This window comes from Bradyrhizobium sp. 87 (assembly GCF_023073015.1).
Lineage (GTDB): Bacteria > Pseudomonadota > Alphaproteobacteria > Rhizobiales > Xanthobacteraceae > Bradyrhizobium > Bradyrhizobium canariense_D.
In genome coordinates this window covers 165962-223632 of sequence record NZ_JADPIQ010000128.1, presented here as the reverse complement: position 1 = coordinate 223632, position 57671 = coordinate 165962, and the positions used below count along the sequence as shown (strand labels likewise).

General features: G+C 64.5%; 52 protein-coding genes, 1 tRNA gene, 1 other RNA gene and 2 pseudogenes (2 of these 56 running past the window's edge). 28 read left to right on the top strand and 28 right to left on the bottom strand.

Going from position 1 to position 57671, the window contains the following annotated elements; translation table 11 throughout:
• Window positions 1-41: the end of an ATP-dependent Clp protease adaptor ClpS gene (locus IVB50_RS32415; RefSeq protein WP_247299353.1), read on the top strand. The gene continues 415 nt to the left of window position 1, outside the view; 41 of the gene's 456 nt are visible here — the last part of the coding sequence; its start codon lies off the left edge, out of view; the stop codon is at window positions 39-41.
• Window positions 38-1300, top strand: coding sequence for an ATP-binding protein (locus IVB50_RS32410; protein WP_247299229.1), 1263 nt, complete (start codon window positions 38-40; stop codon window positions 1298-1300). Before IVB50_RS32415 ends, IVB50_RS32410 begins: the two co-directional genes overlap by 4 nt.
• A 21-nt stretch (window positions 1301-1321) precedes the next feature.
• Here IVB50_RS32410 and IVB50_RS32405 read toward each other — a convergent pair whose 3' ends face one another.
• The 6 genes from IVB50_RS32405 to IVB50_RS32380 form a co-directional block, all read right to left on the bottom strand.
• Window positions 1322-2983 (bottom strand): tannase/feruloyl esterase family alpha/beta hydrolase, encoded by a 1662-nt coding sequence (locus IVB50_RS32405; protein WP_247299227.1) that lies wholly within the window; start codon window positions 2981-2983, stop codon window positions 1322-1324.
• A gap of 77 nt (window positions 2984-3060) precedes the next feature.
• Window positions 3061-4305 carry a phosphoglycerate dehydrogenase gene (gene serA / locus IVB50_RS32400; RefSeq protein WP_018453061.1) on the bottom strand — a complete coding sequence of 415 codons (1245 nt, stop codon included), beginning with the start codon at window positions 4303-4305 and terminating at the stop codon, window positions 3061-3063.
• A 99-nt stretch (window positions 4306-4404) separates the two neighbouring features.
• A complete protein-coding gene (locus IVB50_RS32395) occupies window positions 4405-5637 on the bottom strand; it encodes a rhodanese-like domain-containing protein (RefSeq protein ID WP_018453060.1) in 1233 nt (410 codons plus the stop codon).
• A gap of 78 nt (window positions 5638-5715) precedes the next feature.
• Window positions 5716-6909, bottom strand: coding sequence for a PepSY-associated TM helix domain-containing protein (locus IVB50_RS32390; protein ID WP_018453059.1), 1194 nt, complete (start codon window positions 6907-6909; stop codon window positions 5716-5718).
• 63 nt (window positions 6910-6972) lie between these two features.
• The gene (locus IVB50_RS32385) at window positions 6973-9297 is read right to left on the bottom strand and encodes a TonB-dependent siderophore receptor (RefSeq protein ID WP_247299225.1); all 2325 of its coding nucleotides are present in this window, start codon (window positions 9295-9297) and stop codon (window positions 6973-6975) included.
• Window positions 9298-9501: 204 nt separating this feature from the next.
• Entirely contained in the window at window positions 9502-10386 is an 885-nt protein-coding gene (locus IVB50_RS32380; RefSeq protein ID WP_018453057.1) for a dihydrodipicolinate synthase family protein, read from the bottom strand.
• A 181-nt stretch (window positions 10387-10567) separates the two neighbouring features.
• Here IVB50_RS32380 and IVB50_RS32375 point away from each other — a divergent pair, with 181 nt between their 5' ends.
• Entirely contained in the window at window positions 10568-11980 is a 1413-nt protein-coding gene (locus IVB50_RS32375) for an FAD-binding oxidoreductase (RefSeq protein ID WP_018453056.1), read from the top strand.
• Window positions 11981-11988: 8 nt separating this feature from the next.
• Window positions 11989-12654 (top strand): GntR family transcriptional regulator, encoded by a 666-nt coding sequence (locus IVB50_RS32370; protein ID WP_018453055.1) that lies wholly within the window; start codon window positions 11989-11991, stop codon window positions 12652-12654.
• 6 nt (window positions 12655-12660) lie between these two features.
• Here the strand turns inward: IVB50_RS32370 and IVB50_RS32365 are convergent, their stop codons facing one another.
• Complete coding sequence (locus tag IVB50_RS32365) at window positions 12661-12825, bottom strand: hypothetical protein (protein WP_162847272.1); 165 nt, start codon at window positions 12823-12825, stop codon at window positions 12661-12663.
• A 266-nt stretch (window positions 12826-13091) separates the two neighbouring features.
• Between IVB50_RS32365 and IVB50_RS32360 the strand changes: the two are divergent.
• Window positions 13092-15112: pseudogene (locus IVB50_RS32360) on the top strand (YgiQ family radical SAM protein).
• 660 nt (window positions 15113-15772) lie between these two features.
• On the opposite strand, the gene IVB50_RS32355 reads toward IVB50_RS32360, so the two are convergent.
• The 6 genes from IVB50_RS32355 to IVB50_RS32330 all read right to left on the bottom strand — a co-directional run bounded on the left by IVB50_RS32355 (window position 15773) and on the right by IVB50_RS32330 (window position 23596).
• Window positions 15773-16318 carry a hypothetical protein gene (locus IVB50_RS32355; RefSeq protein ID WP_018453052.1) on the bottom strand — a complete coding sequence of 182 codons (546 nt, stop codon included), beginning with the start codon at window positions 16316-16318 and terminating at the stop codon, window positions 15773-15775.
• 76 nt (window positions 16319-16394) lie between these two features.
• Window positions 16395-17303, bottom strand: a complete 909-nt coding sequence (locus IVB50_RS32350; protein WP_157642887.1) for an alpha/beta fold hydrolase — start codon at window positions 17301-17303, stop codon at window positions 16395-16397.
• Between the two features lie 215 nt (window positions 17304-17518).
• Window positions 17519-20557 (bottom strand): efflux RND transporter permease subunit, encoded by a 3039-nt coding sequence (locus IVB50_RS32345; protein ID WP_346283333.1) that lies wholly within the window; start codon window positions 20555-20557, stop codon window positions 17519-17521.
• Window positions 20554-21669: an efflux RND transporter periplasmic adaptor subunit gene (locus IVB50_RS32340; protein ID WP_247376290.1), complete on the bottom strand. Its 1116-nt coding sequence runs from the start codon at window positions 21667-21669 to the stop codon at window positions 20554-20556. Before IVB50_RS32340 ends, IVB50_RS32345 begins: the two co-directional genes overlap by 4 nt.
• Window positions 21670-21730: 61 nt before the next feature.
• Complete coding sequence (locus tag IVB50_RS32335; RefSeq protein WP_018453047.1) at window positions 21731-22813, bottom strand: hypothetical protein; 1083 nt, start codon at window positions 22811-22813, stop codon at window positions 21731-21733.
• Window positions 22814-23086: 273 nt separating this feature from the next.
• On the bottom strand, window positions 23087-23596 hold the full coding sequence (locus IVB50_RS32330; protein WP_018453046.1) for a DUF2867 domain-containing protein: 510 nt from the start codon (window positions 23594-23596) through the stop codon (window positions 23087-23089).
• 273 nt (window positions 23597-23869) lie between these two features.
• Here IVB50_RS32330 and IVB50_RS32325 point away from each other — a divergent pair, with 273 nt between their 5' ends.
• Entirely contained in the window at window positions 23870-24892 is a 1023-nt protein-coding gene (locus IVB50_RS32325) for an LLM class flavin-dependent oxidoreductase (protein ID WP_018453045.1), read from the top strand.
• Window positions 24893-24937: 45 nt separating this feature from the next.
• Here IVB50_RS32325 and IVB50_RS32320 read toward each other — a convergent pair whose 3' ends face one another.
• From IVB50_RS32320 to IVB50_RS32300, 5 genes are all read right to left on the bottom strand, one after another.
• A complete protein-coding gene (locus IVB50_RS32320) occupies window positions 24938-26518 on the bottom strand; it encodes a hypothetical protein (protein WP_018453044.1) in 1581 nt (526 codons plus the stop codon).
• Window positions 26519-26596: 78 nt separating this feature from the next.
• The gene (locus IVB50_RS32315) at window positions 26597-27703 is read right to left on the bottom strand and encodes a cellulase family glycosylhydrolase (protein WP_245288363.1); all 1107 of its coding nucleotides are present in this window, start codon (window positions 27701-27703) and stop codon (window positions 26597-26599) included.
• Window positions 27704-27762: 59 nt separating this feature from the next.
• On the bottom strand, window positions 27763-29916 hold the full coding sequence (locus tag IVB50_RS32310; RefSeq protein ID WP_247299219.1) for a GumC family protein: 2154 nt from the start codon (window positions 29914-29916) through the stop codon (window positions 27763-27765).
• Between the two features lie 256 nt (window positions 29917-30172).
• A complete protein-coding gene (locus IVB50_RS32305; protein ID WP_018453041.1) occupies window positions 30173-30331 on the bottom strand; it encodes a hypothetical protein in 159 nt (52 codons plus the stop codon).
• A 698-nt stretch (window positions 30332-31029) separates the two neighbouring features.
• The gene (locus tag IVB50_RS32300) at window positions 31030-31476 is read right to left on the bottom strand and encodes a hypothetical protein (RefSeq protein ID WP_247299217.1); all 447 of its coding nucleotides are present in this window, start codon (window positions 31474-31476) and stop codon (window positions 31030-31032) included.
• Window positions 31477-31742: 266 nt separating this feature from the next.
• Here IVB50_RS32300 and IVB50_RS32295 point away from each other — a divergent pair, with 266 nt between their 5' ends.
• Window positions 31743-31967: a hypothetical protein gene (locus IVB50_RS32295; RefSeq protein ID WP_018453038.1), complete on the top strand. Its 225-nt coding sequence runs from the start codon at window positions 31743-31745 to the stop codon at window positions 31965-31967.
• Between the two features lie 129 nt (window positions 31968-32096).
• Here IVB50_RS32295 and IVB50_RS32290 read toward each other — a convergent pair.
• Window positions 32097-32173 (bottom strand) — tRNA-Arg (locus IVB50_RS32290).
• A gap of 163 nt (window positions 32174-32336) precedes the next feature.
• Entirely contained in the window at window positions 32337-33836 is a 1500-nt protein-coding gene (locus IVB50_RS32285) for a HAMP domain-containing sensor histidine kinase (RefSeq protein ID WP_026232446.1), read from the bottom strand.
• Between the two features lie 382 nt (window positions 33837-34218).
• Here IVB50_RS32285 and rpmH point away from each other — a divergent pair, with 382 nt between their 5' ends.
• The 14 genes from rpmH to dapE all read left to right on the top strand — a co-directional run bounded on the left by rpmH (window position 34219) and on the right by dapE (window position 45601).
• Window positions 34219-34353 carry a 50S ribosomal protein L34 gene (gene rpmH / locus IVB50_RS32280; protein WP_008542748.1) on the top strand — a complete coding sequence of 45 codons (135 nt, stop codon included), beginning with the start codon at window positions 34219-34221 and terminating at the stop codon, window positions 34351-34353.
• A 27-nt stretch (window positions 34354-34380) separates the two neighbouring features.
• A complete protein-coding gene (gene rnpA / locus IVB50_RS32275) occupies window positions 34381-34794 on the top strand; it encodes a ribonuclease P protein component (protein ID WP_018453036.1) in 414 nt (137 codons plus the stop codon).
• Window positions 34795-34807: 13 nt separating this feature from the next.
• Window positions 34808-36655, top strand: a complete 1848-nt coding sequence (gene yidC, locus IVB50_RS32270; RefSeq protein WP_026232445.1) for a membrane protein insertase YidC — start codon at window positions 34808-34810, stop codon at window positions 36653-36655.
• A gap of 111 nt (window positions 36656-36766) precedes the next feature.
• On the top strand, window positions 36767-37420 hold the full coding sequence (gene yihA, locus IVB50_RS32265; RefSeq protein ID WP_018453034.1) for a ribosome biogenesis GTP-binding protein YihA/YsxC: 654 nt from the start codon (window positions 36767-36769) through the stop codon (window positions 37418-37420).
• Window positions 37420-37785, top strand: a complete 366-nt coding sequence (locus IVB50_RS32260; RefSeq protein ID WP_018453033.1) for a DUF423 domain-containing protein — start codon at window positions 37420-37422, stop codon at window positions 37783-37785. The genes yihA and IVB50_RS32260 overlap by 1 nt, the downstream gene beginning before the upstream one ends.
• A gap of 231 nt (window positions 37786-38016) precedes the next feature.
• Window positions 38017-38904 (top strand): acetylglutamate kinase, encoded by an 888-nt coding sequence (gene argB, locus IVB50_RS32255; protein WP_007597683.1) that lies wholly within the window; start codon window positions 38017-38019, stop codon window positions 38902-38904.
• Between the two features lie 68 nt (window positions 38905-38972).
• Window positions 38973-39959, top strand: coding sequence for a DUF1036 domain-containing protein (locus IVB50_RS32250; protein ID WP_018453032.1), 987 nt, complete (start codon window positions 38973-38975; stop codon window positions 39957-39959).
• 202 nt (window positions 39960-40161) lie between these two features.
• Complete coding sequence (locus tag IVB50_RS32245) at window positions 40162-40854, top strand: pyrimidine 5'-nucleotidase (RefSeq protein WP_018453031.1); 693 nt, start codon at window positions 40162-40164, stop codon at window positions 40852-40854.
• 25 nt (window positions 40855-40879) lie between these two features.
• On the top strand, window positions 40880-41821 hold the full coding sequence (locus IVB50_RS32240; protein WP_247299215.1) for a LysR family transcriptional regulator: 942 nt from the start codon (window positions 40880-40882) through the stop codon (window positions 41819-41821).
• 72 nt (window positions 41822-41893) lie between these two features.
• Window positions 41894-42253, top strand: a complete 360-nt coding sequence (locus IVB50_RS32235) for a carboxymuconolactone decarboxylase family protein (RefSeq protein ID WP_018453029.1) — start codon at window positions 41894-41896, stop codon at window positions 42251-42253.
• A 4-nt stretch (window positions 42254-42257) separates the two neighbouring features.
• Window positions 42258-42713, top strand: a complete 456-nt coding sequence (locus IVB50_RS32230; protein WP_231189775.1) for a DUF302 domain-containing protein — start codon at window positions 42258-42260, stop codon at window positions 42711-42713.
• A 126-nt stretch (window positions 42714-42839) separates the two neighbouring features.
• Window positions 42840-43685, top strand: a complete 846-nt coding sequence (dapD, locus tag IVB50_RS32225) for a 2,3,4,5-tetrahydropyridine-2,6-dicarboxylate N-succinyltransferase (protein ID WP_026232441.1) — start codon at window positions 42840-42842, stop codon at window positions 43683-43685.
• A gap of 102 nt (window positions 43686-43787) precedes the next feature.
• Complete coding sequence (locus tag IVB50_RS32220) at window positions 43788-44438, top strand: DUF805 domain-containing protein (protein ID WP_018453026.1); 651 nt, start codon at window positions 43788-43790, stop codon at window positions 44436-44438.
• The gene (gene dapE, locus IVB50_RS32215; protein WP_247299214.1) at window positions 44435-45601 is read left to right on the top strand and encodes a succinyl-diaminopimelate desuccinylase; all 1167 of its coding nucleotides are present in this window, start codon (window positions 44435-44437) and stop codon (window positions 45599-45601) included. Before IVB50_RS32220 ends, dapE begins: the two co-directional genes overlap by 4 nt.
• A gap of 164 nt (window positions 45602-45765) precedes the next feature.
• On the opposite strand, the gene truA is transcribed toward dapE, so the two are convergent.
• From truA to def, 3 genes are all read right to left on the bottom strand, one after another.
• Window positions 45766-46503, bottom strand: coding sequence for a tRNA pseudouridine(38-40) synthase TruA (gene truA, locus IVB50_RS32210; RefSeq protein WP_026232440.1), 738 nt, complete (start codon window positions 46501-46503; stop codon window positions 45766-45768).
• A 120-nt stretch (window positions 46504-46623) separates the two neighbouring features.
• On the bottom strand, window positions 46624-47547 hold the full coding sequence (fmt, locus tag IVB50_RS32205; protein WP_018453023.1) for a methionyl-tRNA formyltransferase: 924 nt from the start codon (window positions 47545-47547) through the stop codon (window positions 46624-46626).
• A gap of 12 nt (window positions 47548-47559) precedes the next feature.
• Entirely contained in the window at window positions 47560-48084 is a 525-nt protein-coding gene (def, locus tag IVB50_RS32200) for a peptide deformylase (protein WP_007597693.1), read from the bottom strand.
• A 171-nt stretch (window positions 48085-48255) separates the two neighbouring features.
• Between def and rmuC the strand changes: the two genes are divergently transcribed.
• From rmuC to IVB50_RS32185, 3 genes and pseudogenes are all read left to right on the top strand, one after another.
• Window positions 48256-49455, top strand: coding sequence for a DNA recombination protein RmuC (rmuC, locus tag IVB50_RS32195; protein WP_018453022.1), 1200 nt, complete (start codon window positions 48256-48258; stop codon window positions 49453-49455).
• A 62-nt stretch (window positions 49456-49517) separates the two neighbouring features.
• A pseudogene (locus IVB50_RS32190) lies at window positions 49518-49820 on the top strand (GIY-YIG nuclease family protein).
• A gap of 86 nt (window positions 49821-49906) precedes the next feature.
• Window positions 49907-51271 (top strand): MFS transporter, encoded by a 1365-nt coding sequence (locus IVB50_RS32185; RefSeq protein ID WP_018453019.1) that lies wholly within the window; start codon window positions 49907-49909, stop codon window positions 51269-51271.
• Between the two features lie 139 nt (window positions 51272-51410).
• Here the strand turns inward: IVB50_RS32185 and IVB50_RS32180 are convergent, their stop codons facing one another.
• From IVB50_RS32180 to ffs, 5 genes are all read right to left on the bottom strand, one after another.
• Complete coding sequence (locus IVB50_RS32180) at window positions 51411-51848, bottom strand: hypothetical protein (RefSeq protein ID WP_026232439.1); 438 nt, start codon at window positions 51846-51848, stop codon at window positions 51411-51413.
• Window positions 51849-51874: 26 nt separating this feature from the next.
• Window positions 51875-52477, bottom strand: a complete 603-nt coding sequence (recR, locus tag IVB50_RS32175; RefSeq protein WP_018453017.1) for a recombination mediator RecR — start codon at window positions 52475-52477, stop codon at window positions 51875-51877.
• A gap of 1 nt (window position 52478) precedes the next feature.
• Window positions 52479-52808, bottom strand: a complete 330-nt coding sequence (locus IVB50_RS32170; RefSeq protein ID WP_007597704.1) for a YbaB/EbfC family nucleoid-associated protein — start codon at window positions 52806-52808, stop codon at window positions 52479-52481.
• Window positions 52809-52913: 105 nt separating this feature from the next.
• Complete coding sequence (locus tag IVB50_RS32165) at window positions 52914-54731, bottom strand: DNA polymerase III subunit gamma/tau (RefSeq protein WP_018453016.1); 1818 nt, start codon at window positions 54729-54731, stop codon at window positions 52914-52916.
• A 94-nt stretch (window positions 54732-54825) separates the two neighbouring features.
• An RNA gene (gene ffs / locus IVB50_RS32160) (signal recognition particle sRNA small type) lies at window positions 54826-54922 on the bottom strand.
• Between the two features lie 193 nt (window positions 54923-55115).
• On the opposite strand from ffs, the gene IVB50_RS32155 reads away from it, so the two are divergent.
• From IVB50_RS32155 to IVB50_RS32140, 4 genes are all read left to right on the top strand, one after another.
• A complete protein-coding gene (locus tag IVB50_RS32155) occupies window positions 55116-55961 on the top strand; it encodes a transporter substrate-binding domain-containing protein (RefSeq protein ID WP_018453015.1) in 846 nt (281 codons plus the stop codon).
• A 124-nt stretch (window positions 55962-56085) separates the two neighbouring features.
• Window positions 56086-56748, top strand: a complete 663-nt coding sequence (locus tag IVB50_RS32150; RefSeq protein ID WP_018453014.1) for an amino acid ABC transporter permease — start codon at window positions 56086-56088, stop codon at window positions 56746-56748.
• Window positions 56745-57542: an amino acid ABC transporter ATP-binding protein gene (locus IVB50_RS32145; RefSeq protein ID WP_018453013.1), complete on the top strand. Its 798-nt coding sequence runs from the start codon at window positions 56745-56747 to the stop codon at window positions 57540-57542. Before IVB50_RS32150 ends, IVB50_RS32145 begins: the two co-directional genes overlap by 4 nt.
• Window positions 57542-57671, top strand: the beginning of a protein-coding gene (locus tag IVB50_RS32140) for an SDR family oxidoreductase (RefSeq protein ID WP_018453012.1). It continues 626 nt past the right edge of the window; the window shows 130 of its 756 coding nt (coding positions 1-130); the start codon lies at window positions 57542-57544; the stop codon falls past the right edge of the window. Before IVB50_RS32145 ends, IVB50_RS32140 begins: the two co-directional genes overlap by 1 nt.

Below are 57671 nucleotides of genomic sequence, written 5' to 3'. Positions count from 1 at the left end.
CGATTGGCACCTTGCCAGCACTGCGCGCAGCAAACTCGTGACCACGATCCGCCAATTTCCCGGCCACATGCGGGTCGATCTCCAGGCCGCCGTCGACCGGCTCTTCGGCAAGGCCATCCGGCTGGTGGGACTGAACGAGGAGCAGCGCTACGAAACGCTGTCGATTCCACGACTGCTCAAGGAGGGCCGCTATGCGATCGCGATTGCCCCGCTGCAATATTCCGACGTCGACGTAGGCGAGAAGAGCCCGGTCAAGTGTCTGGATAACGGGCTGTGGCTGTGTGAGCAGGATCATCTCCGCTATGCGGTTTTGCTCTGCGCACACCGCGAATACAGTCGCGAGCCCGGAATTCGGATCGAAGTCCTGGTACCCTCAGGTTCCGCAGGCGCGGCTCTCGTCCAGCAATGCTTCAGTGAATTGGAAGAAGCCGTACAGGCTGCGCGGACCTATCGCGGCAAGATCCTGTCGCTCGATGCCGATTCCGACTATCGCGGTCGCTCGCGCGGCATCACGGTGCATCGCTTGCCGCAGGTCGCGCGCGACGAGGTGATCCTGCCGGAGCAGACCCTGCGGCTGCTCGATCGCAACGTTCTGACCTTCGTCAACACCCGAGACCAATTGCGCCGGCTGGGTCAATCGACACGCAAAGGCATCTTGCTGTACGGGCCGCCGGGCACTGGCAAGACCCACACGATCCGTTATCTCGCAACGCATTTGCCCGGGCATACGACGCTGATCATCACGGCCGAGCAGATCGGTCTGCTCGGCGCCTATATGAGCCTGGCACGGTTGCTCCAGCCGTCGATGGTGGTGATCGAGGATGTCGATCTCATCGCCCGCGACCGCGATGACATGGGGCCGTGTGAGGAATCCATGCTGAACAAGCTGCTCAACGAGATGGACGGGCTGAAGGAAGACGCCGACATCCTGTTCGTCCTGACCACCAACCGGCCGGAGGACCTCGAGGGAGCTCTCGCGGGTCGCCCCGGCCGCATCGATCAAGCCATCGAAGTGCCGCTGCCAGACGAGACCGGCCGCGGCAAGCTGGTCCGGCTCTACGGCAGGGGATTGCCGCTCGAGGGGGCCGTGATCGCGGAGGCTGCCCGACGCAGCGAGGGCACGAGTTGCGCCTTCATCAAGGAGCTGATGCGGCGGCTGGCGCAAGGAAGCATCGCGCGGGACGGCGGCAACACCGTGATCTCGGCCGATATCGACGAGGCGCTTGACGACATGCTGTTCTCCGGCGGCCGGCTTAACGCGCAGCTGCTCGGCGGCGCGCAGGCAATGGCCACCGGGTGACGCTCCGAAGTGGCGCGCCTGCTACGGCGCGCACATGAAGCTCGACGCCTCCGTCACTGGGCCGCTCTTGTAGTGCGGCCAGGCCGGCCAGCGGCACAGCGGCAGCGCGCGAAGCGTCGCAAACGACGGCGCCTCGACCTTCTGCTCGGTAACTTCCAGATCGCCGGGCGCCCTGCCCTTTTCGACCCAGTCGACCAGCACGCTCAGCATGTCGACATTGGCCGGCGCGCCGGAGCCGACATGGTCGACCCCTGGCGCGGTGTAGAGCCGCGCGAACTCGGCCGTCTCGGCTTTGCCGACCTTGCGTTCGACGTTCTCGAAATAGCGGATGCCGGCATAGGGGCTTTGCGCGTAGTCCGCCATATGTTCGAGCATGATCAGCCGGCCGCCGCGAGCGCGGAAGCGGCTGAGGTCGGGGTCGGTGGAATCCATCAGGCTGGAGACCTCGAGCAGCCGCGCCTTGTGCGCTTCGGGCTTATACGTCGTCACGTCGAGCTTGGGATCGCGCGCGAACACGTATTGGATGCCGCCGGCGCCGTAGATCCAGGCGATGCCATTATTGGGCGCGGGCGGCTGCGCGGGAGGCGCCGTGCCAAGCCACCACGCGACCCAGCCGCCGGTCGGGCCGACCGCCGGCGTGTCCTCGCCCGACACGCCCCAGCCCGGATAATCGTCGAGGCCATTGGCGAGCGCGAACGGGAATTTGTAGGTCGCATGCAAGGTCTCGATCGCCTTGATCTGTGCGTCGGTGAGGCACTGATCGCCCGTCTTGCCGCTCGCGCAACGCAGCGTCTCCACCTTGAAGGCCGCCTTGCAGGAAACGGGATCTTGCACCAGCGCGTCATCGGAGCCGTCGGCCTTGTCGCAAGCGGCCCGCACGGCATCGCCGACTAGCTTCACCTGCGCCGGATTGACCCAGCCATCACCCATGGTCACGAGCCCCGAACGCGTGCCGGCATGCTGCAGGCCGACCCAGTTGATGACGGGCACGCGAGCAAAGATGCCGTCGAAATCATCAGGGTAGCGCTGCGCCATGGTGAGGCCTTCGCGGCCGCCTTCGGACGACCCCATGAAGTACATTTTCTCCGGCGCCTTGCCGTAAGCGCGCTGCATCAGCGCGACGGCGGCATCGCGCACCTTCTTGTAGGCGCGATGGGCGAAATTCTCGAAGGCTTCGTCGTTGAGCGCGAACAGCTGCGGCGGCTCGCCCGGCTTGGACTCGTGACCGGAATCGGTGCCGTAGGTGACGAAGCCGCGCGCGAGCGGCGACGGCTTGTCGAAGGGATAGGCCGGCGGCAGCGCCAGGCCCGTGATCAGCACGCCATTGAATCCGCCGCCGCCATATTGCAGCGAACGGCCGTTCCATTCGACGGGCAAATTGACCTGAAACTTGATCGGCGGCGCCTTGGGATCGGTGGGATCGATGTGGCCGAGCACCTTGCAGAAGCCGGGATTGGCGGGCGTGACGCGCCCCGACGGCGTCGGGCCGCGTTCGGCGACGGCCAGTTGCGACGGCGCCAGCAACGTCGCCGAATCCACCTTCACGGCGTCAGCGCCGCCGACGAGGCCCTTGCAGACAGTGTCCGCATCCTCAGTCAGCGTCACCGCTGAAGCGGAATTCGCGCCCAGCGCGCCCGCTGCGCCCACCAGCAATGCGCACAGCTTCACATGGATTTGCGCCATCGTTTCCCCCTGAGTTTCTGTTCGTTATGTCAGCAGGCCGCATTCAAGGCGCCCTGCGGCCGCTCGTCAATGCAGTGCTAGTGCTCAAACACCAGCCGCGCGCCGACGGTGCCGTCGAGGGCGCGGATCTGCTGGAGCAGCGCGCCTGAATCCTGGCCGCCGAGGTCGGCATCGAGCACGACGTAACCGAGGTCGCCGGAGGTCTCCAGATACTGCGCAGCGATGTTGATGTCGCGCTGGAGGAAGACCTCGTTGAGCCGGCGCAGCATGCCGGGCACGTTGCGATGGACGTGGCTGAAGCGCGCGCCGGAGGGACGCAGATGCAGCTGCACTTCCGGAAAATTCACCGCGCCCGTGGTCGATCCGGTGATGAAAAAGTCGACCAGCTTGCGCGCCACCTCGCCGCCGATGCGCTCCTGCGCCTCCTCGGTCGAGCCGCCGATATGCGGCGTGAGGATGACATTGCCGAGGCCCTGCACCGGGCTGTTGAAGCGGTCCGAATTCGAGGACGGCTCGACCGGAAACACGTCGATGGCGGCACCCGCGAGATGGCCGTCGCGCAGAGCCCCCGCCAGTGCATCGAGATCGACGACGGTGCCGCGGCTGTTGTTGATCAGAAGGGAGCCGGGCTTCATCGCCCGCAGCTCCTTCTCGCCGATCATCCCTGATGTCTCCGGCGTCTCCGGCACGTGCAGGCTGACGACATCGCTCTGCGCGAGCAGCTCCTCCAGCTTCTCGACTGGCTCGGTGTTGCCGTGGCGGAGCTTGTCGGTGCGGTCGAAATAGATCACGCGCATGCCGATCGCCTCGGCCAGGGTCGAGAGCTGCGAGCCGATATTGCCGTAGCCGATGATGCCGAGGGTGCGGCCGCGCACCTCGCGGCTGCCGGTCGCCGACTTGTCCCAGCCGCCCTCATGGGCCGACACCGAGCGCGGGAAAATGCGCCGCAGCAGCATCACGATCTCGCCGATCACGAGCTCGGCGACGCTGCGCGTGTTGGAGAACGGCGCGTTGAACACCGGAATGCCGCGCTTGCGCGCCGCCAGCAGATCGACCTGGTTGGTGCCGACGCTGAAGCAGCCGACGGCGAGAAGCTGGTCGGCCGCTTCCAGGACCTGATCGGTGATCTGGGTGCGCGAGCGGATGCCGAGCAGCGACACGCCCTTGAGCGCCCGCCGCAAATCCTCGCCGTCCAGCGCCTTGGTCAGGCGCTCGACATTGGTGAAACCCGCCGTTCTGAACAGGTCCACGGCGCTGTCATTGACGCCTTCGAGCAGCAGCGCCTTCGCGCTCCGCTCAGGGCTTCGGCCTGGGACTGACATGAAATCTCCGTGGGTCACAGCTTCGCCGCAGCTCATAGACCGCGGGGGATGCGCAGCACAATAGGGTTCGGATACGGGGAGAAGATGGCGGAGCGGTCGTCAGATCACGTAAAACCCGTGCGTCCCGTCCAGACGCAATTGTTCGACCAGGCCATATTCCCAGTCGAGATAGGCCTGCATCGCGCGTTCGTCGACGCCGGTGCCTTCATAGGGGCGGCGGTAGCGGTGGGCGGGGTCGGGCTTGGGCAGGACGTGCGGCGGACCGATTTCGAGCGCGCCGTCATAGCCGCCCTCCCACACATAGACCTCCCAGCCCATCTGCGCGAGCCAGGACGCCGTCATGTCGGCGCGGACGCCCTTATCGTCGGTCAACACGATACGCGCGCCGCGCACCGGTGCGGCCATGTCGGTTTCCTGGACGAGCTGTCCGCCGGGATAGTGGCGAAAGCCCGGGAGATGGCCTGCGGCATATCCCTCGGCGTCACGCACGTCGAAGCGATAGAGCGTGCGATCGGTCTGCGCGACAAGCGCAGCCATCTCGCTCGCGCCGATATGGCGGACACCGGCGCGATAGGCGACGTCGCGCGCATTGGCCGGGCCGCCCTCGAACGACCCGATCGCGCCACGCCTGTTAGCACCATGGTCGAGCGTGTGCCGCGCCAACGTCCAGCCGATGGTGCCGTTGCGCAGCGCCCGGACCTTGTTCGGCACGCCGGCATTGATCAGCGATTGGGTGCCGATGATCGAGCGGGTGCGGCCGGCGCAATTGACGATGATGGTGGTGTCGGCATCGGGTGCCGCCTGTCCTGCCCGCAGCACCAGCTCCGCGCCGGGCACGCTGACCGAGCCCGGAATGTTCATGGTAGCATATTCGTCGAAGCGGCGGACGTCGAGGATGGCAATGTTGGCCTTGTCCGCGATGAGTTTTGCCACCTCGTCGGCACTGAACGAGGGCGTGTGCCTACGCGACTCGACCAGCTCGCCAAAGGCTTTGGAGTAGGAGTTGACGTCCTCGAACATTTGATAGCCCGCGTCGCGCCAGGCCTTCAGTCCGCCATCGAGCGCGCGGACGTTGGTATAGCCGAGCGCGGCCAGCCGCTCGGCACCCGCGGTGACGAGCCCTTCGCCGTCATCATAGAGCACGATCGGCACATTCTTGCGCGGCAGCCTGACGTCCGCTTCGATCGCAATCCGATCGGCAGCCATGTTGGCGGCGAACAGCGGATGTCCCGTCGCGAAACCAGCCTCGTGCCTGAGATCAAGCAACGCGATCTCCTCGCGGAGCAGCAGTGCACGGCGGATGTCGGCGGGAGTGACGGTGGTGATCTTCATGGCGTAAACCCTGACGAGGATTGGCCATGGGCTTTTGAACGATTGCAGAAGTGTTGGCTAGCCTTTGCGGCAGCCCGTTCATTCGCCGGGAACGAGCCGCCCGAGCCGTGGCTGCGCCAGCCGCCTCAGCTTTCGACGCGACAAATAAAGCAAAACGCCGGTGACCGCGAACAGCGGCATCAGCACAGCCGCGAGCATGAACGCGAGCTTGCCGGGCCAGCCCAGAAATGCGCCGCGGTGGATATCGAGCACGTTCGCGATGGTCTTCTCGCCGAGGGTCTTATCGGAATAACGCTCCGCAGACACGAATTGGCCTGTGATGGCATCGACGCGGAATTCGTCACGGGTGGTGTCGAGGGTCGAGTCTTTCCCCCAGGAGCGGATCCGTATCACCGTGCCCGGACCGGCGGGCAGCGTCAGCAACGCCTTGGAGAAACGGCCGCCCTCTTCGTGCAGGAAGGCGGCCCACGCGCGATCAAAGCCGATCGGCTGTGCCGTCTCGCTGACACCGGCAGCACGCGACGCCTTTGTGGGCATCTTGGGCTGCATCTTCGCCGCGGCGATCTGCGGGCGCGACAGCAACCAGACGACGCCATCCTTGTACCAGTCGAACGAGTACCAGAGCCCGGTGAACGTCATCACCAGATAGACCGGCAGGACCCAGGTGCCGATCACCGCATGCAGCGACCGATGCAGACCGCGGCCACTGAGCCCGAGATTCGGCTTCAGCCACATCTTCACGCTGCCTGCACGACGCGGCCAGCGCAGCACGAGGCCCGAGATCAGCATCACGATCAGGCCGAGCGCGGCCACGCCCGTGATCTGGCGCCCCCAGCCCTTGGCATCGCCGGGAATCAACAGCCAGCGATGAAGCTTGCGCACGGTCGCGAAAAACTCTTCGCCGTCCGGTGTGCCCAACACGCGCGCGTCATAGGGATCGACATAGAGCGAGGACGGCCGCGCGCCTCGTTCGTCGCGGGCGAAGCGCACATGCACCGCGGCGGACGGATCACTCGCCAGCGTCACGGCGGAGATTTTGCCGACGTCCTGCGCCGCAGTCAGGCGCGCAACCAGTTCGTCCGGCATCAGCGCCGGTGCCTGGCGCGGCGCGACCTGCATGATGCCGGCGTTGAGATGATCGACGATCTCGTCCTCAAAACTCATGATCGCACCGGTCAGTGCGATCACGGCGAGCAGCAGCGCCAGCACGAGGCCCGCGATGGAATGGACATGAAGCAGAGCGGCCTTGATCGCGCGCCAGGACTCACGCATCGGCGCGAGCCCTCCTGCTCGGCGCGATCATCCGAAGGGCGTCCCTGCGCGACATGCCCATCGCTAAAACTTCACCGTCGCCGACAGCGAGACCCGCCGCGCGTCGCCGAGGGCGACGTTCAGATTATTGACGGCGGAGGGATAGTAGACAGTGTCGAACAGGTTCTTGACGTTGAGCTGGTAGATCACCGGCGTGTTCTGGTATTTCATCTCATAGGTCGCGAAAATATCGGCGACCACATAAGAGGGCAGGAAGAAGGAGTTGATCGAATCGCCGGGACGATCACCGACATAACGCGCGCCGCCGCCGAGGCGGAGCTGACCCGGCAGGGCTGTGCCGAAGTCATAGACCAGATAGAGCGAGGCCGTGTTCAGCGCGACGTTCTGCAACTTCCTGCCGAGCAGCGTGATGTCCTCGGATGCCGTCACGCGGGCGTCGGTGTAGCCATAACTGCCGATCAAGGCCCAGCTATCGGTGATCCTGCCGGTGACGTCCAACTCGACACCGCGCGAATGGGCACGGCCCACGGTGTGGAGTTCTACCACGCCTGCGCTGTTCGTCTTCGTCGTCTGCACGTTCTTCTTGTCGAGATCGTAGAGCGCCAGCGTGCCGGAGATGCGCTTGTTCAAATCGAACTTGACGCCGGTCTCGTATGACACGCCTTCTTCCGGCGCGACGTTGGAGCCGATCGTGACGCCGATCGGCGCAATGGTCGAATTCGGCTTCAACGATTCAGTATAGCTCGCATAGAGCGATATCTGGTCGGTGAGCTTGAAAATGGCGCCGCCGAGCGGAAGCACCTTGTCCTGGGACACATTGGTGTTGGTGACAAACGGCTTCCCGCGCCCGGCGATCTGGTCGTAGTCCATGTAGCGCACGCCGCCGACCAAGGCGAACCGCTCTGTCAGATGCAACGTGTCCTGGACGAACATCGACCACTGGCCGAGCTTGTCGGTCTGCGCACTGTCTGGATTGGACACCGTCGTTCCCGGCCCGATCAGGCCGTAAACGGGATTGTAGACATTGAAGGCGGGCGTTATCTGCCGGATCAGATTGTCCCGGTAGATGGTGCGATACTGGCCGTCGCCACCGAACACCACATCATTGCGCATGTCGCCGAGCCAGAAGCCGCCTGAAATATAGGACGTTCCATAGCTGGCGTTGCTGAGCGAACCCTGCGTGCCGTCGTTGCTGCGGGTCTCGGCGCCTGTCGTGAAGTTGATGCCGGTGATACGAAGCTGGTTGGCGCTGAAGGTCTCGGTGTTGTAGCTGTAGCCGGCGTAGAGCTTCCAATCATGATTGAAACGGTGCTCGACCGACGCCTGGATCAGGTCCGACGTGCCCCACGTGTTATTGAAGGGCTCGTCGAGCCGGCGCGTCGTGGGAACTGCCAGCGGCGCCTGCGTCACCGGATTGAACGCCGTGCCGCGATCGAACGGATAGATGAACTCGCGATGCTCGTAGTTGAGCTGCACCGTGGTGTCCTGGCCATACCAGGCCAGTGACGGCGCAACCAGCATCTCGCGGTGGCGGCCGAAATTCCGCCAGTAATCCTCGCTGACGCTGTAGCCGATGAAGCGATAGGCGAGGCCTTGATCACCGATCGGACCGGTGATGTCGAGCAAGCCGTCGGCGCCGGTCTTGGAAGCACTGAAGGCCGAACCAAGCAGCGTAACCGAGCCGTGCTGGTACAGCTCCGGCCGCTTGCTGATCGTGTTGACGATGCCGCCGGGATCCATGATGCCGTAGAGCAGCGAGGCCGGCCCCTTCAGCACCTCGACGCTTTCGACTGCGGGATTGAAGCTGCGCCCCTGCACCAGCGGCATGCCGTTGCGCATGATCGAGCCGTCGCGGTTGTCGCCGAAGCCGCGGCGGATGACCGCGTCCTGGCTGCCGGCGAGCGTGTTGGTCTGGGTGATGCCGCTGACGTTGATCAGCGCGTCGTCGATGTTTCGCGGGAGCTGGTCCTTCAGCACCTGCTCGGGCACCACGTTGACGGCCTGCGACGTATCGAGCGGCGAAGCGCCGCTGCGCAGCGTGGTCGCGCTCGGCATCGCGCGGTAGCCGAGCTTGGCGGCCTGTTGCGCGGCGGCTTCCGCGGCCGCGCGCTCCGAGAGCGTCGGCGCTGCGGGTGCGGGATTGCGATTGCGCTGGCGCGCGGCGGTCTGAGCGCGGCGTGGGGACTGGTCCGATGCACGCGCCGCTTTCGGCCGCGGTGCCGGCGCCTCGACCGTCACCGGCGGCAGAGCCGATTGCGCTTGGGCGGCCGTCGCGCTGAAGGAAGGTGCGCCGAGCAGAACGGCTGCTCCAATGAGGAGGACTGCGCAGCTCGTGCCGGCAGGAGTTCGACGGCCGCTGACGCGCTGGCCATCCAGATGAGCACGCACTTTCGATTCACTTCCAAGTCAGACGCAGAAGCTGGCGCGTCTAACAGCCGTTGTTCGTGAAGAGAACCGCAAGCGGCCTTGAATCGCTCTAGTGTTGAATGGTTCTAGGCTTTGATCGCTATTCGACAATCCTCGATGGATTGCGCAGCGACCGCGACACGCAGCGCGCGAATTCGCGGCAACGTGTCGCGGCTTCCCGCGATCTCACGCGATCGCGGGAGCCATCAGCTCGTCGAGCTTGCGCTTGAGCGCGGTGCCGTCGGACAAGGCCCGGAGCGGCGGCCGCACGCGTAGCCAGCTCGCGTCGCCCGTCTGTGCCGCGAGGATGGCTTTCAGCGTCGTGAGGAAGGATGGTGATTTCACCACGATGTCCACGGCAGCCTGCATGCGTGCTTCGACATCCTTGCCGTCGATCATTGCCTTGACCAGCTCCGGCGCGATGTTGGCCATGCCGCAGATGGTGCCGGCACCGCCGGCGGCGATCGCGCGGGTGATGTCAACCTCGTTGCCGACGGTGATGGCGAGCTCGGGAGCGGCGGCACGGAACGCCTGGAACTGCTTGAAGTCGCCGCTAGAGTCTTTCAGGCCCGCAACGACCTTGCCGTAGCGCTTGCGCAAATTCGCGGCGACGCCGGTCGGGATCGCGACACCCGAGATCTGCGGGATATGATAGAGGTAGGCACGCAGGCGATCGTCGGCGACGCCGTCGAGGATCGCCGCAAAGGCATCCTCGATGCCTTCAGGGCTGACGCTTCGGTCGAAGTAAGGCGGCAGATACAGCACGTGACGCAGGCCGAGACCGAGCACGGCACGCGTCAATGCGATGCTGTCGCCGATCGCGGGGAAGCCGCCGCCGATTCCAATTCGGTCCGGCGCAACGCCGGCCTTGAGCACGGCTTCGATGGTCGCGACGCGTTCGGCGACATTGAACGAGGTGCCCTCGCCGGTGGTGCCGAACAGCACGACACCGTCGATGCCCTTACCGAAGAGTTGCTTGCCGTGGGCGGCGAGCTTGGCGGAGTCCACGCTGCCGTCCGTCGCCAGCGGCGTCGCCGAAGCCACCCAGAACCCGCGAATTGCCTCCGTCATCACACACCATCCGTTGCTGTGGCTTCGGACCAGGCGTCTGGTCTCGGACGATCAAACCAGAGCTTGGCAAGCCTTGTTTTTGCTTTACTTTCGGGCTTGTACCTTACATACAACAAAGGCGCAAATCCTTTCCGCCGTCATGGCGCGCATAACACGCAGCCAGATTCCGAGGAGGTCTCGCATGGACATGGTGACCCCGGTCGAGCGGCCCACCCAGTTGCTCGGCGCCTTGCGCGACAGCCTCGGCGCGGCCGCCGTGCTCGTTGGCCCGGACGTGCCCGCGCGCAATTGCAACGACTGGAGCGCGAGCCTGCCGCAAACGCCGCTCGCGGTGATCCGCCCGGTCGATGCGCAAGGCGTGGCCGACGCGATTCTGACCTGCCGGCAGGCGCATCTGCCGTTCGTGCCGCAGGGCGGATTGACTGGGCTGTGCCGCGGCGCATCGCCTGAAGCAGGCTGGGTCGCGATCTCGCTCGAGCGCATGAGCGGGATCGAGGAGATCGATCACGCCTCGATGACGATGACGGTGAAAGCAGGCACGCCGCTTCAGACGATCCAGATGGCAGCCGACGAAGCCGGCTTCTTCTTTCCGCTCGATCTCGGCTCGCGCGGCTCCTGCGCCATCGGCGGCAACCTCTCGACCAATGCCGGCGGCAATCGCGTGATCCGCTATGGCATGACGCGCGAACTGGTGCTCGGGCTCGAAGTCGTGCTGCCCGACGGCACCATCATCACTAGCCTCAACAAGCTGATGAAGAACAATGCCGGCTACGATCTGAAGCATCTGTTCATCGGCTCGGAAGGCACGCTCGGCATCATCACCCGCGTGGTGCTGCGGCTGTTTCCAAAACCGCGTTCGACCATGGCCGCGCTCTGCGCGCTCGAGGACTATGCCGCGGTGATCGCGCTGCTCGGCGCCGCGCGAAGCGGGCTCGGCCCGCTGCTGTCGGCGTTCGAGGTGATGTGGCCGGATTACTGGGACGTGATCACGTCGCGCGCAGGCGTCAAGCCGCCGGTCGCCGCAGGCCATGGCCTCTACGTGCTGGTGGAAGCGCAGGGCACCGACGAGAGCCTCGACGCACCGCGCTTCCAAAGCTGGCTCGAAGAGCTGATGGAGCGCGGGCTGCTCGCCGACGCCGCCGTGGCGCAATCGCTGGCGCAGACGCGAAGCTTCTGGCGCGTGCGCGACATCTGCGCCGAGTTCGGCCAGGTGTTGGGTCCGCACATCTCCTACGACATCGGCCTCGCCGTGGCGCGGATGGACGAGTTCGTCACGCGCTGCAAGGCGGCGCTGGCTGATGGCGTCGAGGGATGCGAAAGCGTCTATTACGGCCATATCGGCGACGGCAATCTGCATCTCGTCTCCTGGGTCACCGGCCTTGCCGTCGAGCAGCAGCCGAAGGAAGAGATGGACGCGATCATTTACGGTCTCGTGCGCGAGATGGGCGGCAGCGTCTCGGCCGAGCACGGCATCGGCACGTTGAAGAAGAAGTGGCTGGGTCATGCCCGCAGCGAGGCCGAGATCGCGCTGATGCGAACGCTGAAGGCCGCGCTCGATCCCGATCATCTGCTCAACCCCGGCAAGGTGATCTGAGAGAGCCAATGCGATCGCTGAAGCTCGATGCGCCGAAATCGCTGTCGCAGCGGGTGATGCAGCGGCTGCGCCAGGCCATCATCGACGGCGAGTTCGCGCTCGGCGCCGCCATCTCCGAGGAGATGGTGGCAAACTCCTTCGGCGTCAGCCGCACCCCGGTGCGCGAGGCGATGGGTCAGCTGCAGGCGCAGGGCCTCGTCGTGATCCGGCCGCAGGTCGGCAGTTTTGTCTTTACGCCAAGCGCGGAAGACATCACCGCGCTCTGCACGTTCAGGATCGCGCTGGAGCCCAAGGCCGCTGAGCTCGCCTTCCGCCATGATCGCGCCGGTGCGATCGCGACGATGAGCGAGGCGATCGCGGCGATGGAGCCGGCGATTGCAGCCAGGGACAACATCGCCTATGGCCGCGCCGATGCCGCTTTCCATGAGGCGCTGTTCGCCCATTGCGGCAACCGCTATCTCGCCGAATCCTATCAGCTCGCATCTAGCCGCGTCGCGGCACTCCGCACCAATTTGACTTCGCCGATCGACGTGCGCACGCGCACGTCTTTCGACGAGCATCGCAAGCTGCTCGATCTGTTCGCCCGCGGCGAGTTTGCCGCCTTCGCGACGCTGATGACCACGCACGTCACCAATTCTGGCGTGGTCTACGCCAAAGCGCTGCAGGTCGATTGAGCGCTGCTACCGCGCATTTTTCGTGCCGGGCCTGTCCAGAAAATCCAGCGCGGTGTTGATCTGTTCGAGCTGGTGTTCGATTTTGTCGCGGTCCTCGGCCGTGGGCGCCTTCTCGAGCTGCTCAACCAGCTTCTGCTTTCGGAGCAGCAAGTTCTCTATGACTGTACTCACGGCTCCCCCATCCGCCAGGGGCGAACATCGAGGCAATATTACACCCCGGAGGCGAGCGCGCGCCAGCCGGGCCCAGCGCAACCCTGCATCAGAATGTTCGCGAGGGCAGTTGGTTCCTGCGCGTGACCCGAGAAGGTGCAGACAGCTGATGGCGGCGCTCGCGAACGGTTAACGCGGTCGCACGCCCGGGCTGCCGGTCGCGGAACCGGATCTTTCACCTGCCCGTCGGTTGTATTCGGAGGCCCGGAGTCCTATGCGTATGCGCCATGGACATCCAGATCATCGCCGCCGAAAAACCCCTGATGGCGCAGGCACGCCCGCACAAGCCGGCGCCGTTCCTGCCGATGAGTCGCGCCGAGATGGATGCGCTCGGCTGGGACGCTTGCGACATCGTGCTGGTGACGGGCGATGCCTATGTCGACCATCCCAGCTTCGGCATGGCCATCATCGGCCGGCTGCTGGAGGCGCAGGGCTTTCGGGTCGGCATCATCTCGCAGCCGGACTGGCATTCGGCCGAGCCGTTCAAGGCATTGGGCAAGCCAAAAGTCTTCTTCGGCGTCACCGGCGGCAACATGGATTCGATGGTGAACCGCTACACCGCGGATCGTCGCCTGCGCCATGACGATGCCTATACCGCGGGCGGCGAAGGTGGCAAGCGGCCGGACCGCTGCACCGTCGTCTACGCGCAGCGTTGCCGCAGGCGTTCAAGGGCGTCCCGGTCGTACTCGGCGGCATCGAGGCCTCGCTGCGCCGGATCGCGCATTACGATTACTGGTCCGACAAGGTGCGCCGCTCGGTGCTGGCCGACGCCAAGGCGGACCTGCTGCTCTACGGCAATGCCGAGCGCGCCGTCGTCGAAGTGGCCAATCGTCTCGCCGCCGGCGAGGCGCCGCGCGAGCTCGACGACATCAGGGGCGTCGCGCTGTTCCGCCGCGTGCCCGACGATTACACCGAGCTGCACGCCGACGATATCGACTCCGCCGATGAGGGCGCTTCGCGCACGAAAGGCTTGACCGTGATCCGGCTGCCCGCTTTGGAGCAGGTCGAGCAGGACAAGGAAGCCTATGCGCGCGCGTCACGCGTGCTGCACCGGGAGAGCAATCCCGGCAATGCGCGGCCGCTGGTGCAGCGCCACGGCGATCGCGATCTCTGGCTCAACCCGCCGCCGATTCCGCTGACCAGCGAGGAGATGGACGCCGTCTACGATCTTCCTTACGCGCGCGCCCCGCATCCGTCCTACGTTGACGCGAAGATCCCGGCGTGGGACATGATCAAGTTCTCGGTGACGATCATGCGCGGCTGTTTTGGCGGCTGCACCTTCTGCTCGATCACCGAGCACGAGGGCCGCATCATCCAGAACCGGTCCGAGGGCTCGATCCTGCGCGAGATCGAGAAGATCCGCGACAAGACGCCGGGCTTCACCGGCGTGATCTCGGACATCGGCGGTCCCACCGCCAACATGTACCGGATGGCGTGCAAGGACCCGAAGGTCGAGGCCGCGTGCCGGCGGCCGTCCTGCGTCTTCCCCGAGATCTGCCCGAATCTCAACACCTCGCATGACGATCTGATCCGGCTCTATCGCAAGGTGCGCGAGACCAAGGGCATCAAGAAGGTGATGGTCGCCTCCGGCGTGCGCTACGACCTCGCGGTCGAGAGCCCCGAATACATCAAGGAGCTCGTCACCCATCACGTCGGCGGTTATCTCAAGATCGCGCCCGAACATACCGAGCGCGGGCCGCTCGACAAGATGATGAAGCCCGGCATCGGCGCCTACAACCAGTTCAAGCGGATGTTCGATGCCGCGGCCGAACAGGCCGGCAAGAAATACTATTTGATCCCGTATTTCATCGCGGCACATCCGGGCACGACCGACGAGGACATGATGAACCTGGCGCTATGGCTGAAGAAGAACCGCTACCGCGCGGATCAGGTGCAGACCTTCCTGCCCTCGCCGATGGCGACCGCGACGGCGATGTACCACACCGGCGTCAACCCACTGCGCGGCGTGCGGCGCGGTGGCAGCGACAAGGTCGAGGCGATCAAGGGCCTGCGCCAGCGTCGCTTGCACAAGGCGTTCCTGCGCTACCATGACCCCGACAATTGGCCGGTGCTGCGTGAAGCCCTGAAAGAGATGGGCCGCGCCGATCTGATCGGTTCGCGCCCCGACCAGCTGGTCCCCGCGCACCAGCCGCCCGGCACCGGCAAGGCCGCCGGCACGCGGCGGCCGGTTCGTCCAGACGGCAAGACGCAGCGGTTCACGACCAAGAATTTGCGGGTGATGAAGTAGCGGGCGAGCCGGATCAGGTCCGGTTCAGCTTCGCATTGTCGCCCTCAAAACAAAAACCTCGAAAACAACCCCATGCACAGTAGCCGGCATGAGCGGGATCAATGACTTAGGCGATTGCCGAATCCGTTGAATCCGCGGGGTGAGATAACGGAAAAACCGAAATTATGTTTTGACGAAATATTGACTCGTCGGGCAAAACAGGCGCAAGATGCCATTGTCGCGGCACGCGTGGCAGGGCGAGCCCCAACCGCTACTCCGTATCGATATCCTCGAGCTTCACACCGCGTCCCGCGCGGAGGCTCGAAGCAACCGTCCTCCGACTTGAATCCATTCAACACAGCAGGCGTCGATGCGCGCCCGGATGCGCTGGGGAGCGTAGTCGTAAACCCGATAGCTCGCGGGGTAGCCGGTGTCCGCTCTGTCCGCGAAACCGGACATAGCCAGTCCCGCCTTGTGAGTCAGCTAGGGGCCAACAGCGGTCATGACAGTGCTCTCTTAAAGGGGGGCGATCGCAGAGTACGGTGACTTCGCGTCGCTCCGCTCGGGATCCCTGGTCCCTCCGAAGCACAGGAGGAAATTGGACAGTAATCGCGGCGGCCTGGTAGTAGCGGTGATAGTCTCCGGCAGACCTCGGTGGAGAGCGCGGTCGAGCCGCATGCGCTACTCTCGTTTGTTCTCGCCAAGTGCATCCCCCAGACGCTCGAGTTCTAACGTGAAGCAGAACAGCGCGAACAGCGTAATCACCATCAACACCCCACGTCGGGCCATCAAGACCACGTCGGTATCGGGGCCGAGTTCGGGAAGGTGGCGAAACAGCACGATCGAGAACACAGCGCTGCCGAAGATGAAGTTCAGCCGGCCTAGGAACAGGAAGAGGTGGCTCAGGGACAGCCGTCCGCCTTTGAACGGGATCGCCACCTTCAAGAGGCGGTACCAGTAAGCCGCCTGCATAAGCATGAGAACAGCAAGGGTCAGATTGTCGTCATAGGGCGTATTGGCCGGCTGCTGACCAGGCGCGAGCACTAGCTCCCGGAAGGCCGGCAGGCCCTTCCATACGATGAAATCCGATCCGAACAATTGGACCGCCATCAAGAGCAGGTAGGTGAGCACACCGCGCCCCGCGGAAGAATGGGAAATCGGCTCTGCCAGGGGCTCAGGGATTTCCTCAGCTATGGAATCGGATGGTGTTTCTCCGCGCTTGATCAAGGGCGCCTTCCAACTGATTGGGTTTCGATTTCGGCCGATGCCTTCCGAATGAGCAATGCGAGTCCACTCCACCGTATCATCGCAGCGCGGCTCCCTGGCGCCTCGAGACGCCGCCCGTACCCTGCTGCTCGCCGACAAGGCGTGCCTGGATCATACTCATGACGGTCGTCACGTCGTCGAACGCTCGCGAATGAGCGCGTCCATGCAAGCGGGTCAAATCGAATAGCTCGACGCCTTCCCGCCGAAATTCAGCGGCATACGGCTCTTGGTCCGGATCGATGCCGCCGAGGCGGATTGCGCCTCCATGGAGAGACTTCGATAGCTTCAATGGGGCATCGTCCCGCGACACGAACAATGCGAAGCGTGGCCGTACCGCTCCCATGTCGTGCAATTGCGTACGGAAACTGTCGGCGTCTACGTCGGGCGCAACGAACAGCACGTTCTTGATCTTGGCCCCAATGCGGCCAGCTATCGCTCGCGCGCGCAAGGTTTCGAACGTGAGATAGCACCCCATCGAGTGACACAGGACGGTCACTTCCTTGACGTTCGGAGTAGCGGCGATCGCATCGAGCACTTGCGAAAATGCATCTCGAGACTGCGCCGCGCTCTCCGCATCCTCCTTGTAGGCTTCCAGGCTGACGGACCCCCGCGACGGCCAGGAGAACAGGACGGGAGCCCCCGGCGCTCCGGAATCATGAACGATCTGGGCGAACCGGTACACGGCTTCATCGAACCTGTTGTTGAAGCCATGGACGAATACAAGGACTCTTCCACGTGCTCGCGGCTTCTTTGCGGCCGCCGCCAGCGCAGCGCCAAATGCCGGTTTTTCGGCCGCTTCGGCCGAGACCGTCACGAAGTTTAGTCGTGGATCCCCGGGCGAGGAAGTCGGCCACTGAACCTGACCGACAGTGCGCGATGCGTCCGGCGGGATGGAAACGGCGATGGAGGCGTAGTTCACCTGGTCCGCCCGTTCGCTGTCGAACATCGCTGCATTTCCGGCAGCCGTTCGGTTGCGCGTCGTTGCCACCAGCAGCGGGACGACCGACACGCCTTCCGCTTCGACCTGTCCGACGGGTAGCAGCGTGTCCAGAGGCACGCGGCTGCAGGCGCAGCAGCACAGCGCCAAGACGATGAGGCCGAGGGTTGACCGGCAGATCTTCCCGGTTTCGCCATGGCTGAGGGGCGCGCGCCACAAGGGAGTCAGGCTCCTTTAGCCGAGCGGAACAGCAGAAAGTATCCTGCCGGCACGAAGAAGAGTGTCAGGACGGATGCGACGGCTAGTCCCGACATCATGAGCACCGCCATGGGCTGCCACAACGCGCCGCCGGCCAGTGCCATCGGTGCGAGCCCGAGCACCGTGGTGGCGGACGTCAGGAGGATCGGACGAAGCCGTTTTTCCGACGCAGCGACGAGGGCTTTCCGCAGCGGGAGCGTCTCGCGCTCGATGTCGATCTGATCGATCAGCACGATGGCGTTGTTGATGATGATCCCCGACAGGCTGATGATGCCCAGCGTGCCGAAGAACGAGAGCGGTTGTCCCGTCGCCAACAGCCCGAACGGAATGCCAATCAGGATCAGCGGTATGCTGACGAAGGTCAGGAGCGTACGACGGAAGGAGTTGAATTGCAGGATGATCGCCAGCACCATCACGGCGAGCGCGACGGGAAAGCCGGCGGCCAGCTTCTGGTTCGTCTCGGCGCTTTTCTGGATCTCGCCCCCCACGGTCACGTGATAGCCGCCGGTCATGTCCATCTCGTCGAGCCGGGGCTGGATCGATTCCAGTAGCTGCCCGGCCGTCAGGGAGGTGCTGCGGGCCGTGACCGTGATCGTCCGTTCCTGGTTCTTGCGGCGGATCCGCGCGAAGTCGAACCCGGGCTTCAGCCTGGCGACCTGCGCCAGCGAGATAAGCCCGCCGTTCTTCGCGAAGGTGGCGCTGGTGAGGCCTTCCAGGCTCTGCGAGGTGTAGGCGCCGGCGCGCAGTACGATGGGGATGGCGTTGTCGCCTTCGCGGTATATCGAGACCGCGGTGCCGCTGAAGTAGGTGTTCAGCAGTCGGGTCACTTCCTCCGAGGTCACCCCGAGCTGGCGGGCACGGTCCTGGTCGATCTCGACGACCACCTTGACGATCTTGTTGCCCCAATCGTCGTCGTTCTCGCGCACGTCCGGAGCCGCCTGCAGCAGGGATCGGACCCGTTCGCTGAAGCCAAGCAGCCGGTCCCCATCGGACCCCGAGATCTCGAGCTCCACGACGCCGGATTCCACCGCGCCCATGGCCAGCCGCTTGATTTTGAAGCTTGCCTCCGGATGGTTGGCGTAGAGATACTTCCAGGCGCGATCGGCCGCACGCACCGCGCCTTGATAGTCCGTGGCATTGACCAGGAAGAAAGCGGACGCCGGGTCCGGAGGGACGGGGGTCAAGGTGAGGTAGAACCTCGGGCCGCCATCTCCGACGTACAGGATCTGGCTGGAGATTTCAGGGTTGGCCGTTTTGTCGCCCAGCCATCGCTCGATCTCGCGCGCGCGAGCTTCGGTCTGCGAGATGTCGGTCCCGTCAGGCATGTTCATGTAGACCAGAAACTGGCTCCGTTCGCTGAGCGGAAACATCTCCTTTGGAATGCGTGGGAATTGTGTAAGCGCGATCACGACCAGCGCGACGCAACCGGCGAGGACGATGGGCGAGAAGCGCAAGGCCCGGCCGAGCGCGGTGGCATAGAGCCGCTGCAGCCGTGAGGGCGCGGCATCCTCCGTTCCGGAGCCGGCTCGCCGGCCGATGAGCCACACGGTCAAAGCGGGAAGGATGTACAGCGCCGTGATCCAGGATCCCCCAAGCGTGAGCGCCACCACGGCCGCGAGCGAGAACGCATACTCGCCGGACGCTCCGGACAGCAGCATGAGCGGCAAGAACGCCGCTATCGTAGTGATCGAAAAGATCAGGAGCGGCAGCGCATACTGTGCTCCGGACGCCAATCCGGCCTCCTCGGGAGGCACTCCGCGGCCGATCCGGCTCACGATGTCCTCGACGATCACGACGCCATTGTCGACCAGCAGACCGAGCGCGATGATGATCGCCGCGATCGAGACCTGCTCAAGCGCGATCCCAAGAGCCCGCATCCCGATCAACGAGAACATCACGGCGAACGGCACGATCATCGCGGCGATGGTGCCCGCCCGCAGGCCCAAGAAGACCACCACCAGCACGGCCACCACGACGAAGGTCTGGGCCACGCTGGAGAGGGCCGAATTGACGGAGGCGCTGACCTGATCGGCCTGGTAGGTGGGGAAGGAGAGGGCGAAGCCGATCGGGAGCCGCTGCTCAAATTCGCGTGCCGCCGTACGGAGCTTGACACCGATCTGGGTGACATCCTGGTCCGGCTGCATGATCACGCTGAGGACTACAGCAGGACGGCCGTTGAAATAGATCGGCTTAACCTTTGGAGAGACGTAATCCCGGCGGACAGTGACGATGTCAGCGAGCCGGACCAGGCTGTCGGTGCTGCCCACACGGGTCAGCATGGTCTCGATCGCCCGCACGTTCGGGAAATCTCCGGAGGTCTCCAGCAGGAGGCGCGTGCCGTCCGCGTTGATGTTGCCGGACGGCAGCACCACGTTCTGCCCCTGTAGGTCCTTGATCAAAGCGTTCACCTGAACGCCGATCGCGGCCAACTTCCGGGTATCGAGTTCGAGCCAGACCCGTTCGTCCTGTACGCCGTGAAGCTCGACCTTGGAGATGCCGGCGATCTGGTACAGCTTCTTCCGGAAATCCTCGGCCGCATCCTTCAGCTCGCGCGGCGAAAAGCCTTCGCCCGTGATGGCGATGGTGGCGATCGCAACGTCGCCGAAGTCGCTGTTGACAAAGGGTCCAACGACGCCGTCGGGCAGTTCGACCTTAGCATCGGCCATCTTGTCGCGAAGCCGCTGCCAGGTGGCAGTGACGTTCGCGACCTCGTCCTTCAAGTCGACATAGATCGTCAGGGATCCTTCGCCCGCAAGCGTCCTGATGTCCTTGACCTCGGCGAGCTCGCGTACTTTTCGTTCGATGGGAATCGCGACTAGATTTTCCATCCGCTCGGGGGCCATGCCCGGGAAGAGGGCCGACACGACCGCAGTCCGGATGACGATCACGGGGTCTTCGCGCTTCGGGAAGTTCGGATAGAGCCCGATCCCGGCGATCAGAAGCCCGATCATGGCCATGATCGTGAATCGAGACCGTGCAAGTCCGAATCGGGTGAGGAGATTCACGGCGCGGCGTCCTCCAAGGGAAGCAGCTTCACCTTCTGTCCGTCGGCGAGGTACGACACCCCGGCCGAGGCCAGGATATCGCCTGGCTTGACGCCCTCCACGACGACCAGGCGATTGTCCCGGATCCCGCCGACGGTGATGGTGCGTTTCTTCACAGTCGAACTTGCCTCGTCGTAACCAAACACGGTCCCGGTATTCTGCAGCACCCTTCCGCCGTCGGGCACAAGCACGCTGAGCGGGACGAGGAAGCCGCTGCGACCCACGACCAAGGGCTCTTCGATCGTGACCTCGACCGACATGCCGGCGTTCAGACCCGGGGCGGTGTTCTCGAGCCGGACGACAACCGGGAAGGCCGACACTTGCTCCGCCTTCGACCCGAGCTCCTTGATCTCGCCCTTGAGCGGCAGGTCAGGCTTGTCGGCGACCTTGACCGCAATCTTGGCTCCAACCTTTAGATTCTGGAAAGTCGCGGCCGGGACCAGAAAGGACATCTCGAAGCTGTCGTCGCTGTAGAGCGTGGCCACCGGCTGCCCCGCAGCGACTTGCGCAAACGATTTGACTTCGACCCGGGAGATGGTCCCGGCGAAGGGGGCCAGCAGCTTGCTCCGGTCCAGGTTTTGGTTGGCCAATTCGAGTTGGCGCCGTGCCTGGTCAACTTGGGCCCTGGAGCTGAGCAGGGTGGCGTTCGACTGTTCGAAAGCCGCTTGGGTGGAGACGCCCCGCTTCAGGAGCTCTTCCTTGCGCTGGAAGTCCGACTGAGCGTTGTCGAGCTGCGCCTGCGCCTGCTGCACACCGGCGCTGGCCTGGTCCACCTGGCTCTGCAGCGATCTCGGGTCGATTTCGGCGAGGACGTCCCCGAGTTGCACCTTCTGGCCGACGGTGAGGCCAACGGTCTTCAACTGCCCGCCGATCTCGAACGAGAGGCTGCTGACGTCGGCCGGCTGCAGCACGCTCGGAAAGCGCCGAACACGGCTTTCGGCTGTCGCAGCGACCTTGTAGGCGCGCAGACCGCGGACAGGCTGTTCGTTCGCTTCCTTCTTCTTCTCTCCACAGCCCTGCAGGCCGACGACAAGGAGGCCCAAAGCGGTGAATCGCGCGAGATGTCGGATCATCGGGCATTCCTCGAGTCCTGCCGAATTCGACCGTTCGGAGCGGCCGCGTAGTTCCGGCAAATCACGGCACCACCGCGAAAAACAGAAACGCGGCGAAGATGACCAGGTGGACGACGCCCTGCAGCACCGTGGTGCGCCCGGTCCCGAGCGTGATTACGCTCAACAGCAGCGTGAGCATCAGCAGGCCCAAATCCTTTATGTCCAACCCGAGTTCGAGCCGATAACCCATCGCGATCGAGACCGCGGCGACCGCGGGGATCGTCAGCCCGATGGTCGCAAGCGCCGAGCCCAGGGCCAGGTTGAGACTGGTCTGCAGCCGGTCGCTTTGGGCCGCCTTCACGGCCGCCACCGCCTCGGGAAGAAGAACGAGCGCGGCGATGATCGTGCCGACGACTGCCTTGGGCACCTGAAGATAATCGATGGCGCTCTCCACGCTGGGGGTCAGGACCTTTGCAAGGCCCACGACGGCCACAAGGGAGACGACGAGGAGAGCGGCACTCAGACCGGTCGTTCTGTTGTCCGGAGGAGGCGAATGCTCGTCCGCCGTGGCACCCTTCGCGGCCAGGAAATAGTCACGGTGCCTGATCGTCTGAACGAAAACGAACGCCAGGTACAGAACCAAGGACGCAAGCGCGGCGAACACCAGCTGCGAGGTGTTGTACAGCGGGCCGAGTTCTTGCGCCGCAAGGTTCGGAAGCACCATCGTGAGGCTGGTGAGAGCGACGAGCACGGCGAGAGCGGCGCCGGCGCCTTGCGCCTGGAAACCCTGTTCACGGTGCCGGACGCCGCCCCACAGCAGGCAGGCCCCCACGATGCCGTTGCAGACGATCATGACCGCCGCGAAGACCGTGTCCCGGGCCAGTCCGGCTTTCTCGGCAGGCGCTGCGATCATCACCGAGACGATGAGCGCCGTCTCGATCACGGTCACCGCTAACGCGAGGATCAGGGTGCCGAACGGCTCGCCGACGCGGTGAGCGACCACCTCGGCGTGGTATACGGCGGCGAAGACCGTGCCGAACAGGGCCGCGCCGGCGGCTGCGTATACAATTCCGCCGCCGCCGAGAACCAGGCTGAGCAACAAGATGGCCCAGGCGAGAGCCGGCCAAATCCACGTCCAGCGCGCTGTCGTACCCACCACACCCATGTCGATCCCCCGGTTCTTGATCGCGTCTCAGGCGCGATTCTCATCCCGACGGCCGGCGCCAAGTACTGTGATGGGCCGGCCTCTTGTGACCTCCCATCATACGCGGGAACCTCCAATGATTGAAAGACATCCGGAAACAGCCAGGGGTTTTCCTCGCGGCTTAGGTCCGCTTCGGGTCACAAGCGGTCCTCGACAGATTGCGCGGCAAGTCAGCTGAGGGGCCAGAAGCCGACTCGTTGGTCGACCGCAGCCGGTCACGACCACCAAGCCTGCTCAATTCTTCATTGCTCTTGCCGCCTGTTCCAAACTGGCCGGAACGATCACGCGATGAAACGGTGCTATCGTAGCAAGATAGATGCGCCCCAGTCGGTTATGGCAATGCACCACGGTACCCGCGACCAGCTCGCGCCCATTTGCTGCATCGGCGCGAAGTTGAATGGTGACGCGGAAGTCGAGATGCCGGTCATCCGCACCCACGACCAACTCCGTCGCACTCTTTGACAGCACCGGGAAGAAGCCGATAACCGGCCCACGCGCCGCCGCGGCAAGACCGACGGCGCGCGACGATTTGACCGCGACTGCCGCCATCACCACATCGCGGACACGCGTGAGCGCACGAATCCACCACGCCTGTCGCTCGAGCGCGGCGCGTGCCAGCACCTCTACATCATCGCTGGCGCCCGCCGGCAGTTGAATTGCAAAGGCGTCCAAAAGGTCCGCGCCCGCGTAAAGCGGCGCAAGCACGCTGTTGCTGGGCATCGGCACGGCGCGCGCTTTTGTCATGGGATCAGGTACCGCATGCCGGGGAGGGGCGTAGCGCAGCCGGCGTTGCAGAGGATCTTGCCGCCGCCGTCCTTTTATATCCACGCGCTCTGCAACGCAACAATCCTGCGGCGCACATGTCTCAGTTAGGCCAAAAGGCCAGCTGGCAGCGATGTCTGCTTCGGTCCGCTTCCCCCTCGAGGAGCGGCACTTACCCATACGCGCTTCCCAGGTCGTCATCTTTCCTCCGGCCGAAGTGTCGCAAACTCCTCCCGTCCTCCATATGTTGCCTCCATGAAAAAGATCGGATTCCTCTCCTTCGGGCACTGGACGCCCTCGCCGCAATCGCAGACCCGCTCGGCTGCGGACACGCTGCTGCAATCCATCGAGCTTGCGGTTGCGGCGGAAGAGCTCGGCGCCGATGGCGCCTATTTCCGCGTGCACCATTTCGCGCGCCAGCTCGCCTCGCCCTTTCCGCTGCTGGCCGCGGTCGGCGCCAGGACCAGCAAGGTCGAGATCGGCACGGCCGTGATCGACATGCGCTACGAGAACCCGCTGTATATGGCGGAGGACGCAGGCTCTGCCGATCTCATCGCCGGCGGGCGCCTCCAGCTCGGCATCAGCCGCGGCTCGCCCGAGCAGGTGATCGATGGCTGGCGCTATTTCGGCTACGGGCCGGCCGACGGCGAGAGCGACGCCGACATGGGCCGGCGTCATGCCGAGGTCTTTCTCGACATCTTGCGCGGCGAAGGTTTTGCAAAACCCAACCCGCAGCCGATGTTCCCAAATCCACCGGGGCTGTTGCGGCTCGAACCGCATGCGGAAGGTCTGCGCGAGAGGATCTGGTGGGGTGCCGGCTCGAACGCCACGGCGGTCTGGGCCGCCAGGCACGGCATGAATCTGCAGAGCTCGACGCTCAAGAACGACGAGACCGGCGAAGCCTTCCACGTGCAGCAGGCCGCGCAAATCCGTACCTATCGCGCAGCCTGGAAAGAGGCCGGCCACCCCCGCGAGCCGCGCGTCTCCGTCAGCCGCAGCATCTTCGCGCTGATCGACGATCGCGACCGCGCCTATTTCGGCGGCGAGCGCGGCAGCGAGGACCAGGTCGGCTTCATCGACCCGCGCACCCGCGCGATCTTCGGCCGCTCCTATGCGGCGGAGCCTGATGTGCTGATCGAGCAGCTCCGAACGGACGAGGCGATCGCCGAGGCGGACACGTTGCTGTTGACGATTCCGAACCAGCTCGGCGTCGACTATTGCGCGCACGCCATCGAGGCGATCCTCACGCATGTGGCGCCTGCGCTGGGGTGGCGGTGACGCCTGGACTGCCGCACAATTTTTAAAGGTTACGGCTTTTAAAGGCTACGTCGCGGGCTGGTAGTGTGCCAGCCGCTCCGGATCGGCATCCGGAACGGAGACCGTCTGCGCCCTGATCTGGCTGCCGATGACCAGTCCGGTGAGCGAGAGCATGAGCCCCAGCGCCAGCGGCGCGAACAAGGCCTCTTCCTGAAACAATCCATTCAGCAGCACGACCATGACGCCGAAGCCCGCGAGCCCCTGCGTCAGATATCCGGAGAACGCATAAAGACGCCAGGCCTTCAGCGCCACCGCGAAATGAAACGCCAGCGGAACGAGGGCGGCGATGCCCATCTGGTACAGCAGGACCCCGATCGCACTCTCGACGGCGCCGTTGGTCGTTCCGGCGGCCTGCGCGGCGCTCCAGTCGATCGAGAAATAATCGTCCGACAGATTTCCGCCGACGCCCAGGCCGCGGCCAAACGGCTTTTCGAGAAATCCGTTCAAGCCGCCCATGAGGCCGAGGACGTGATAGTCGCCGATCTGCAAGCCGACGCGGATCGCGACAATTGCAAACACGATCAAGGCCACGAAGCCGAGCCATAGCGTCACCACGGCGCCGAGCAGACGGGTCGATATCCAGGCCGTGGCGACGAACACCACCACGATGAGCGCTCCCTTCACGCTGCAAACGATCAGCAGCGGCAACGCCACGAGGGCCAGAACCGGACGCCCTACCGAAAACAGGAAAAGCCCGAAAAACGCGATCCCGTACGCGAAGCTGATCGGGTGCATATTCGGCCCGTGGATGCGGAGGATCTTCGACACGCCGAACCCTTCGAGCAGGGGCGTATTGAGAAAGTCGAAGCTGAAGCGATCCTTCAGATCGACCGGCACGTTGCCGGTGGCGCGCATCTCGGCTTCCCAAGCGCCGGAGCGGGCCGCCTTGAGCTCGTCGAAACCCCAGAACGTGTAGCCGTTGGTGACGGCCAGCCAGAAATCCCGAAACGCAAACTCGACGTATCCGCACAGGATCAGAATGACTCCAAGCGTCACCAGGAACGGCGTGGCGCGAACCTCATAGGTCGCGGCCGTCAGCAGCGAGAGCTGAAACAGGAACAGCGGCAGCACGATGTTGCGCAGATAGACCGTTGCCGCCTGGCCGTCCTGGACGAAGCCGATCGCGAAATACAACGACACCACGGCGAGGGTCACGACGCCCCAGCGCATGATCTGATTGACCTCAGTCGACCGGTTCCTTTGGCCGGCGACGTAGAGCCCAAATGTCGTCAGCCACATCACGGAGCAGACGAGAAAATTATAGCCTTTGATGAAGTCCAGGTCGGACGGCGCCGAAATCAGCGGCGACAGGATCGAGACGAACAGGTTCTGGAAGAACAGGACGAAGATCGCGATCGCCGGCGCGTAGGTTGGAGCCGCAACCACGATGGCGATGGCGACGAGAACTTCGACGGTCAGGGACAGGACCGGGCTCGCCCCGTGCAGGACCGGCACAAAGCCGATGGTTGCGATGGCGATGCAGAGCGTCGGGATCAGCTCGCGCCAAGGCGAACGTGAAGGCGAACGCGAAGGCTCGGGACAGCCCGCCTGCACGGCTTGAAGATGCGGTGAGGTCCCGCCACTCATGACTCGTCCTTTGGCGCAGCGCGGCGGCCACGATAGCGGCAGGATGCGTAAGGATTCGTTAACGATGACGGACCGGCTTCAGCGGCGGCCCGGCTTCGCGGCGCCGAACAGCGCGCGCATGACGTCGGGATCGGGCTTGCCGGTCCCGTTTTCGAGCAGGCCGAATCCCTGCGCCAGCTCCCAATGCGCCCAGCCCCAGCAATGCGCCCGCGCATATGCGGTCACGGCCGCGAGCCAGCGTACGCGGCTGTCCCGGGGCGCCGCGGCTTTCAACACGCCAAATTCGTTGATGATGATCGGCCGCGAAAATTGCTGCTGCCACGCGACCGCGGGCGCGAGCCAGCGGCTGACATCCGGCTTGTCCCTGGCGGCGGCAATCGCCGTGTCGAGCATGAGGAGCGCCTTCGTCGCGCCTCTGTCCTGCAAATCCCGGCGGAGCGCCTGAACCCCGGGATCGCCGGCGCTGATCGGATAACGCAGATCCGTGATGTCGTGCAGCGGATCCTGCACGTCCCAGTGGCCCTGGTGTGTGAACACCATGGGATCGTAGAAATGGATGGCGTAGACGACGTTTGGATCCGGCAACGGGCGAAACCGCGGCAGCGAGTCCGCGCGTTGCCAGTCGACCGGGCCGACGATCAGCGTGGTCGCGGGAAGCAATTGGCGAACGAAGGCGGCGAGCGTTTCGACCTGCTTTTGCCATCTGCCGGCTTCGATGTCGGGCTCATTGAGCAGCTCGGCGAACACGCGGTCGGCCGGGAACGATTGAATGACCCGGGCGAGCGTGCCCCACGCATCCTCCAGCTCGCGCAGCGAGGCGTCGGCGTCGTCCTTGTGCAGGCGATTGAAACGATCGCCGGGATGAAGATCGACGGAGATTGAATAGCCGAGCGAGATGAGCTGCTTCAATGCCTTGTCGAGCGCACGCAGCGTCTCATCGCGTTCCGCTTTCGAAGCGAAGCGCAGCATCACGCGCTCGGCCGGCACCGGCAAGCGGACATGACTCATCCCCGCCTTGCGAAGCTGCTGCAGCAATTCGCGAGTTGGAGGCGCGGATTTTTCGCCATTGATCCAGCCGTCGGCATTGAACCCGCGCGACAGTGCGGCGAGCCTGTGCGGCGCGACGGTCTGCGAGGCAGGTACGCAAGTTTCGGCCGATGTCGCGGAGGCGAGCGACGTTGGCATCAAGATCGTGGATAGCAAGATCGTGGCAAGGAGCAGACGACGGCACGGCGTCGCCATCGTCAAACCGCCCTGCTAAGCGCACCGCCGTCAGGGTGAGGCGCGGCAGGGCCGGCGGGCGCATGATTGACGACGAGACCGGTCGGCACGGTGTCGTACTTCGACAGCGCGGCGGTCACCCGTCGCATCGCCGCCGAACCGAGCTCGCCGGCGCGCACCACCGGGATGATCAGGTCCGCGTGCGCGGCGAGCGCGATCGCATCTGGCTGCAAGGCAAGATTGTTCGCATGGACGATGATCAGGTCGAACTCCGAGCGAATGTCGTCCTCCGGCCGCGCATCGGCCTTCCTGCCGGCGCTCAGCAGCTCGTCGATCGACTGGAGTCCTGCCGTGGTCGAGCCGTCCTGCCATTCGGTCACCGGCGGCTGGGCGCCCGCGAATTCCGGCTGCAGCCGGATCAGCACGCTCATCATGCCGCGATTGACGGCCGCGCGGTTGAGCGAGCGCGCAACGGTATTGCCGCCGGCGCTCTTGCCGACCGACAGCACGAGGGCGACCTTGCAGCCACGCACCGGGGCACGATCGATACGCTCGAGCAGCGGACGCAAGTAAGCGCCGAGATCGAGCTCGGCTGGGGCGGCAATCGGTCGTTGCCAGACAGTGTTGGGCGCAGCTCCCGACATCAGTTCGGGAATGCGGGACCAGACCGGAAGGTTCGGCATCGCCTCGGGTTGCTGCACGGCCGGAGCCGGACGCTTGGCTTGCCGCTTCGGCGTCTCCCTCGCCTCCGCACGCGTGGGCGTTCGAGCCGGAGCCTCGGCAGGATCGGACTTGTCGGACATGCTCGTCATCGCCGCAACCGTAGCGGTTGACGTCAGCAGCGAGCCGATCGCGAGCGCGGCGAGCAGCAGGGCGAGCGGCGGACGCGTCGAGCGCAGCGGCGGGATCGCGGGCGAAGCGATCTTGGTCTGCGAGCTCTGAAGCTGACGCTGCTCGTTGGTCGTCTTGAACCGCGACAAAAACTGCTCGTAGATGTTCTTGTTGGCATCGGCATCGCGCTGCAGCTCCTGCAGCTTCACGAGCGCCTGGCCGTCCACCAGCATCTGCGTCTCGACCGCCTTGAGCTGCTTTTCCAGCGCGGCCTGCTGCTCGAGCTGGGCCTCGTATTCGGACTTCGCGGTGTCGATGTTCTTCTTCCGCTCGACCTCGATCTGCCTGTTGATGTCAGCCAACTGGCTGTAGGAGATCGCAAGATCAGGATGGCGGTCGCCGTAGACCGCCTTCTTCTGTGCGATCTGGTCGTTCAGGGTCGAGCGCTGCGCGCGCAGCATGCTCAGGAGATCCTGCTTCACCGGACCTTCGACATTGGCCTTGAGATCGCGCTGCACCTGCTCGTAACGCGCCTTGGCTTCCTCGGTGCGCGCACGAGCCGCGGAGACCTGCTGGTTCAGGTCGGTCACCCGCAATTGCTGGGTGGTGGAATCCTTGCCGGCATTGAGGATCTTGTGCTCGAGCCGGAAGGCTGCGACGGCGTCTTCCGAGACGCGCAGGCGCTCGCTGAGCGTCTTCAGCCGGTCCTTGAGCCAGTCGGCCGCCTCGTCCGTCGCATCGCTGCGCACGCGGCTCTGGGTCGCGACGAACGCCTCTGCGATGGCATTGGCATAATACGCTGCCCGCTCCGCACTGTTCGAGGTGAACGAGATGGCGATGACGTAAGTCAGGCCGCGACGCGAGATATCGAGGCGGCTGCGGAGTTTTTCGAGCAGGCGCGTCATGTCGGTATGACCGCCTGCGATATCCTCGTCGTCGGCGATCTTGAGCTTCTCGATCAGGGGCCGGAGAAAGCCGTCCGATTTGGCGATCTCGATCTGGCTCTGAAGCGCAGCGGCGTCCTGGCCGATGCCAGGCAGCACGTCCTGGTCCGTGGTCACGCGCAGCTCGCGGGGATCGACCACGACGAGCGCCGTCGCGGCATAGCGGACCGGCAGCACCATCAGCACGGCGACGCCGAGCGCGAAGAGTGCCAGCGCCAGCATCAGGATGCGCCGGCCGTTCTCACGCAGAAAAGAGAACGCGCCGGTGAGGGTCAGCGATCCCTTGATCAGCGCGGGGGCGGTGTTGTCGGGGGTCGCCGCCGCAGCCCGCGGCGCTTCCCACGAAGCCGCGGGCTCCGTCGGGGCGATGCTTCGCGGAGATGCGCTTCTACCGAACGCCATGGGGTTGGACTCGAAATCAACTAACAGGCACAGCCTAGAGACTTGCTGCACCGTAAATATCCATGGTTAACCCGCGGTTACGGCTGCCGCGAAGCTCGGTAAACGATTCGTTAAGGAGACGACGCACGGCCCTGCGCGGAGAGGGGTTCCGTGCGTCCGGATACCGGGCGACACCGAATGCATAAAGTCCGCTATTGGTTGGCGCGGACGCTTGCGGAAGACTTTCTTGCGCTTCGACGACCCGGCGCGCCGGATCTCAAAACAAAGCGGCGTTGCCAGCCTGCCCGTAGATCATTGCGGCCACGAGAGAGAGCAGCAAGCCCGCGCCCGAAAAGATCACGAGGACTTTCAGAGTTTCGACATCAACGTTGGTTCTCGTCGCGCGGGATATCGCCTTTGCCAGTGCAGCCATCATCGCCAGCTCCGAACAGGCCGCGCGAAGGCGCGACCTGTTTTGTCTAGCGTAATTGGGCGCATTTGCGTGTGAAGCAGATTACAAGTGATGTTGCGTGCTGCACCTTACACCGCCGGCCGAGCGTGCCTGGATCTTACCATTCATAGAGCACCACGCTCTTGCCGGCGCAGCAGCGCGTGACGTGCCCCTCGCGTATCACGGGCGGTCGCGCGACCTACATCTTATGCGGGAAACAGCCGACTTGCTGCCACTTTGCGGTGCAGGCTCGCGGCCGGTATTATTCTCAACTGATTCTCGTCTGACGAGGTACGGATGTCGCGGCCGCTCATCGGCGCGGTCCCTGTCAGGCGGAAACGATCTTGGTGCCGAGGATGATTCGGCGTCGTCAGGGGAGGACAATTTGCCATGCCTGGGATGACTGGACTGCAGCTGGCCGGCGCTGTCGCCGCGGAGCGCCCCGGGACGGTCATCCTCCTGAGCACGGGATACGCAGAGATTCCCAGCAACGAACGATCCAGCCTGCCGCGTTTATCAAAGCCATTCGACCAGGCTGCGTTGGCGAAGGCAATCGAGGCGGCAATGCGCGAAGACGAGCCAAGCGGATCCATCGTCGCTTTTCGGCCGAAGAGCGCGTGAAAGCCGGATGATGAATGGCGCACCGTCTGGTGCGGTCCCGATTCGGAAGCGCCAATGGTCCATCAAATCCCGCCGGGAAGCTCAACGCCCGCTTCCGTCAGGTCACGGAGGAATTTCCGCACCAGGAGCATGTTAGTTCTCTGCAACTCGTGATTATTGCCGAACTTGAACTGGTTGGCTTCGGTTACGATCAGACCCTGGTCGGTCTCGCGGAAAATGCCTTGCTTCTTCAAGCGATCGGCGCGCCGCCGAACGGTTTCGATCGGCAGACCGAAAAAGCGGGACAGGGCGGCACGGGAAACGCCCTGCTTGATCTTGTCCGGCTCCACCGCCTGGATACTGCCAAATTGCCGGTCGAGTTCGGGGGTCTTCATGATCTTGAGAACGTTGGCGTTCAGGACCGCATGAATGATCATCAAGTCCAGCGGATCGAAATCGTAGTGGCGGAACATTTCGCTGGCTGCGCACAGCATGTAGGCCAACGAGTGGCGGGAGACGGTTCGGATCAAATCCGACGCGATGTCCTCGCCTTCAGTCGTACCAACCATCACCAGTCCCCGCTTCTACAGATGTCCGGTCCGACGCCCACAAGCCGGTTCTATGTATCCGTGGCGCACCACGCGTGAGGCAGGACCGGTCTGCTGTTCCCCCAATATGGGTATGGTTGCGGTTCAATCGGGTCAATAGCCGGCTTGTCGGCAATATCATTTTCACCGATACGGGATTGAGTGGCCGGGCGCGCAATTGGCGCGTGCCAACGGTGGTCGTGGGCCAAATGACATTCATCATCGAAGCTGTAAAAGACGACTGCCGCACCGTGGATTTCCGTGACAGCGCGATCGTTGCGGTGATCCTGGCCCGCAAGCATGCGGTGAATGGTTTTGTGGTGTCGATCACGGCTCCGGACGGGCAGCTTTTTTCCGCCGATCAGTTCAACCGTTTGCTGACGAGCAAGGGGCTTGGTTCGGATCCGGCGGCGCAAGATGTAGGGCGGCGCTAAAGCGGGCTTTGTCGGCGGTACGCAGAATCCCGAACAGTGCAATTGATTGTCATCGCGCCGAAACGGGTGCGCCGCCTGCGGACGAAACGAATGGATGCGGGAAATCGGCGTCGATCGCGTATTCGAAAATGGCGCGCCCGGAACGATTCGAACGTCCGACCCTCAGATTCGTAGTCTGATGCTCTATCCAGCTGAGCTACGGGCGCGTTTTTCGCTGACATTGCGGGCGTGGCCCGCAGGCAGCCCCCGGCGACGCCGGAGGGGTGCGAAAGAGCGCCCTGACTAACCGCTCTTGCCCCAATTGGCAAGGTCCGGATTGAGGTGATTTTGCTGGGAAATGACGGTTTCCGCACTCAGCCGCCGGCCGACCTACGCCCGCGCCCGCTCGTTGCGGACGGAGAGCAGTTCCACGGGGCGGTCGGGGATGACGATCCGGAAGGTGGCACCGATGGTGCCTTCGACCAGATGGATGTCGCCGCCATGGGCGCGGACCAGCTCGGCGGCGATGGCAAGGCCGAGGCCGCTGCCGCCGGGGCGGCCGGAGGTCTGGAACGCCTCGAACAGGTGTTCGCGAGTCTTCTGCGGCACGCCAGGGCCGGTATCGGAGACCTCGAGGATGGCGACCGCGCCCTCGCGTTTTCCCGTGATCCGGATCTGCTGCGCGCCGCCCTCGGCGGACGCATGGCTTTCCAGCGCTTGGGCGGCGTTGCGGACGAGGTTGAGCAGCACGCGGAAGAGCTGGTCGGGATCGGCATCGACCGCGAGCCCGCGCTCGATTGCGGCGACCCAGGAGATCGAGGCGTCGGAGGCAAGGCCAGCGGTCTCGCGCACCTCAAGCACCACCGGCTCGATCATGATCATGCGCCGGTCGGGCGCGGCTTCCTGGGCGCGGCCGTAAGACAAGGTCGACTGACAGAAGGCGATGGCGCGCTCGAGCGAGCGGACGAGTTTTGGCGCAAAGCGCTGCACCCGCGGATCCGGCACGCTGGCGAGCTGGTCCGACAGGAGTTGTGCCGAGGCCAGCAGATTGCGCAGGTCGTGATTGATCTTGGAGACGGCGAGGCCGAGGGCGGCGAGCCGGCTCTTCTGATGCAGCATCGACATCAGGTCGCGCTGCATGTCCGACAATTCACGCTCGGCAACGCCGATCTCGTCGCTGCGCTGGCTCGGCACGATGATCCCCGCCGAACTCTCGGGATTTTCGTGGAAGCCGACCAGGCTCGCGGTCAGCCGCCGCATCGGGCGCACGAAGAGATAATGCATGGCGAGATAGACGAGGCCCGCGGTCAACACAGCGATGATCAGCGCGACCACCACGACGTTGCGGGAGAAGCGGTACATCGACTGCCGCAGCGGCAGCTCGTCGGTGACGATCTCCATGAACTGGGCGTTGCCGACGCCGGGCCCGACGATCCGGATGGCCTGGTTGCCGGTCTCCAGCATCATCCGGAACGAGCCGGTGATCGCCTCCCACGCCGTCATGTCGCGCAGGTCGATGTCGTGCTCGATCGCGGCGGGCAGATTGTCGCTGGCGAGCAGACGGCGCTGCTGGCCCATCTTGATGGCGACGGCGCGCGCATTGATGCTTTTCAGGATCTCGCGCGAGAGCGAATCGGGGACCATGCCGAGCGGCGCCGCATCGAGCACCAGCGCCGCCGTGTTGGCCGCGGCGACGCGGTCGTTGAGCCGGTTGACCCAGAAGTTGGCGATGGCCGGCACGTAGAGCAGGATGGCCGCGATCATCACCAGGGGGACGGTGAGCAGCAGCAGCTTGCCGGACAGCCCAAGTCCGCGCGTCCCACGCGGCAGCGCCGCCGGCGGGTCCCGCTGATCCCCATCCTGGATCGGCTGGAGGTCTGTCGCTGCCACGAAATTCGCCCTCGCTGCCTTTACCGGGTTGAAGATTTGGCTGGTGAAGGGTTTGGCGCGTACGAAGATGCGGCCCGCCCCCAGCGCGGTCAAATTACAGATCGTCAATCTGCCAAGGTCGGATGTAAGCGCAGATTTGGCGAGTCGCTACCTCAAGGGTTAAAAACCCCGCACAAACAGCGATATTCGCCGGAATTGAGCTCTTGTGCGGCGTTGACGAAAAGAAGGCGCTCGCTTATAAGCCGCGCAATTGTCCGCGATGACCCGGTGTGACCGCCGGGAGCGGCTCTCTTGGGGCCGAAAAAGGCCCGTTTTGGGCAGCATCTTCCGGACTTTATCATCAATTCTACAGGCAAATTGCCCGGTCAGCGGAGAAAAACCCGTGAAGCGGACTTATCAACCCAGCAAACTGGTGCGCAAGCGCCGTCACGGCTTCCGTGCCCGTCTCGCCACGGCCGGCGGCCGAAAGGTGCTCGCCGCCCGCCGCGCTCGCGGCCGCAAGCGTCTGAGCGCCTGAGCCGGACCCCCTTTTTGGGATTTCATCATGGATCGGCTGAGGCAGCGAGCGGATTTCCTCGCCGTTGCCAATGGCGCGCGGGTGAATAGCCCCGCGTTCGTCCTGCAAAGCCGCGGTCGCGACGATAGCGGCCCAATCCGGATCGGCTTCACCGTCACCAAAAAGAACGGCAACGCCCCCGAGCGCAATCGCATCCGGCGCCGGCTTCGCGAACTGGTGAAGCGGCTCGATCCGGTGTCGATGCAGCCCCATCATGATTATGTGCTGGTCGGCCGAAGGGACGCGCTCTCGCGCGGCTTCGCCACCATGCTCGACGATCTGCGCATAGCGTTCGCGAAGCCCGCGCGGCATACGCACAAGGGACGCGGCTCAAAAAGCAGCCCAACAACCGACGGCTTAAAGCCCGGCCCCGCTCCTGCGACCAGCCGCAAACCGGATTGATGACGAGAGAATGATGACCGACAACCGCAATACCATCCTCGCCGTCATTCTGTCGGGCTTCGTGCTGATCGCCTGGCAATATTTCTACAACATGCCGGCGATGGAGAAGCAGCGCGCCCAGCAACAGGCGCAGGCCGAGCTGCAGAAGACCACGCCGCAGCCGACGGCTTCCGCTACGCCGGGCGCCACGCCGCAGGCCGGCAGCACGGCCCAGCCGTCGACGCCGAGCGCGAACCAGCAAGCCCAGCCGGTTCAAAGCCGTGACACCGCCATTGCTGCCAGCCCGCGCGTGAAGATCGAGACGCCGCGGATCGCCGGCAGCATCTCGCTGAAGGGCGGACGCATCGACGATGTCGCGCTGGTGCAATTCCGCGAAACGGTCGATCCGAAGTCACCGCCGATTATTCTGTATTCGCCCTCGGGGACCGCGGAGCCGTATTACGCCGAGTTCGGCTGGGTACCGGCGACGGGCGTGACGGCGAAACTGCCGGACGCGCAGACCGTCTGGCAGCAGGACGGCAGCGGCAGCCTGACGCCGACGACCCCGGTGCTGCTGAAATGGGACAATGGCGAGGGCCTCAACTTCCGTCGCACCATCTCGGTCGACGACCACTACCTCTTTACCGTCAAGGACGAGGTGAGCAATGTCGGCAACGCGCCGGTCACGCTCTATCCGTTCGCACTGATCTCGCGCCACGGCACGCCGCAGGTCTCCGGCTACTACATCCTGCATGAAGGCCTGATCGGCTATCTCGATGGCTTGCAGGAATACGCCTACAAGAAAATCGACGAAGCCAGGACGGTGAACTTCAAGGCCACCAATGGCTGGCTCGGCATGACCGACAAATACTGGGCCTCGGCGCTGCTGCCGGACACCAGTGCGCAGATTCAGGCGCGCTTCTCGTCGAATCCGAGTGGCAACGTCCACACCTACCAGACCGATTATCTGCTCGATCCGGTCACCGTCGCGATCGGCGGCTCCGCGACCGCGAACGCGCGGCTGTTCGCCGGCGCCAAGGAAGCCAGCGTTGTCGGCATCAACTTCCCGCTCGCCGGCCATGGCGGCTACAACAAGGAACTCGGCCTCAACCATTTCGATCTGTTGATCGACTGGGGCTGGTTCTACTTCATCACCAAGCCGATGTTCCTCGGCCTCGACTTCTTCTACCGCTTCTTCGGCAATTTCGGCATCTCGATCCTGCTCGTGACCGTGATCGTGAAGCTCCTGTTCTTCCCGCTGGCGAACAAGTCCTACGCCTCGATGGCGAAGATGAAGTCGGTCCAACCGCAGCTTCAGGCGCTGAAGGAGCGCTACCCTGACGACAAGGTGAAGCAGCAGCAGGAGATGATGGAGATCTACCGCAAGGAGAAGATCAATCCGGTCGCCGGCTGTCTTCCCGTGGTGATCCAGATCCCGGTGTTCTTCTCGCTGTACAAGGTGCTGTTCGTCACCATCGAGATGCGGCACGCGCCGTTCTTCGGCTGGATCAAGGATCTTTCCGCGCCGGACCCGACCAACCTGTTCACTCTGTTCGGGCTGATCCCGTTCGATCCGACCACCATTCCCGTGTTCGGCCACTACCTCGCGCTCGGCATCTGGCCGATCATCATGGGCATCACGATGTGGTTCCAGATGAAGCTGAATCCGACGCCGCCGGATCCGACGCAGCAGATGATCTTCAACTGGATGCCGCTGATCTTCACCTTCATGCTGGCGGGCTTCCCGGCGGGCCTCGTGATCTACTGGGCCTGGAACAACACGCTCTCGGTGCTTCAGCAGAGCTTCATCATGCGCCGCAACGGCGTGAAGGTGGAGCTGTTCGACAATCTCAAGGCGACGTTCGCGAAGAAGGCGACGTAGCGGTCGTCATTGCGAGGCAAAGCGACGAAGCAATCCAGAGTCCCTTCGCGGATGCATTTTTGGATTACTTCGCTTCGCTCGCAATGACGCGGACAAACAGAAAGCCTTCGCATGACCGACGACAAAGATGCGAAGCTGATCGAGGTCGGGCGAAAGCTGTTCACGCGCGACTGGCAGTTCATCTGGGCCTCGCCCTCGACTGAAACGCTGCCGCCGATGGCGGGGCTGGAGATCGCTTTTGCCGGCCGCTCCAATGTCGGCAAGTCCAGCCTGATCAACGCGCTGACCGGCCGCAACGCGCTCGCGCGCACCTCGCATACGCCGGGCCGCACCCAGGAGCTGATCTTCTTCGAGGTCCCCGGGAAAAGTGACCTGCGCCTGGTCGACATGCCCGGCTATGGCTATGCCAAGGCACCGAAGAGCCAGGTCGCGTCCTGGACCGAGCTGATCCACAAATTCCTGCTCGGACGCGCGAGCCTCGCGCGCGTCTACGTGCTGGTCGACGCGCGGCACGGCCTCAAGGACGTCGATCTCGAAGTCCTGAAGACACTCGATCGCTCCGCGGTCAGCTACCAGCTGGTTCTGACCAAGGCCGACCAGATCAAGGCCGCCGAGCTTCAATCGCGCATCGTCGAGACCGAGGCCGCGCTCGCCAAGCGTCCGGCCGCGTTCCCGAACGTGCTCGCGACCTCGTCGCGGAGCGCAACCGGCATGGCCGAGCTGCGCGCCGCGATCGCCAAGCTGCTGGAAGAGCGCACCTCGTAATGGCGGCGTTCCGCCTGTTGATCGGGCTTGCCGGTATGATGGGCGCCGCCGGCGTCGCGCTGGCCGCCGCTTCCGCGCATGGCGGCGATGCGAGCCGGCTCGCCGCCGCAAGCGCCATGCTGCTGTTTCATGCAACCGCCATACTCGCGACCGTCGCCCTGCTCGGGCGCGGCCTTCTGCACGGCGGAATTGGCATCATCGCCGCGTCCGGCTTCGCAGCCGGCGCCGCGCTGTTCGCGGGCGACCTCACCTTGCGGCAATATGCCGGCCATTCGCTGTTTCCATATGCGGCGCCGACGGGTGGATCGGTGATGATCTTGAGCTGGCTGGCAGTGACGCTCGCGGCGGTGGTGGGAAAGAAATAGTGGCTCTTTGTTCCTTCTCCCCTTGCGGGAGAAGATGGCGCGAAGCGCCGGATGAGGGGTTCTCTCCACGAACTCACTATTGCGCGCGCGGAGAGAACCCCTCACCCGTCTCGCCGCTATCGCGGCGATCCACCCTCTCCCGCAAGGGGAGAGGGGAAGAACATCACTTTGCGCCCCGCCCGCCAATCGGATAGAACGCGGCCCGAGTATCCCGCCAGCGAGATCCGCCTCATGACCGAAATCTCCCCGCTCGACCAGGCCCGCATCCTGTCCGAAGCGCTGCCGCACATGCAGCAGTATGACGAGGAAACCATCGTCATCAAGTATGGCGGCCATGCCATGGGGGACGAGGAGACCGCGAAGAATTTTGCCCGCGACATCGTGCTGCTCGAGCAGACCGCGATCAATCCGGTGGTGGTGCATGGCGGCGGCCCGCAGATCGCGACCATGCTCAAGCGCCTCGGCATCGTCTCGGAATTCGCAGCCGGCCTGCGCATCACCGATGCCGCCACCATCGAGATCGTCGAGATGGTGCTCGCCGGCTCCGTCAACAAGCAGATCGTCGGCTACATCAACGAGGCCGGCGGCAAGGCCGTGGGGCTCTCTGGCAAGGACGCCAATATGGTGAAGGCGTCCAAGACGACGCGCACCATCATGGATCCGGACTCGCACATCGAGAAGGCGGTCGATCTCGGCTTCGTCGGCGATCCCGAGAAAGTCGATCTCACGCTGCTCAACCAGCTGATCGGCTACGAGCTGATCCCCGTGCTCGCGCCGCTCGCGACCTCGAAAGAGGGGCAGACGCTGAACGTCAACGCCGACACTTTCGCAGGTGCCGTGGCCGGCGCGCTGAAGGCAAAGCGGCTGCTGCTGCTCACCGACGTGCCGGGCGTGCTCGACAAGTCCAAGAAGCTGATCCCGCAGCTCTCGGTCAAGGACGCGCGAAAGCTGATCGCGGACGGCACCATATCGGGCGGCATGATCCCGAAGGTCGAGACCTGCATCTACGCGCTCGAACAGGGCGTGGAGGGCGTCGTCATCATCGACGGCAAGATGCAGCACGCGGTGCTGCTCGAGCTCTTCACCAATACCGGCACGGGCACGCTGATCCACAAGTGAGAGAAGAGCGGACAGGAACAGTGCTGGGAGAGCGGCGGCCTCGCCGCTCCGTCCTGACGCGCTTCCTGATGACGCTCCCTGCCGCAGCCATCTCGTTCGTGTTCTCCTCCGCACCGGCCTTCGCCGACCTGAAAATCTGCAACCGCATGTCCTATGTCGTCGAGGCCGCGATCGGCATCGACGACAAGGCGGCGACCGCGACGCGCGGCTGGTTCAGGATCGACCCCGCCACCTGCCGCGTGGTGGTGCAGGGCACGCTCTCCGCCGACCGCATCCTGCTCAACGCCCGCGCGCTCGGCGTCTACGGCGCATCCCCGATCCCGCAGAACGGCAGCGACACGCTGTGCGTCGCGCAGGACAATTTCGTCATCGCGGCAGCGCGGCAGTGCCGCAGCGGCCAGACCCAAGCCGCCTTCACCCAGATCACCCCGACCCAAGGCGCGGACGGCAATTTCGTCGCCTATCTCGCCGAGGACTCCGAGTATGACGACGAGCAGGCCCGCCTCGCCGGCATCCAGCGGCTTTTGGTGATCGCAGGTTACGACGCCGCGCCGATCGACGGCGTCGACGGGCCGAAGACGCAAGGCGCGCTGGCCGCTTTCCTGAAGAGCCGCGGATTGTCGTCCGACATCCTGTCGTCGCCGAACTTCTTCAAGACCATGGTCGATGCCGTGCAGACGCCGTCTGCGACAGGCCTCACCTGGTGCAACGACACCGCGCACAAGGTGATGGCGGCGGTCGCCACCGACGACGGCAAATCGGTGACGAGCCGTGGCTGGTATCGCATCGACCCCAAGACCTGCCTGCACCCTGATGTGAGCGGCCAGCCGAAGCAGATATTCAGCTTCGCGGAAGCCATCGACGCCGATAACCGAATCGTCAAGCTGAAGGACAAGCCGCTGAACTGGGGCGGCGACAAGCAGCTTTGCACGCGCGAGACCAAGTTCGAGACCAACGAGCAGACCGACTGCGGCGCGCGCGGTTTCGCGGCCACGGGCTTTAGCGCGGTGGACATGTCGAGCGGCGGCAAGACGCTGCGGTTTGCAATGCCGTGACGGGTGCTGTTGTGATGGTACCGGTGCCACGCACGCCGCTGTCGTCCTGGCGAAAGCCAGGACCCATTACCCCAGGATTGGATTTGGCGAAGAACGACGACCGCAGTGTCCCAATGATCGGTCACGGCGTATGGGTCCTGGCTTTCGCCAGGACGACGATTGAGGGTGGGGCGCCGCCGCGGTCAACGGATAGAGAGTGAAAATGACCTCCTCCCGCGCCTTTGCCCATATCGACACCTGGGTGTTCGACCTCGACAACACGCTCTATCCGCACCACGTCAATCTGTGGCAGCAGGTCGATGCGCGGATCACCGAGTTCGTTTGCAACTGGCTCAATCTGACACCGGTGGAAGCGCGCAAGATCCAGAAGGATTATTACCAGCGCTTCGGCACCACCATGCGTGGCATGATGACCCTGCATGGTGTACGCGCCGACGACTATCTCGCCTATGTCCACAAGATCGACCATTCCCCGCTGGAGCCGAACCCGGCCCTGGGCGAGGCCATTGCAAAACTGCCGGGACGAAAGCTGATCCTGACCAACGGCTCGGTCGATCATGTCGATGCGGTGCTGGCGCGACTCGGCTTTGCCACGCATTTCGACGGCGTGTTCGACATCATCGCCGCCGAATTCGAGCCGAAGCCGGCGCCACAGACCTACCGGAAGTTTCTCGCCGACCATTCGGTCGATCCGACCCGCGCAGCGATGTTCGAGGACCTCGCCCGCAACCTCACCGTTCCGCACGAGCTCGGCATGACCACGATACTCGTGGTGTCGGACGGCACCAAGCAAGTGGTGCGTGAAGATTGGGAACTGGCGGGCCGTGATGCGGCCCATGTCGACCACGTCACCGACGATCTGACTGGGTTTCTGCAGTCGCTCGCGATCGGCTGACCCCCGCAGCAACGCAGGAGCGACCGTGCCTCAGAAGCCGACAGACTTGGCTGCGATCGAATGGGAAGACCTGCGCTACTTCCTGCACCTGGCTCGCGAAAAAAGCCTCTCGGGTGCCGCACGAAAGCTGGGCACCACGCAACCGACAATGAGCCGGCGCCTCGAACTGTTCGAAAGCAAGCTCGGTGCGATCCTGTTCGACCGCCTTCCGTCCGGCCTTCGGCTCTCCGACACCGGACGGCAGATTCTCGATTATGCCGAGAGGATGGAGGACGCAGCACTGGCGGCGCAGCGGATCGCAGTCGGCAGCAGCGCTGGACTGACCGGAACGGTGCGCGTGACCTCGCCCGAATGGCTCGGGGCACGGATCCTCTCGCCTTTGCTGGCGAAGTTCTGCGCGGCGCATCCGACCGTCACCGTCGAGCTGGTTACTGACGCCGAGGCCCTGAGCCTCACGTGGCGGGAGATAGATGTCGCCCTACGCTTCGGGCGCTTCCAGCAGGACGGACTGATGCAGCGGAAGATCGGCAGCATTCCGTTCCAGCTTTATGCTGCTGCTGCCTATCTCAAGGCAAAGGGACCGCCCGATTTTTCGGACGGTGGCGCCGACGCTGCGCTCATTACAATGAACGCGGCGCTCGCCGAAAGCGTTGCGGAGACGAAGTGGCTGCGTCGCTATTTGCCGCAGGCACATGTTGGATTCTGCAGCAATAGCCGCGATGGTCAGGCCGCTGCGGCCGCCGCCGGCGCGGGGCTGGTTTGCTTGCCGACTCGGCTGGCCTCGGCCTATCCCGCGCTTCGTTCGATCAAGACGCCGGCGCCCGTCCCGAGCCGCGAGCTGTGGCTGGGATTTCATCGCGACACCGGCAAGGTCCGGCGGGTTGCGCCGTGGTGGACTTCATCGCGGGAGAATTCCGTCAATTCGCCTGACGCTTCGGCAAGCTGTATAGCGGCCATACGCCCATAGCTGATGGCTCCCGCGAGACCGCACGTCTATCTCTCGAGCTCGGCAACAACCCGCCGTTCGAGGAGAGAGACAATGATGATGGATTGGAGCGCCTATCGGAGCGACTTGCTGGCGCGGATCGGCGACATTGGTGCCCTAAGCCCGGCGACGCTGAAGGGCTATCGCGAACTTGGCGCGGCTGGCCCCCAGACAGGAAAGCTGGACGGAAAGACGCGCGAGTTGATCGCGCTGGCGGCGGCCGTGACCGCCCGCTGCGACGGGTGTATTGCGGTTCACGCCGCCGCCGCCGCACGTTTCGGCGCGAGCCGTGAGGAGCTCGCCGAGGCCCTCGGCGTGGCGATTGCGATCGGTGCGGGGGCGTCGTTGGTCTACTCGGCACGGACGCTCGAAGCGTTCGATGCGAGCCGGGCACCGAAGCCGGGCGAAGGCTGATCCGATGACGCAAACACCGCAACCTGTGGCCTTCTCCGGATGCGGTTCGGCCGCAAGCTCGTTTCAACGGTCGGTCACCTCTTCGTTGACCGTCGAAGAGGTGGTCACCCGCTTGAAGCAGGGAATCATTGCGGCAGACCTCTGGATCCTGCACGAGATCGACCCGCAAATGCTGCTCAGTCGTGGCGGCTTCGCCATCGGCCCCGCGCGTCAGGTCCTGTTTTTCCACCCACGCCTGATGTCGCGGCTGCTGACCGCCGATAGCGCGGCGCTGCTCGAGGCCCCCCTGAAGTTCGCCGTGATCGGCTTTCCAGACGGTCAAGCCGAACTGCGATGGCTTGATCCGGCTATGGCCTTCGCGCGCTACCGTTCACCGGCATTGACCGAACTCGGAAATGAGCTCGCCGGCCTCTGCGAGGGTATCGTGAACGGCATCGATCTCGCGGGCACATCAAAATAGCCGCCGGCCATGTCCCGGGCGCGTCCGAACGCGCCGGGACATGGCCGACTGCGTTCTTGACTCTCTCGCTCCAAGTCCCGAAAAAGCGATCCAAATTCCCCGCAAATGCTGCTCAAGGATCGCCAAATGTCCCTGTCCGTCCTCGAATCCACCATCAACGGCGCCTTCGAGGCGCGCGACGGCGTCTCGACCTCGACCAGGGGCGAGGTCCGCGAGGCCGTGGATCACGCGCTGGAGATTCTGGACAAGGGTGAGGCCCGCGTTGCCGAGCGCGGGGCCGACGGCAAGTGGAAGGTCAATCAATGGCTGAAGAAGGCGGTGCTGCTCTCGTTCCGCCTCAACGACATGGGCGCCATTTCCGGCGGCCCCGGCAAGGCGGCCTGGTGGGACAAGGTGCCCTCGAAGTTCGACGGCTGGGGCGAGAACCGCTTTCGGGATGCCGGTTTCCGTGCCGTCCCCGGCTCCATCGTGCGCCGCTCCGCCTTCATCGCCCGCAACGTCGTGCTGATGCCGTCCTTCGTCAATCTCGGCGCCTACGTCGATGAATCCACCATGATCGACACCTGGTCGACCGTCGGCTCCTGCGCGCAGATCGGCAAGCGCGTGCACATCTCCGGCGGCGTCGGCATCGGCGGCGTGCTCGAGCCGCTGCAGGCCGAGCCCGTGATCATCGAGGACGATTGCTTTATCGGCGCGCGCTCCGAGGTCGCCGAGGGCGTGATCGTGCGCAAGGGCGCGGTGCTGTCGATGGGCGTGTTCCTGGGGGCGTCGACCAAGATCGTCGATCGCGAGACCGGCGAGATCTTCATCGGCGAGGTGCCGGAATATTCGGTCGTCGTTCCCGGCGCGCTGCCCGGCAAGCCCATGAAGAACGGCCAGATCGGCCCGAGCACCGCCTGCGCCGTCATCGTCAAGCGCGTCGACGAGCGCACGCGCTCCAAAACCAGCATCAACGAGCTGCTGCGGGATTGATTCGCGGCACCAGCTGCCGTACGACACCGAGGGTCCATCGAACCCGCCCTCCCCCCATCGCGACCAACATCCGGGCGACCTTTCCCGCCCGGAGCCTTTGGAATGGACTGGATCTGGTATCTCTTCCGCTTCGACGGCCGCATCAACCGCGCGCTGCTGTGGCAGGCGCTGCTGCTCGTCATGATGCTGGCCTGCATGCTCGGGATGATCGACCAGGCCATCAAGGTGCTGAACGGGGCGGCAACTTTCGCCTTCAACTTCAAGGTCGACTTCGATTTCGGTGTCGACGACATCTTCAACGTGGTCGATCCCAGGGCCTATCGTCAGCTGGCTACGGCCGATCGCGCGACCCTCATCCTCAAAGTGTTCGGCACTTTGCTATTCCTGTGGATCTATCTCGCAACCGCGACCAAGCGGCTGCACGATCGCGACCGGAGCGGCTGGTGGCTGGTTCCGTTCTTCGTCGTGCCTGCGTTGTTCGACCAGTTCTCGGACCTGCTGCCCACCAATTCAAACTGGGTTCTTGCCGTCGCCTGGGCCGTGCACATTCCGTGGTTTTGGGGCCTCGTGGAAATGTTCATTGTGCCCGGCACCTCGGGCGACAACCGGTTCGGCCCCGATCCACTGGCCGTCCTTGAAGATGGCTCCGCGCCCGCACCTTCGACGAAAAGCTGGGACCAGCAGAGCGAGATCGAATTTGTCCCGCCCAGTGCTAGCCCACCCGGCGGCATGCATGTTAAGCGGGGCGCATGACCGATGCTCTCTCGATTGCCCGCGATCTCATCCGCTGCCCCTCGGTAACCCCCGCCGATGCCGGTGCACTGGGCGTGCTCGAAAAAGCCCTCAATGCGGCAGGCTTCACATGCCACCGCGTGACTTTCCGCGAGCCCGGCACCGCCGACGTCGACAATCTCTTTGCGCGGATCGGCACTGACGGGCCGCACATCACCTTTGCCGGCCACACCGACGTGGTACCGCCGGGCGACGAGAGCGCCTGGAGCGTCGGCGCGTTCTCGGGCGAGGTGAAGGACGGCTTTCTGCACGGCCGCGGCGCGGTCGACATGAAAGGCGGCATCGCCTGTTCGGTCGCCGCGGTGCTGGAGCATCTGGCCGCGAACGACGGCAAGCCGCGCAGCGACGGCAAAGGTTCGATCTCCTTCCTGATCACCGGCGACGAGGAAGACGTCTCCATCAATGGCACCATCAAGCTGCTGCAGTGGGCGGCCGAGCGCGGCGAAAAATTCGACCATTGCGTGCTCGGCGAGCCCTCCAATGTCGAGACCCTCGGCGACACCATCAAGGTCGGCCGCCGCGGCTCGCAATCCGGCACGCTGTATGTCGACGGCGTGCAGGGCCATGTCGCCTATCCGCACCGCGCCGCCAATCCGGTGCCTGATATCGCGCGGCTGATCGTGGCCATCTCGGACGAGCCGCTCGACCATGGTAGCGCGCAGTTCCAGGCCTCCAACCTCGAATTCACCTCGGTCGACGTCGGCAACACCGCCAACAACGTCATCCCGGGACAAGCGCGCGCAAAATTCAACATCCGCTACAACGACAACCACACTCAGGCGAGCCTGCGCGAGCTGGTCGAGATGCGGCTGACAAAAGCCTGCGGCAACCGCATTCGCGCCCGCATCGTCTGGGAGCCCTCGAACTCGAACGTGTTCGTGACCAAGCCCGGCCCGTTCACCGATCTCGCGGTGTCCGCGATCGAAGAAGTGACGGGCCGCAAGCCGGAGCTGTCGACCTCAGGCGGCACCTCGGACGCGCGCTTCATCTCAAGCTATTGCCCGGTGATCGAATTCGGCCTGGTCGGCCAGACCATGCACCAAATCGACGAACGCGTGCCGGTCAGGGACCTGGAGCGGTTGACCAAGGTGTATCGCGGGATTTTGGCGAGGTATTTTGGGTAGGCTCTTCCGCCTGCCCACTCCGCTGTCATCGCCCGACTTGATCGGGCGATCCAGTATTCCAGAGACGACAGTGACTGAGCCGAGAGGCCACGGCTACTGGATGCCCCGGTCAAGCCGGGGCATGACAGTGGGGGGATGTAGCGAGAGTACGCGCCCTCATCCCATCAGTAATCCACCTGCATCAGATACAGCCCGTCCGGCGGGGCGACGATGCCGCAGGCGGCGCGGTTGCGTGCGGCGAGCGCTGCGGAGAGATCATCGGCGGTCCAGCGGCCTTCGCCGACCCACATCAGCGACCCCACCATCGAACGCACCTGGCTGTGCAGGAATGAGCGCGCCGAGGTGACTATGGTGATCTCGCGCCCGTCGCGCAGCACGTCGAGCTGATCGAGCGTCTTCTCCGGCGACCTGGCCTGGCACTCGGTGTCGCGGAAGGTGGTGAAATCGTGCTTGCCGAGCAGGCGTTGTGCCGCCGCATGCATCGCATCGGCGTCGAGCCGGCGCGGCACGCGCCAGGCGTGGCCGGCATCGAGTGCGAGATTGGCGCGAGTGTTGACGATACGGTAGCGGTAGTGGCGCTTGATGGCTGAAAAGCGCGCCTCGAAACTATCAGGCACGATATCCGCTTCGAGCACCGCGACAGGATGCGGGCGCAGATGCGCATTCAAGCCGTCGCGAAAACGGCCCGGCGGAAACTGCTTGCCGACATCGACATGCGCGACCTGGCCGCGCGCATGCACGCCGGCATCGGTGCGGCCGGCACCATGGACGCGCGCATCCGCGCCGGTCATCGCCTTCACAGCGGCCTCCAACGCGCCCTGCACCGAGGGCAGCGTCTCCTGCACCTGCCAGCCGAAGAACGGCGCGCCGTCATATTCGATGGTGAGCTTGTAGCGGGGCATCTTGTCCAGTTTCGCTGTCATCGCCCGGCTCGACCGGGCAATCCAGTACTCCGCAGCCTATCCGTTCGACCGAGAAGCCTCGGCGTACTGGATTCCCCGCCTTCGCAGGGTATGACAGCGTCAGGTGAATTTGGCGCCGGTCTTCAACGGCACGCCGCGCAGGAAGTCCGCGGCCTGCATGCGTGCCTTGCCTTCGCGCTGGAGCTCGATCAGACGGATTGCACCCTCGCCGCAGGCGATGGTGAGGTGATCGTCGAGCACCTCGCCGGGTGCGCCCGTGCCTTTCGCCAGCTCGCAGCGCAGGATCTTGACCCGCGCATTCTCAAGTTCGGCCCAGGCGCCGGGAAACGGCGACAGGCCGTGGATATGGCGCAGCACCTCGCGCGCGGGCCTGGTCCAGTCGATCCGCGCCTCGGCCTTGTCGATCTTGGCGGCATAGGTGACGCCGTCCTCGCTCTGCTGCTTCAGCTGAAGCCCGCCGCGCGCCAGCGCGGCCATGGCGCGCACCATCAGATCGGCACCGAGCCGCGACAGACGATCGTGCAGATCGAGCGCGGTCATGTTGTCCGTGATCGCGAGCCGTTCCGCCATAGCGACGTCGCCGGTGTCGAGGCCAACATCCATCTTCATCACCATCACGCCGCTCTCGGCATCGCCGGCCATGATCGCGCGGTTGATGGGAGCGGCACCGCGCCAGCGTGGCAGCAGCGAGGCGTGCAGGTTGTAGCAGCCGAGCTTTGGCGCATCGAGGATCGCCTGCGGCAGGATCATGCCATAGGCGACGACGACGGCCGCATCGGCGTCAAAGGCGCGAAACTCTTCCAGCGCCTCCGGCGTTTTCAAAGTCTTCGGCGTCAGCACGGGCACACCGAGCTTTCGCGCGGCCTCTTCCACCGGGGTCGGCTGCAATTGCAGCCCGCGCCGTCCGCCGGGCTTCGGCGCGCGCGTGTACACGGCCGCGATCTCGTGGCCATGCGCGACGAGCTCGAGCAGCGTCGGCACGGAGAAATCGGGCGTGCCCATGAAGATCAGGCGGAGGGGCATCGACAGAGAACCTCACTCCGCGCGCTTGGCGGCTTTCTCGAACTTCTTCAGCACGCGGTCGCGCTTGAGCTTTGACAGATAGTCGACGAACAGCACGCCGTTGAGATGGTCGATCTCGTGCTGGATGCAGGTGGCGTAGAGGCCTTCGGCGTCCTCCTCGTGCACCTTGCCGTCGAGATCGGTGTAGCGCACCCGCACCTTCGCAGGGCGCTCGACCTCCTCGTAATATTCGGGGATCGACAGGCAGCCTTCCTCGTAGACCGACAGGTCCTCCGAAGAGGCGATGATTTCCGGATTGATGAAGACGCGCGGCTCGGGCTTGGTCTCGCCGTCCTGGTCGGGCTTGGCGAGGTCCATGGTGATCAGCCGCAACGGCTGCGCGATCTGGATCGCCGCGAGCCCGATGCCGGGCGCGTCGTACATGGTCTCGAACATGTCGTCGGCAAGCTTGCGGATCTCCGGCGTGACCTTCTCGATCGGCTTGGAGACCAGACGCAGCTGCTTGTCGGGCAGGATGATGATTTCTCTGAGGGCCATGGCCGCGATTTAAGCCGCGCGTTCGATGCGGTCAATGCGGCCGGGAACCCCGTTAACCCTCCGCTAACCATAAAACTTCAGGTTTCGTTAACCATAAAAATTAACAGAGCATTTACCATAAATGTTCGCTATTCGTTCGTGTCTCGAAGCGAATCGGCTAGAAGCAGGGGCATGAACGAGATCATTTTCATGCTTGGCGACTGGCCGGTGCGCACCGTGGACGCGCTGATCGGCTTCGGCGCCCTGGTCCTTATCCTGCTGCTCGTGATTGCCGTCGTGATCGCGCGGTCAGGGCGGCGCGGCGCGGAACTCGCGATGGCCAACGCCATCCGCGCCGACGAGCTCGAGGAGCGCATCAGCCAGATGCTGCACGCCCAGAGCGAGGCTTCGGGGCGAGTCGACGCCATGACCCAGACGCTGGCCGGCCGCCAGGCCGACATGGCGCGCGCGGTCAACGAGCGGCTGGATTCGGTGACCCACCGCGTCGGCCAGTCCATGGAGCACTCGACCCGCAACACCATGGAGAGCCTGCACGCGCTGCACGAGCGGCTCGGCATCATCGACAGCGCGCACAAGAACCTCACCGACCTCACCACGCAGGTGACGACCCTGCGCGACGTGCTCGCCAACAAGCAGTCGCGCGGCGCCTTCGGTCAGGCGCGGATGGAAGCGATCGTCCAGGACGGTCTGCCGAAGGGCGCCTACGAGTTCCAGTTCACGCTCTCGACCGGCAAGCGTCCGGACTGCGTCGTGTTCCTGCCCGACCAGCGTCCGCTCTGCATCGACGCGAAATTTCCGCTGGAGGCGATGACCGCGCTGCATGATGCGCGCACCGACGAGGAAAAGCGCATCGCCACGCAGCGGCTGCGCGGTGACGTGATGAAGCATGTCAGCGACATCGCCGAAAAATATCTCGTCGCCGGCGAGACCCAGGAAATGGCGTTGATGTTCGTGCCGTCGGAATCGGTCTACGCCGAGATCCACGACGGTTTCGACGACGTGATCCAGAAGGCGTATCGCGCCCGCGTCGTGCTGGTGTCGCCGTCGCTTTTGATGCTCGCAATCCAGGTGATGCAGCAGATCATGAAGGACGCGCGCATGCGCGATGCCGCCGACCAGATCCAGACCGAAGTGATCAAGCTCGGCGACGACCTCGGCCGCCTGCGCGATCGCGTGCTGAAATTGCAGAAGCACTTTGCCGACGCGAACGAGGACGTCCGCCAGATCCTGATCTCCGCCGACAAGATCGAGAAGCGCGCGGGGCGCATCGAAGAGCTCGATTTCAGCAAGAGCGATGCCCCCGAAGCCCCGCATCTCGTGGCGACCGGCGCTGCCGAGTTGTTCCCGAGGAAGCTCCAGGCGGGGGAGTAGAATATAGAACACACTGTCGTCGCCCGGCTTGACCGGGCGACCCAGTATCCCAGAGACGGCAGATGGGCGGGCGCTGCTACTACGTGTACATTCTCGCCAGCAAGATGGGCGACACGCTCTACATTGGCGTAACGAACGATCTCATCCGCCGTGTGGCCGAACACAAATTGCAGTTAGTCGAGAGCTTCACGAAGGAATAGGGCGTTGTGAAGCTAGTCTATTTCGAGCAATTCGATGATCCCGAGAATGCGATAAAACGCGAGAAGCGCCTGAAAAAATGGACGCGCGCCTGGAAGATTGCGCTGATCGAGAAGGATAATCCCGATTGGAACGATCTCTATGCGGAGATCGCGGGCCCTCCATAACTCCGGCCTCTGGAATACTGGGTCGCCCGGTCAAGCCGGGCGACGACACCTCACTTGTGGCTCTCAGAATCTGCTAACACCACCCCATGACCGCACCCGACGCGACCTCCCCTGCCGGCCCCGGCACGGCCCCCACCTCCTGGCGTGACAGCCTTGCCGTTTACCTGCAGCCGCGGGTGCTGATCGTGCTGTTCCTCGGTTTCTCGTCCGGGCTGCCGCTGGCGCTGTCGGGCTCGACGCTGCTGGTGTGGATGCGGGAATCCGGCGTCGATCTCAAGACCATCGGGCTGTTTGCGCTGGTCGGCACGCCCTACACGCTGAAATTCCTTTGGGCGCCGCTGGTCGATGCGATGCATGTGCCGCTGTTCACGCGCGCCTTCGGGCGGCGCCGCGGCTGGCTGCTGTTCTCGCAATTGCTGCTGATCGCAGCGATCCTGCTGCTGGCGCTGACCGATCCCGCGCGCTCGCCGTTCTACGTCGCGCTCGGCGCATTGCTGGTGGCGACGGCCTCGTCGACGCAGGACATCGTGGTCGACGCCTTCCGCGTCGAGAGCCTGCCGGAGAGCGAGCAGGCCGCCGGCATGGCGTCCTATGTCGCGGCCTATCGCATCGGCATGCTGGTCTCGACCGCCGGCGCGCTGTTCATCGTCTCCGGCTTCGAGAGCACCGGCATCACCCGCACGTCCGCCTGGATGTGGGGCTATGTGGTGATGGCGGCGATGGTCCTGATCGGGACGATCACGGCGCTGGTCGCGACCGAGCCCGAGCAGTCATTGCGGGCGGAAGCCGCGACGCAGACGCAGACCGCGCTCGCGCGCGTGCTGCACGCGGCAATCGGCGCCTTCTCGGAATTCCTGACGCGCAAGGACGCGCTTGCGGCACTCGCCTTCGTCGTGCTGTTCAAGTTCACCGATGCCTTTTCCGGCACGATGACCGCGCCGTTCGTGATCGACCTCGGCTTCTCCCGCAACGACTATGCGGCGATCGTGAAGGGCGTGGGCCTTGCTGCGACTCTGATCGGCGGCTTTGCCGGCGGCTTCGTCGCGCGGCGCTATTCGCTTGCGACCAGCCTCTGGATCGGCGGCGTGGTGCAGGCGCTCGCGAACCTCTCCTTCTCCTGGCTGGCCTTCGTCGGCACCAGCCAATGGGCGCTCGCCTTCGCCATCACCTGTGAGAACTTCACCAGCGCCATCGGCACGGTGATCTTCGTCGCCTATCTTTCGGCGCTCTGCCAGAACCCGCTGCACACGGCGACGCAATATGCGCTGCTCACCGCGCTTGCCGCGGTGGGGCGGACCTATCTCTCGTCAGGCGCCGGCTTCGTGGCTGATACCACCGGCTGGCCGCTGTTCTTCGTGATCTGCATGCTGGTGGCGATCCCGAGCCTGGTGCTGCTGGCCTGGTTGCAGAAGCGCGGGCATTTTGATGCGCTGGGGCCGGTGCGGGTTTAGCGCAACGCCGTCATGGCCGGGCTTGTCCCGGCCATCCACGCCTTGCTACGCGGCGCCAAAAACGTGGATGCCCGGGACGAGCCCGGGCATGACGAAAAACAGATGCGCTTATATGTGTGGCGAGCAAACGGGGCGCCCCCTACTGCTTCTTGATCAGGCTCCATTTCGTGATCACGGCCTCGCTCATCTGGCCGGGATCGCTGGCGCAGGCGACTTCGTCGACCTTGACCGAGATCTCCTTGCCGGCAAACGTCTTCAGCTGCGCTGCCTGCGCGTCGCCGCTGGGAACGAGCTGGAAGGTTTCGGGTCCGGTCTCGAGATTGCACAGCCCGCTCGGCGGCGGCAGTCGGCGCGGCTCGGAGGTGATCTGGTAGGTCGCAACCCGCTTGCCGACGTTCTTGACGTCGCGCACTTTCATCGTGTTCAGCTCGCCCGACAGCACCTCCCCGGCATTGATCGGCTTGCCGGGCTTCGACGGCGGCGGAGCCCCGTCGTCCTGTTGCGCGGAGATGGCCGGCGTCGCCAGCATCGTCAGCGTCGCGACCAAAGCCCATCGTGTGGCGAAAAGTTTCGTCATGTCGTCCGTTCCGTAAGTCTGGATGGCTAGAACAGGGTGCGCTGCCGCATCGCGGCCGATAGCGTACCTTCATCGAGATAATCAAGCTCGCCGCCGACCGGCACACCATGGGCGAGCCGGGTTACTTTTACGTTGGCGTCCTGAAGCAGGTCGGTGATGTAATGTGCCGTGGTCTGGCCGTCGACGGTGGCATTCAGCGCCAGGATGACCTCATGCACCTGTGCCTCATGCGCGCGCGCGACCAGCGCCTCGATGGTGAGGTCCTGCGGGCCGACGCCGTCGAGCGGCGACAATGTCGCACCCAGCACGTGATAGCGCCCTTGAGTGGCATTGGCCCGTTCCAGCGCCCAGAGATCGGCAACGTCGGCGACGACGACGATGATCGAGGGGTCGCGCCTCGGATCGGTGCAGACCGTGCAGGGACTTTGCGTGTCGATGTTGCCGCAGGTCTTGCAGACCTGGACCTTCTCGAGCGCGACCTGCATGGCCGAGGACAGCGGTATCATCAGCGCTTCGCGCTTCTTGATCAGATGCAACGCGGCGCGCCGCGCCGAGCGCGGACCGAGGCCCGGCAGCCGCGCGAGAAGCTGGACCAGCCGCTCGATTTCAGGACCCGCAACAGCGCCCATCCTACTGGCCGAACAGCCCCGACAGCCCCGGCGGCAGACCGAGCCCGCCGGTGAGCGACTGCATCTTCTCCTGCATGGCGGCTTCCGCCTTGCGGCGGGCCTCGCCGAAGGCGGTGACGAGCAGATCCTCGAGCACCTCGCGCTCTTCCGCCTTCATCAGCGAAGGATCGATCTTGACGCCCTTGACGTCCATCTTCGCGGTCATGCGCACGGCGACGAGACCGCCGCCGGAGATGCCCTCGACCTCGACGTTGGCGAGCTGGTCCTGCATCTCCTGCATCTTGGATTGCAGCTGCTGCGCCTGCTTCATCATGCCGAAAATATCGACCATCGGTGCTGTCCTTGGTTGGCGCGATGACTCATCGTCGCGCCTTCGCTGATTGTTTTGAGCGTGATCCAGTCGGAAAAGCGCTGCACGCTTTTTCCGGATCATGCTCTAGAGATCGTCGCCGTCGGAACCGTCGGGCGGATCGTCACTGCCATAGTCGGCGTTAATATCGGATTCCGGCGCCTCGGGGGCAAGCCTGCGGACCTCGACGACCTTCGCACCCGGAAACCGCGACAGCACCTCGCGCACGCGCGGATCGGCCTCGGCGGTGCGCGCATGTTCCTGCTTGGCCGCCTGGCTTACCGAGCGCAGCGTCGGCTGGCCCGGCTCGTTGGAGACGATCACGGTCCAGCGGCGCCCGGTCCAGAGCTCGAATTTTCGCGCGAGATCGGAAATCATGGTCTTGGAGGCGTTCGGCTCGAGCGCGACTTCCAGCCGGCCCTCCTCGAAACGAACGAGGCGCATGTCGCCTTCGAGCGCGCCCTTGGTCAGGAGGTCGCGCTTCTGCCCGGCCAGGGCAACGAGCTGGGTGAAGCTCGTGACGCGCAACACGGGCGTGGCAGCTTGCGGATCCGGCGCGGGTGTTGCCATCTGCGGACGAGCACCACCGCCGCCGAACGAGGACGGTGACGAATTCGGCATGCGAACGGGAGCCGCGGACGCCACCGGCCCGGCCGGCGCGTTGCGCGCGGCACTGCCGCCGCTCACGACCGGCGAACCACCGCCGTTCTGCTCCAGCATCTTGATCGCTTCGTCAGGCGTCGGCAGGTCGGCGACATAGGCGATGCGCACCAGCACCATCTCGGCGGCTGCGGCGGGCCGCGTCGCGGCCTGCACCTCGGTGATGCCCTTGAGCAGCATCTGCCACATCCGCGACAGCACGCGCATCGAGATCTTCGAGGCGAAATCCCGCGCGCGCACGCGCTCGGTCTCGCCATAGGCGACGTTGTCGGCGGTCGCCGGCACGATCTTCACGCGGGTGACGAAATTGACGAATTCGGCGAGATCCGAGAGCACGACGATCGGATCGGCGCCGACGTCGTACTGGTCGCGGAACTCCCTAAACGCGGACGCGATGTCGCCACGCGCCAGAGAATCGAAAAGATCGATGACACGGGTGCGGTCGGCGAGCCCCAGCATCTGCCTGACGGCATCGGCCTTCACGGTGCCTGCCGCATGCGCGATCGCCTGATCGAGCAGCGAGAGCGAATCGCGCACCGAGCCTTCCGCGGCGCGTGCGATGATACCTAGTGCTTCGGGCTCGATCTCGACGTTTTCCTTGGCCGCGATGTTGGCCAGATGCTTCATCAGCACGTCGGCCTCGACGCGGCGCAGGTCAAAACGCTGGCAGCGCGACAGCACCGTGACCGGAACCTTGCGGATCTCGGTCGTTGCGAACACGAACTTGGCGTGCTCCGGCGGTTCCTCCAGCGTCTTCAGGAAGGCGTTGAACGCCGCCGTCGACAGCATGTGGACTTCGTCGATGATGTAGACCTTGTAGCGGGCGCTGGCCGGCGCGTAGCGGACGCTGTCATTGATCTGACGGACGTCGTCCACGCCGGTGTGCGAGGCCGCGTCCATCTCCAGCACGTCCATGTGCCGGCTTTCCATGATGGCCTGGCAATGCACGCCGAGCGTCGGCATCTGGACCGTCGGGCCCTTCACCGAGCCATCCGGCATCTCGTAGTTGAGCGCGCGGGCAAGGATGCGCGCAGTGGTGGTCTTGCCGACCCCGCGGACGCCGGTGAGAATCCAGGCCTGCGGAATGCGACCGGTCTCGAACGCATTTGAGACGGTGCGGACCACGGCTTCCTGGCCGATCAGATCGTCGAACGAGGAAGGACGGTATTTCCGCGCCAGCACCCGGTAGGGCGTGCTGGCCCGGCCGGCGCTGTCAGGGTTGGGAGGGGCGCCAGCGTCGGTCATCGGTCGATCCGCAATGAAGTGTCTTTCGGCCGGCTTTGCGGAAAGGAGCGCGCTGGCGGCCCGAGCCGCCGGCGCAATTCGCTCGGAAAAACAGGTAGGAGACTGACGAGCGACCCGATCCGGACCTCGTTAGGGCTGCTTCCTTCCGGACCTGACCCGGTTGGCGAGTGGCTCGTCCACCGCCAATCTCCCGGCCCCTATTTGGGGCCAAAAGGACCGGAAAGCAAGCGGGTATCGGCTTGAACAGGCGCGGCTTCATGGTGGCTTGCCCAGCATCCGGGCAATTCCTGGTCTGCCCAGCCGATAGGCTGTGCTTTCACTGCCGGAGGCGCCTTGGTAAGAACGCTGCCGGAACTTCTTCCAACAGAAAAGCGATTGATCCCAATGGTTACACGTCGTGATGTTGCATCGATTGTCGGACTTGGCGCGATTGGCGCGGCGACGCTGGCCTCCCCTGCCGTGGCGCAGACCGCCGATACCAACGAATCGACCTTCGCCCGCATCCGCCGCACCAAGAAGATGCGGATCGGCGCGGTCGGCGGCGGCGCGCCCTATTACATGAAGGATCTTTCGACCGGCCAGTGGAAAGGCTTTTACGTCGACATCGCCAAGGCGCTCGCCGAGGACATGGAGGCCGAGCTCGAGATCACCGAGACCACCTGGGGCAATTCGGTGCTCGACCTGCAGTCCAACAAGATCGACATCTTCTTCGGCCTCAACCCGACCCCGAAGCGCGCGCTGGTGGTCGACTTCTCGGTGCCGGTCTTCAACAACGCCTTCGGCATCCTCTGCAAGAAGGACTTCAAGCCGAAGAGCTGGGCCGAGCTGAACTCGCCCGACATCAAGATCGCGGTCGACCAGGGCTCCTCGCACGACCAAGTCGTGAGCCGCCTGACGCCGAAGGCGCAGATCTCGCGGCTGAAGACCGCCGACGACGCTACCGCCGCGCTCCAGACCGGCCGCGTCGACGCGCAGTGCCTGATCACCATGCTGTCGCTCACGGTGCTGAAGAAAAATCCCTCGCTGGGCCAGTTCGTGCTGCCGACGCCGATCTTTGCTACCACGTCGAACGCCGGCTTCCGCCGCGAGACCGACAAGACCTGGCGCGACTACGTCAACACCTGGATCGACTTCAACAAAGGCCTCGGCTTCATTCGCAACGCCATCATCACCAACATGGAGCTGGTGGGCGTGACCGAGGCGGACATTCCGCCGGGCGTTTCGCTGTAGTCTTCCACTGTCATTCCGGGGCGCCCAAAGGGCGAACCCGGAATCTCGAGATTCCGGGCTCGATGCTTCGCATCGCCCCGGACGACAATGCCGGCGGTCAAGGCGTTCGACGAGTAACACACGCATGTATCAGTGGGACTTCGGCATCCTCTGGAGCTATCGCTGGCTCTTTCTCAACGGGCTCGGCGTCACCGTAGGCTTCACCGTGGTCATCGTCGTGCTTGGCCTCGTCTTCGGCCTGTTCGGCGCGTTCGGCACCCTGTCGCGCTTTCGCGCGGTGCGCCTGCTCGCGCTCACCTTCATCGAGGCGTTCCGCTGCACGCCGATCCTGGTGCAGCTGATCTGGTTCTATTACGCGCTGCCGATCCTGGCGGGTGTCGAGATGACCCCAATCACGGCGTCGGCGCTGGCGCTGTCGCTCTATGGCGGCTCGTTCTATTCGGAGATCATCCGCGGCGGCATCATCTCGATCGACCGCGGCCAGTCCGAAGCCGGTGCCGCGCTCGGTATGACCCCGGGACAGAGCATGCGGCGCATCGTGCTGCCGCAGGCGATCAAGCGCATGATCCCGGCGCTGATGAACCAGTCGATCATCCAGTTCAAGAACACCTCGCTGGTCTCGGTGCTGGCGGTGCCTGATCTGGTCTATCAGAGCCAGGTCGCCGCCCATGACAGCTACCGTCCGCTGGAAACCTACACCGCCGTCGCGGTCGCCTATGCGGCGATCCTGATCCCCCTGACCATCATGGTCCGGCGCGGCGAGAAGCGACTGGCGGTCGGCGAATGAGCGACACCTCTTCCAAGATCGAGATCCGGGCGCTGCGCAAAAGCTTTGGCAGCAACGAGGTTTTGAAGAGCATCAGCCTGGATGTCGCGAAGGGCGGCGTCGTGGCGCTGATCGGCCCGTCCGGCTCCGGCAAGTCGACGCTGCTCCGCTGCATCAACCTCCTGGTGACGCCCGACGGCGGCAGCGTTCGCGTCGGCGACACCCGCTTTTCGTTCGGCGAGGGTACGAAGCTCCCCGATGTGAAGACGCTGGCCAAATTCCGTACCACCACCGGCATGGTGTTCCAGCATTTCAATCTGTTCCCGCACATGACGACGCTGCAGAACGTGATGGAGGGACCGGTCACGGTGCGGCGCATGGCCAAGGCGGACGCCGAGAAGCTGGCGCGGGCCCAACTCACGAAGGTGGGCCTTGCAGAGAAGGCCGACCAATATCCGGCAACGCTCTCCGGCGGACAGAAGCAGCGCGTCGCGATTGCGCGGGCGCTCGCCATGGAGCCGGACGTGATGCTGTTCGACGAGGTCACCTCCGCGCTCGATCCCGAGCTTGTCGGCGAGGTCTTGAACGTCATGCAGCAGCTGGCGTCGGAGGGCATGACCATGGTGATCGTCACCCACGAGATCGCCTTTGCCCGCGAAGTCGCCGACCGTCTGATCTTCATGCGCGACGGCGTCGTGGTCGAGGAAGGCCCGGCGCGACAGGTGATCGACAATCCGCAGGAAGGAGCGACGCGCGCGTTCCTCAGCCATTTCCACCGCACCGGCGCGCTGCCGCCGGTTACAACGGCATCGTGATGTCCGAAATCGATCGCGTCTATCTTGTCACCGGCGCCGCCAGCGGCATCGGCCGCGCCACCGCAAAACTGCTCGCGGGGCCCGGCACTGCGCTGCTGCTGCACACGCGCTCCAACGCAGCCGGCCTCG

Coding starts and splice junctions, on each gene's coding strand:
- IVB50_RS32405 (WP_247299227.1), bottom strand. CDS start 2,983: ATGGCGCAAATCCATGTGAAGCTGTGCGCATTGCTGGTGGGCGCAGCG.
- serA (WP_018453061.1), bottom strand. CDS start 4,305: ATGTCAGTCCCAGGCCGAAGCCCTGAGCGGAGCGCGAAGGCGCTGCTG.
- IVB50_RS32395 (WP_018453060.1), bottom strand. CDS start 5,637: ATGAAGATCACCACCGTCACTCCCGCCGACATCCGCCGTGCACTGCTG.
- IVB50_RS32390 (WP_018453059.1), bottom strand. CDS start 6,909: ATGCGTGAGTCCTGGCGCGCGATCAAGGCCGCTCTGCTTCATGTCCAT.
- IVB50_RS32380 (WP_018453057.1), bottom strand. CDS start 10,386: ATGACGGAGGCAATTCGCGGGTTCTGGGTGGCTTCGGCGACGCCGCTG.
- IVB50_RS32375 (WP_018453056.1), top strand. CDS start 10,568: ATGGACATGGTGACCCCGGTCGAGCGGCCCACCCAGTTGCTCGGCGCC.
- IVB50_RS32370 (WP_018453055.1), top strand. CDS start 11,989: ATGCGATCGCTGAAGCTCGATGCGCCGAAATCGCTGTCGCAGCGGGTG.
- IVB50_RS32350 (WP_157642887.1), bottom strand. CDS start 17,303: ATGTTCGACAGCGAACGGGCGGACCAGGTGAACTACGCCTCCATCGCC.
- IVB50_RS32340 (WP_247376290.1), bottom strand. CDS start 21,669: ATGATCCGACATCTCGCGCGATTCACCGCTTTGGGCCTCCTTGTCGTC.
- IVB50_RS32335 (WP_018453047.1), bottom strand. CDS start 22,813: ATGGGTGTGGTGGGTACGACAGCGCGCTGGACGTGGATTTGGCCGGCT.
- IVB50_RS32330 (WP_018453046.1), bottom strand. CDS start 23,596: ATGACAAAAGCGCGCGCCGTGCCGATGCCCAGCAACAGCGTGCTTGCG.
- IVB50_RS32325 (WP_018453045.1), top strand. CDS start 23,870: ATGAAAAAGATCGGATTCCTCTCCTTCGGGCACTGGACGCCCTCGCCG.
- IVB50_RS32320 (WP_018453044.1), bottom strand. CDS start 26,518: ATGAGTGGCGGGACCTCACCGCATCTTCAAGCCGTGCAGGCGGGCTGT.
- IVB50_RS32315 (WP_245288363.1), bottom strand. CDS start 27,703: ATGCCAACGTCGCTCGCCTCCGCGACATCGGCCGAAACTTGCGTACCT.
- IVB50_RS32310 (WP_247299219.1), bottom strand. CDS start 29,916: ATGGCGTTCGGTAGAAGCGCATCTCCGCGAAGCATCGCCCCGACGGAG.
- IVB50_RS32305 (WP_018453041.1), bottom strand. CDS start 30,331: ATGATGGCTGCACTGGCAAAGGCGATATCCCGCGCGACGAGAACCAAC.
- IVB50_RS32295 (WP_018453038.1), top strand. CDS start 31,743: ATGACATTCATCATCGAAGCTGTAAAAGACGACTGCCGCACCGTGGAT.
- rnpA (WP_018453036.1), top strand. CDS start 34,381: ATGGATCGGCTGAGGCAGCGAGCGGATTTCCTCGCCGTTGCCAATGGC.
- yidC (WP_026232445.1), top strand. CDS start 34,808: ATGACCGACAACCGCAATACCATCCTCGCCGTCATTCTGTCGGGCTTC.
- yihA (WP_018453034.1), top strand. CDS start 36,767: ATGACCGACGACAAAGATGCGAAGCTGATCGAGGTCGGGCGAAAGCTG.
- IVB50_RS32260 (WP_018453033.1), top strand. CDS start 37,420: ATGGCGGCGTTCCGCCTGTTGATCGGGCTTGCCGGTATGATGGGCGCC.
- argB (WP_007597683.1), top strand. CDS start 38,017: ATGACCGAAATCTCCCCGCTCGACCAGGCCCGCATCCTGTCCGAAGCG.
- IVB50_RS32250 (WP_018453032.1), top strand. CDS start 38,973: ATGACGCTCCCTGCCGCAGCCATCTCGTTCGTGTTCTCCTCCGCACCG.
- IVB50_RS32245 (WP_018453031.1), top strand. CDS start 40,162: ATGACCTCCTCCCGCGCCTTTGCCCATATCGACACCTGGGTGTTCGAC.
- IVB50_RS32235 (WP_018453029.1), top strand. CDS start 41,894: ATGATGATGGATTGGAGCGCCTATCGGAGCGACTTGCTGGCGCGGATC.
- IVB50_RS32230 (WP_231189775.1), top strand. CDS start 42,258: ATGACGCAAACACCGCAACCTGTGGCCTTCTCCGGATGCGGTTCGGCC.
- dapD (WP_026232441.1), top strand. CDS start 42,840: ATGTCCCTGTCCGTCCTCGAATCCACCATCAACGGCGCCTTCGAGGCG.
- IVB50_RS32220 (WP_018453026.1), top strand. CDS start 43,788: ATGGACTGGATCTGGTATCTCTTCCGCTTCGACGGCCGCATCAACCGC.
- dapE (WP_247299214.1), top strand. CDS start 44,435: ATGACCGATGCTCTCTCGATTGCCCGCGATCTCATCCGCTGCCCCTCG.
- truA (WP_026232440.1), bottom strand. CDS start 46,503: ATGCCCCGCTACAAGCTCACCATCGAATATGACGGCGCGCCGTTCTTC.
- fmt (WP_018453023.1), bottom strand. CDS start 47,547: ATGCCCCTCCGCCTGATCTTCATGGGCACGCCCGATTTCTCCGTGCCG.
- def (WP_007597693.1), bottom strand. CDS start 48,084: ATGGCCCTCAGAGAAATCATCATCCTGCCCGACAAGCAGCTGCGTCTG.
- rmuC (WP_018453022.1), top strand. CDS start 48,256: ATGAACGAGATCATTTTCATGCTTGGCGACTGGCCGGTGCGCACCGTG.
- IVB50_RS32185 (WP_018453019.1), top strand. CDS start 49,907: ATGACCGCACCCGACGCGACCTCCCCTGCCGGCCCCGGCACGGCCCCC.
- IVB50_RS32180 (WP_026232439.1), bottom strand. CDS start 51,848: ATGACGAAACTTTTCGCCACACGATGGGCTTTGGTCGCGACGCTGACG.
- recR (WP_018453017.1), bottom strand. CDS start 52,477: ATGGGCGCTGTTGCGGGTCCTGAAATCGAGCGGCTGGTCCAGCTTCTC.
- IVB50_RS32170 (WP_007597704.1), bottom strand. CDS start 52,808: ATGGTCGATATTTTCGGCATGATGAAGCAGGCGCAGCAGCTGCAATCC.
- IVB50_RS32165 (WP_018453016.1), bottom strand. CDS start 54,731: ATGACCGACGCTGGCGCCCCTCCCAACCCTGACAGCGCCGGCCGGGCC.
- IVB50_RS32155 (WP_018453015.1), top strand. CDS start 55,116: ATGGTTACACGTCGTGATGTTGCATCGATTGTCGGACTTGGCGCGATT.
- IVB50_RS32150 (WP_018453014.1), top strand. CDS start 56,086: ATGTATCAGTGGGACTTCGGCATCCTCTGGAGCTATCGCTGGCTCTTT.
- IVB50_RS32145 (WP_018453013.1), top strand. CDS start 56,745: ATGAGCGACACCTCTTCCAAGATCGAGATCCGGGCGCTGCGCAAAAGC.